This window comes from Leisingera sp. JC11 (genome assembly GCF_040704725.1).
In the GTDB taxonomy this organism is placed as follows: Bacteria; Pseudomonadota; Alphaproteobacteria; order Rhodobacterales; family Rhodobacteraceae; genus Leisingera.
On record NZ_JBFCVS010000023.1, the window covers coordinates 1 to 53,801 of the forward strand.

General features: G+C 62.7%; 50 protein-coding genes and 1 pseudogene. 37 read left to right on the forward strand and 14 right to left on the reverse strand.

The features are described 5' to 3' along the window. Positions 1–87: 87 nt before the first annotated feature. Positions 88–1,047, reverse strand: coding sequence for an adenylate/guanylate cyclase domain-containing protein (locus AB1A62_RS18955; protein ID WP_366663083.1), 960 nt, complete (start codon positions 1,045–1,047; stop codon positions 88–90). Between the two features lie 217 nt (positions 1,048–1,264). On the opposite strand from AB1A62_RS18955, the gene AB1A62_RS18960 reads away from it, so the two are divergent. From AB1A62_RS18960 to AB1A62_RS18985, 6 genes and pseudogenes are all read left to right on the forward strand, one after another. Next, a complete protein-coding gene (locus AB1A62_RS18960) occupies positions 1,265–3,001 on the forward strand; it encodes an adenylate/guanylate cyclase domain-containing protein (protein WP_366663049.1) in 1,737 nt (578 codons plus the stop codon). 525 nt (positions 3,002–3,526) lie between these two features. Then, positions 3,527–4,198, forward strand: a pseudogene (locus tag AB1A62_RS18965) (transposase); the annotation flags it as partial. A gap of 540 nt (positions 4,199–4,738) precedes the next feature. Continuing rightward, the gene (locus tag AB1A62_RS18970) at positions 4,739–8,044 is read left to right on the forward strand and encodes an AAA family ATPase (protein ID WP_366663050.1); all 3,306 of its coding nucleotides are present in this window, start codon (positions 4,739–4,741) and stop codon (positions 8,042–8,044) included. Positions 8,045–8,107: 63 nt separating this feature from the next. Then, complete coding sequence (locus tag AB1A62_RS18975; RefSeq protein ID WP_366663051.1) at positions 8,108–9,490, forward strand: FAD-binding oxidoreductase; 1,383 nt, start codon at positions 8,108–8,110, stop codon at positions 9,488–9,490. A gap of 5 nt (positions 9,491–9,495) precedes the next feature. Then, on the forward strand, positions 9,496–10,164 hold the full coding sequence (locus tag AB1A62_RS18980) for a DUF1326 domain-containing protein (RefSeq protein WP_366663052.1): 669 nt from the start codon (positions 9,496–9,498) through the stop codon (positions 10,162–10,164). A gap of 774 nt (positions 10,165–10,938) precedes the next feature. Continuing rightward, the gene (locus AB1A62_RS18985) at positions 10,939–12,168 is read left to right on the forward strand and encodes an NAD(P)-binding domain-containing protein (protein WP_366663053.1); all 1,230 of its coding nucleotides are present in this window, start codon (positions 10,939–10,941) and stop codon (positions 12,166–12,168) included. Between the two features lie 13 nt (positions 12,169–12,181). Here AB1A62_RS18985 and AB1A62_RS18990 read toward each other — a convergent pair whose 3' ends face one another. The 4 genes from AB1A62_RS18990 to AB1A62_RS19005 all read right to left on the reverse strand — a co-directional run bounded on the left by AB1A62_RS18990 (position 12,182) and on the right by AB1A62_RS19005 (position 15,758). After that, the gene (locus AB1A62_RS18990) at positions 12,182–14,110 is read right to left on the reverse strand and encodes a BTAD domain-containing putative transcriptional regulator (RefSeq protein ID WP_366663054.1); all 1,929 of its coding nucleotides are present in this window, start codon (positions 14,108–14,110) and stop codon (positions 12,182–12,184) included. 16 nt (positions 14,111–14,126) lie between these two features. Then, positions 14,127–14,381 carry a hypothetical protein gene (locus tag AB1A62_RS18995; RefSeq protein WP_366663055.1) on the reverse strand — a complete coding sequence of 85 codons (255 nt, stop codon included), beginning with the start codon at positions 14,379–14,381 and terminating at the stop codon, positions 14,127–14,129. 111 nt (positions 14,382–14,492) lie between these two features. Next, positions 14,493–14,789 carry a hypothetical protein gene (locus tag AB1A62_RS19000; RefSeq protein ID WP_366663056.1) on the reverse strand — a complete coding sequence of 99 codons (297 nt, stop codon included), beginning with the start codon at positions 14,787–14,789 and terminating at the stop codon, positions 14,493–14,495. Positions 14,790–14,879: 90 nt separating this feature from the next. Continuing rightward, positions 14,880–15,758, reverse strand: coding sequence for a LysR substrate-binding domain-containing protein (locus AB1A62_RS19005; RefSeq protein ID WP_366663057.1), 879 nt, complete (start codon positions 15,756–15,758; stop codon positions 14,880–14,882). A 122-nt stretch (positions 15,759–15,880) separates the two neighbouring features. Between AB1A62_RS19005 and AB1A62_RS19010 the strand changes: the two genes are divergently transcribed. The 5 genes from AB1A62_RS19010 (at position 15,881) to AB1A62_RS19030 (ending at position 22,457) form a co-directional block, all read left to right on the forward strand. Then, positions 15,881–17,491 carry a GMC family oxidoreductase N-terminal domain-containing protein gene (locus AB1A62_RS19010; protein ID WP_366663058.1) on the forward strand — a complete coding sequence of 537 codons (1,611 nt, stop codon included), beginning with the start codon at positions 15,881–15,883 and terminating at the stop codon, positions 17,489–17,491. Further along, positions 17,488–18,660, forward strand: a complete 1,173-nt coding sequence (locus AB1A62_RS19015; RefSeq protein WP_366663059.1) for a mandelate racemase/muconate lactonizing enzyme family protein — start codon at positions 17,488–17,490, stop codon at positions 18,658–18,660. The genes AB1A62_RS19010 and AB1A62_RS19015 overlap by 4 nt, the downstream gene beginning before the upstream one ends. Beyond that, positions 18,660–20,144, forward strand: coding sequence for an aldehyde dehydrogenase family protein (locus AB1A62_RS19020; protein WP_366663060.1), 1,485 nt, complete (start codon positions 18,660–18,662; stop codon positions 20,142–20,144). Before AB1A62_RS19015 ends, AB1A62_RS19020 begins: the two co-directional genes overlap by 1 nt. Before the next feature lie 439 nt (positions 20,145–20,583). Beyond that, a complete protein-coding gene (locus AB1A62_RS19025; protein WP_366663061.1) occupies positions 20,584–20,793 on the forward strand; it encodes a hypothetical protein in 210 nt (69 codons plus the stop codon). 137 nt (positions 20,794–20,930) lie between these two features. Further along, positions 20,931–22,457: a CHAD domain-containing protein gene (locus AB1A62_RS19030; RefSeq protein ID WP_366663062.1), complete on the forward strand. Its 1,527-nt coding sequence runs from the start codon at positions 20,931–20,933 to the stop codon at positions 22,455–22,457. Between the two features lie 114 nt (positions 22,458–22,571). On the opposite strand, the gene AB1A62_RS19035 is transcribed toward AB1A62_RS19030, so the two are convergent. Continuing rightward, a complete protein-coding gene (locus AB1A62_RS19035; protein WP_366663063.1) occupies positions 22,572–23,963 on the reverse strand; it encodes an aminotransferase class V-fold PLP-dependent enzyme in 1,392 nt (463 codons plus the stop codon). A 164-nt stretch (positions 23,964–24,127) separates the two neighbouring features. Beyond that, positions 24,128–25,117 (reverse strand): alpha/beta fold hydrolase, encoded by a 990-nt coding sequence (locus AB1A62_RS19040; protein ID WP_366663064.1) that lies wholly within the window; start codon positions 25,115–25,117, stop codon positions 24,128–24,130. A gap of 81 nt (positions 25,118–25,198) precedes the next feature. On the opposite strand from AB1A62_RS19040, the gene AB1A62_RS19045 reads away from it, so the two are divergent. Further along, positions 25,199–25,717 (forward strand): MarR family transcriptional regulator, encoded by a 519-nt coding sequence (locus AB1A62_RS19045; RefSeq protein WP_366663065.1) that lies wholly within the window; start codon positions 25,199–25,201, stop codon positions 25,715–25,717. Positions 25,718–26,201: 484 nt separating this feature from the next. Here the strand turns inward: AB1A62_RS19045 and AB1A62_RS19050 are convergent, their stop codons facing one another. The 5 genes from AB1A62_RS19050 to AB1A62_RS19070 form a co-directional block, all read right to left on the reverse strand. After that, the gene (locus tag AB1A62_RS19050) at positions 26,202–30,347 is read right to left on the reverse strand and encodes a response regulator (protein WP_366663066.1); all 4,146 of its coding nucleotides are present in this window, start codon (positions 30,345–30,347) and stop codon (positions 26,202–26,204) included. Positions 30,348–30,402: 55 nt separating this feature from the next. Next, entirely contained in the window at positions 30,403–32,052 is a 1,650-nt protein-coding gene (locus tag AB1A62_RS19055) for a Glu/Leu/Phe/Val dehydrogenase dimerization domain-containing protein (protein ID WP_366663067.1), read from the reverse strand. A gap of 1,023 nt (positions 32,053–33,075) precedes the next feature. Then, entirely contained in the window at positions 33,076–34,614 is a 1,539-nt protein-coding gene (locus AB1A62_RS19060; protein ID WP_366663068.1) for a tripartite tricarboxylate transporter permease, read from the reverse strand. A 12-nt stretch (positions 34,615–34,626) separates the two neighbouring features. Continuing rightward, on the reverse strand, positions 34,627–35,058 hold the full coding sequence (locus AB1A62_RS19065) for a tripartite tricarboxylate transporter TctB family protein (protein ID WP_174145711.1): 432 nt from the start codon (positions 35,056–35,058) through the stop codon (positions 34,627–34,629). Positions 35,059–35,148: 90 nt separating this feature from the next. Then, positions 35,149–36,126, reverse strand: coding sequence for a tripartite tricarboxylate transporter substrate-binding protein (locus tag AB1A62_RS19070; protein ID WP_366663069.1), 978 nt, complete (start codon positions 36,124–36,126; stop codon positions 35,149–35,151). Between the two features lie 157 nt (positions 36,127–36,283). On the opposite strand from AB1A62_RS19070, the gene AB1A62_RS19075 reads away from it, so the two are divergent. The 8 genes from AB1A62_RS19075 to rplP all read left to right on the forward strand — a co-directional run bounded on the left by AB1A62_RS19075 (position 36,284) and on the right by rplP (position 42,330). Beyond that, positions 36,284–36,955: a response regulator transcription factor gene (locus tag AB1A62_RS19075; protein ID WP_366663070.1), complete on the forward strand. Its 672-nt coding sequence runs from the start codon at positions 36,284–36,286 to the stop codon at positions 36,953–36,955. Beyond that, positions 36,948–38,339, forward strand: coding sequence for a sensor histidine kinase N-terminal domain-containing protein (locus AB1A62_RS19080; RefSeq protein ID WP_366663071.1), 1,392 nt, complete (start codon positions 36,948–36,950; stop codon positions 38,337–38,339). The genes AB1A62_RS19075 and AB1A62_RS19080 overlap by 8 nt, the downstream gene beginning before the upstream one ends. After that, positions 38,336–39,376 (forward strand): ABC transporter substrate-binding protein, encoded by a 1,041-nt coding sequence (locus AB1A62_RS19085; protein ID WP_366663072.1) that lies wholly within the window; start codon positions 38,336–38,338, stop codon positions 39,374–39,376. Before AB1A62_RS19080 ends, AB1A62_RS19085 begins: the two co-directional genes overlap by 4 nt. Positions 39,377–39,685: 309 nt before the next feature. After that, positions 39,686–40,528 (forward strand): 50S ribosomal protein L2, encoded by an 843-nt coding sequence (rplB, locus tag AB1A62_RS19090; protein WP_019297986.1) that lies wholly within the window; start codon positions 39,686–39,688, stop codon positions 40,526–40,528. Between the two features lie 3 nt (positions 40,529–40,531). Next, positions 40,532–40,810, forward strand: coding sequence for a 30S ribosomal protein S19 (gene rpsS / locus AB1A62_RS19095; protein WP_008554066.1), 279 nt, complete (start codon positions 40,532–40,534; stop codon positions 40,808–40,810). Between the two features lie 3 nt (positions 40,811–40,813). After that, positions 40,814–41,194, forward strand: coding sequence for a 50S ribosomal protein L22 (gene rplV, locus AB1A62_RS19100; RefSeq protein WP_008557868.1), 381 nt, complete (start codon positions 40,814–40,816; stop codon positions 41,192–41,194). Then, entirely contained in the window at positions 41,194–41,904 is a 711-nt protein-coding gene (gene rpsC, locus AB1A62_RS19105) for a 30S ribosomal protein S3 (protein WP_019297987.1), read from the forward strand. Before rplV ends, rpsC begins: the two co-directional genes overlap by 1 nt. 12 nt (positions 41,905–41,916) lie before the next feature. Then, complete coding sequence (gene rplP / locus AB1A62_RS19110; RefSeq protein WP_019297988.1) at positions 41,917–42,330, forward strand: 50S ribosomal protein L16; 414 nt, start codon at positions 41,917–41,919, stop codon at positions 42,328–42,330. Positions 42,331–42,393: 63 nt separating this feature from the next. Here rplP and AB1A62_RS19115 read toward each other — a convergent pair whose 3' ends face one another. After that, positions 42,394–42,918, reverse strand: coding sequence for a hypothetical protein (locus tag AB1A62_RS19115; RefSeq protein ID WP_366663074.1), 525 nt, complete (start codon positions 42,916–42,918; stop codon positions 42,394–42,396). A 414-nt stretch (positions 42,919–43,332) separates the two neighbouring features. On the opposite strand from AB1A62_RS19115, the gene AB1A62_RS19120 reads away from it, so the two are divergent. Continuing rightward, positions 43,333–43,665 (forward strand): hypothetical protein, encoded by a 333-nt coding sequence (locus AB1A62_RS19120; RefSeq protein ID WP_366663076.1) that lies wholly within the window; start codon positions 43,333–43,335, stop codon positions 43,663–43,665. A gap of 61 nt (positions 43,666–43,726) precedes the next feature. Here the strand turns inward: AB1A62_RS19120 and AB1A62_RS19125 are convergent, their stop codons facing one another. After that, positions 43,727–45,889 (reverse strand): HAMP domain-containing methyl-accepting chemotaxis protein, encoded by a 2,163-nt coding sequence (locus tag AB1A62_RS19125; protein ID WP_366663077.1) that lies wholly within the window; start codon positions 45,887–45,889, stop codon positions 43,727–43,729. 207 nt (positions 45,890–46,096) lie between these two features. Between AB1A62_RS19125 and AB1A62_RS19130 the strand changes: the two genes are divergently transcribed. From AB1A62_RS19130 to AB1A62_RS19205, 16 genes are all read left to right on the forward strand, one after another. Then, the gene (locus tag AB1A62_RS19130) at positions 46,097–46,717 is read left to right on the forward strand and encodes a 2OG-Fe(II) oxygenase family protein (protein ID WP_366663078.1); all 621 of its coding nucleotides are present in this window, start codon (positions 46,097–46,099) and stop codon (positions 46,715–46,717) included. A 42-nt stretch (positions 46,718–46,759) separates the two neighbouring features. Continuing rightward, positions 46,760–47,122 carry a hypothetical protein gene (locus AB1A62_RS19135; RefSeq protein ID WP_366663079.1) on the forward strand — a complete coding sequence of 121 codons (363 nt, stop codon included), beginning with the start codon at positions 46,760–46,762 and terminating at the stop codon, positions 47,120–47,122. Positions 47,123–47,172: 50 nt separating this feature from the next. Beyond that, complete coding sequence (locus AB1A62_RS19140; protein ID WP_366663080.1) at positions 47,173–48,216, forward strand: succinylglutamate desuccinylase/aspartoacylase family protein; 1,044 nt, start codon at positions 47,173–47,175, stop codon at positions 48,214–48,216. Positions 48,217–48,428: 212 nt separating this feature from the next. Continuing rightward, positions 48,429–48,629 carry a 50S ribosomal protein L29 gene (rpmC, locus tag AB1A62_RS19145; protein WP_039125973.1) on the forward strand — a complete coding sequence of 67 codons (201 nt, stop codon included), beginning with the start codon at positions 48,429–48,431 and terminating at the stop codon, positions 48,627–48,629. An 11-nt stretch (positions 48,630–48,640) separates the two neighbouring features. Next, complete coding sequence (rpsQ, locus tag AB1A62_RS19150) at positions 48,641–48,871, forward strand: 30S ribosomal protein S17 (protein ID WP_174148064.1); 231 nt, start codon at positions 48,641–48,643, stop codon at positions 48,869–48,871. A 99-nt stretch (positions 48,872–48,970) separates the two neighbouring features. Further along, positions 48,971–49,339: a 50S ribosomal protein L14 gene (rplN, locus tag AB1A62_RS19155; RefSeq protein ID WP_005621870.1), complete on the forward strand. Its 369-nt coding sequence runs from the start codon at positions 48,971–48,973 to the stop codon at positions 49,337–49,339. A gap of 2 nt (positions 49,340–49,341) precedes the next feature. Next, complete coding sequence (rplX, locus tag AB1A62_RS19160) at positions 49,342–49,647, forward strand: 50S ribosomal protein L24 (protein ID WP_019297995.1); 306 nt, start codon at positions 49,342–49,344, stop codon at positions 49,645–49,647. Beyond that, positions 49,647–50,210, forward strand: coding sequence for a 50S ribosomal protein L5 (gene rplE, locus AB1A62_RS19165; RefSeq protein ID WP_039152141.1), 564 nt, complete (start codon positions 49,647–49,649; stop codon positions 50,208–50,210). Before rplX ends, rplE begins: the two co-directional genes overlap by 1 nt. A gap of 20 nt (positions 50,211–50,230) precedes the next feature. Then, positions 50,231–50,536, forward strand: coding sequence for a 30S ribosomal protein S14 (gene rpsN / locus AB1A62_RS19170; RefSeq protein WP_222480476.1), 306 nt, complete (start codon positions 50,231–50,233; stop codon positions 50,534–50,536). 13 nt (positions 50,537–50,549) lie between these two features. Next, positions 50,550–50,942, forward strand: a complete 393-nt coding sequence (rpsH, locus tag AB1A62_RS19175; RefSeq protein ID WP_008554600.1) for a 30S ribosomal protein S8 — start codon at positions 50,550–50,552, stop codon at positions 50,940–50,942. Positions 50,943–50,954: 12 nt separating this feature from the next. Continuing rightward, entirely contained in the window at positions 50,955–51,488 is a 534-nt protein-coding gene (rplF, locus tag AB1A62_RS19180) for a 50S ribosomal protein L6 (RefSeq protein ID WP_039191295.1), read from the forward strand. Between the two features lie 11 nt (positions 51,489–51,499). After that, entirely contained in the window at positions 51,500–51,859 is a 360-nt protein-coding gene (gene rplR / locus AB1A62_RS19185) for a 50S ribosomal protein L18 (RefSeq protein ID WP_019298000.1), read from the forward strand. Between the two features lie 114 nt (positions 51,860–51,973). Beyond that, positions 51,974–52,543, forward strand: a complete 570-nt coding sequence (gene rpsE, locus AB1A62_RS19190) for a 30S ribosomal protein S5 (protein WP_366663081.1) — start codon at positions 51,974–51,976, stop codon at positions 52,541–52,543. Between the two features lie 13 nt (positions 52,544–52,556). Further along, positions 52,557–52,745, forward strand: a complete 189-nt coding sequence (rpmD, locus tag AB1A62_RS19195; protein WP_019298002.1) for a 50S ribosomal protein L30 — start codon at positions 52,557–52,559, stop codon at positions 52,743–52,745. 249 nt (positions 52,746–52,994) lie between these two features. Then, a complete protein-coding gene (locus tag AB1A62_RS19200) occupies positions 52,995–53,207 on the forward strand; it encodes a DUF1127 domain-containing protein (protein ID WP_366663082.1) in 213 nt (70 codons plus the stop codon). A gap of 267 nt (positions 53,208–53,474) precedes the next feature. Next, on the forward strand, positions 53,475–53,690 hold the full coding sequence (locus AB1A62_RS19205) for a DUF1127 domain-containing protein (protein ID WP_174148067.1): 216 nt from the start codon (positions 53,475–53,477) through the stop codon (positions 53,688–53,690). Positions 53,691–53,801: the final 111 nt, after the last annotated feature.

Sequence of the window (53,801 nt, forward strand, 5' to 3'; positions counted from 1 at the left end):
GGCCGACAAGCACATCAACCTGCCGCAGCTTCTGAACTATTTCCTCAGGCTTGTGTCGCTTGTTCGCCATTCTCAGTCCTCCGTTTCCTAAACATAACGGTGGGCCAATTCAGATGGGGCACTCCAAGTCGCATCCGATACCAATATGTCGCCCGCAACGCCTGCAGCCGCTATGCGCGAGGCCTTGTTGACAACGGTACCAAAGAAATCACCTCGGGACTGAACAACATCGCCGGTGTGAATTCCAATGCGCAGGCCCAGGTAAGGTTCTTCGGGTGCAGACGCCACGGCCGCCTGCATTTCGGTGGCGGCCGCAAGCGCTTCGTTGGCAGATGGAAAGACCGACAATGTTCCATCTCCTAAGGATTTGACGAATTGGCCGCGGTGTGCCTGTATTATCTGCGCCAAAATTTGGAAATGGCTGTCGATCACTACCGACCAGCGCTGGTCGCCCAAGGCTTCGGCCAACGCGGTGCTGCCTTCTATATCGGTGAAAAGGACCGAAGCTAAACCTTCGGTCTGAATCAGTTCAGGCCCCTCTTCCCGCGCCGCATCTACCAGTTTCTGGATCGCCAGCTGTTCTCGGCCCACAAGCTCAATGTTGGGGGTGGGAACGGAAGCATGGCGGTTGACGATTTTCCACGCTGCGCCCTGGAGAACGAAAATCAGGACAGTACGGTAAATGACCGCCTCGTCAAAACCGGCAAATCGGATTCTGTGAACAAAGGACGACCAGCCGGTTTCGCCGTTTTCGAAGGCTTCCGCCTCAAGTTCTTCAAACACATCCGGGGCTGCGATCGCAGCGAAAAAGCCGCCGACACCATCGCGGACTGCGCTTCCGTTCCAGAACTCGCCTTCACCCGTGCCTATGAACCGCAATTCATCGTCTGCTGATAAAAAATCCCGCAGTTCGCCCGTGTTCTTCTTGGTTCTGAGTATCTCGTACCATCGCCTCGAGACTGCCAGCAGTTCAGGTGACGGACGGATCATTGCGGTCTGTCCGGGCAACTGCAAAGAGTTCTGCTGTGAAGTTCCTCCAACCGGCATCTCCAAGACACAGCATCTACCACCAATGCTGCAGATGATTGGTGCTCCGATCAAGAGGTTTGAATTGCGTCCGGTTGAACGCATCTACCCAGTAGGGCTTAAACAGGTTGGCATAGGCAAGTCCAGTCTGAGAGCTTGAAAACAGCCTAGGGTTTCTGCTCTGATGATTTCAGTACTATTGCAGCTTTGAAACGGGGCCGACCGAGGACTCTCCAGGATGGACCGCCGCCTCGCCGCCATTCTCGCCGCCGATGTGGTTGGCTACAGCGCACTCGCCGGTGCGAACGAGGAAGGCACGCTGAGGGCCGTTAAGGGGCATTTCAGTGCGCTCGATCCTGTCATCGGCCTGAATGGAGGGCGGCGTTTCAAGACGATGGGTGATGGCTTTCTTGCTGAGTTCCCCTCGGTGGTTGACGCTGTCGCCTGTGCTGAAGCGATGCAGCGCCAGATGGCCGAGCGAAACGCCACGCGCGGCGACGGGCCCGAGGTCCGCTTCCGAATGGGCGTCCACGTTGGCGACGTCGTCGCGGATGCCGAGGATCTTTTGGGCGATGGTGTCAACATCGCCGCCCGGCTGGAAGGAATAGCTGAGCCTGGCGGAATTGTTGTCTCCGGCAGGGTTCACGAAGATGTGGTTGGCAAACTCGATCTCGCATTCCGTGACCTCGGCCAGCAGAGCCTAAAAAACATTGACCGGCCTATTCGCGCTTTCTCGGTCTGTATTGCAGCCGGTACAGCCCCGGCGCCCGCCCCGGCCCGACCCGAGAAACCCTCTGTCGCAGTTCTAGCCTTCGATAATCTTTCGTCCGACCCGGAGCAAGACTATTTCGCCGATGGCATCACCGAGGATATTATCACCGGCCTCTCGCGGGTTCCCTGGCTTTTTGTGATCGCCCGGAACTCTTCTTTTTCCTACAAGGGGCTTTCTGTGGATATCCGCCGGATTGGACGTGAATTGGGGGTGCGTTACGTGCTAGAAGGCTCAGTTCGCAAAGCCAGCCAACGCCTGCGCGTGACTGGCCAGTTGATTGATGCTGAGACCGGCGGCCATATCTGGGCCAATCACTATGATGGCGCGATCGAAGACGTCTTTGACCTGCAAGACGGCATAACCGAAGCGGTTGTCGCCGCGATCACACCTGCGATCCGGCAGTCCGAGATCGGGCGGGCTGAATTGAAACGTCCGGAAAACCTGGATTCTTACGACTATTTTCTGCGCGCTCAGGCAGCAATCTATAAATTCTCTTTCGTTCTTGCCGACCACCATCTTGCCAGCGCGCTGGAAGCGGCTCCCAACTACCCGATGGCGAAGGCCTTGCGCGGGTGGATCCGCACCTTGCTCTGGAACCCGGACACACGGCCAACCTCTGAGCGGTTCGATTTTGCAATCCGAATGGCTCGAGAGGTGTTGGAAGCACCTGACCCCGACATCGAAGCACAGGCATATGCTGGCTACATTCTAGCCTTCCTCTCTGATGATACCGAGTACGGGTTCGCTCTTGTCGATCGGGCGATCGAGGCCTGCCCGAACTGCACCTCGGCTTGGGGATCAAGCTGCATCCTGCGCGGGTTGACAGGTGACGCTCCCACCGCGCTGGCACATAGCGAACGCGCGCTTCGTCTGAACCCAGCTGACCCGATGGGTTACCGCGTCCACTTGGGAACCAGCCTGGCCCACATCGCAAATCAGGACTGGGCGGCACTGCTCGAAACTGCAAACAGGGTACGCGTTTTTCACAACTCTGTGTCGATTTTCCGTCTCAATGAGATCGTAGCTGAGATGGGTCTTGGCAACAATGAACGCGCACAAAAACTCGCCCGGCTGCATATGACCCGCGAACCCGACTTCACCGTCTCAATGTTCCGGGATATGAGGACGCGCATCAGGATCAGCAAGCCCGGCATCTACGAGACATATTACAAGATGCTGTCCGCCGCAGGCATCCCGGAGTAGCCCGGCTTGGCTGCTAAGCTCGGTCGATTGTCTGATCTACGTGCCTGAGGCACTGCAAGGGTGCAAGGTAGACGACTGCCAGAACGCTCGCTTAAGGCAAAATCTGAAACGAGTGTTTGGGCCAGAGCGTCAATCAACCTGGACGACTTCTTTATGCCATTGAAATCAAGTTTTACTTAGCCGGAATCGCCGAGCTCCAATGGGCGGCACTTGCCTTTTGGCAGCCCTGCCTTTCGGAGCAATTCGACATTAGGCGCAATGAGAACATCTGGACGTTGGTAGCGGCGGTACACCCATGCTATGTCGGCGATTTTTATTCCGGGGCGCGTTGCTTCAAGCCGTTTGCGGGCGCGTTCAAGGTCCTCGGCGTGTCCAAGCTTGGAGAGAGCCACGACCTCAGGAATCATGGACCACCAGTAGCCCAGCAACACGCCCTTGCGCGCCTCGGCAAGGGCAAGTTCATATTCACCCTTGTGAAAGTGGTATTCGGAGTGAGCCTGATGCCAGTCCTTGACGGTCGATCCCGGATCGAGGTCGATCGCCCGCCGGCCTGGGTTCTTCCCGCATGTTCGGGTCCTGTCTCGCCTGTTCCGGCGGCTGTTTCTGGAGGGGCTGATGGCGCTTCACCGCGCCGGGGAGCTGGCCTTCTTCGGCGGCCTGGAACCGCTAGCGCAGGCCGATGCCTTCGCAGGGTGGCAGGCTCCTTTGCGCAAGTCCGAATGGGTGATCTATGCCAATCCGCCCTTCGGAGGCCCGAAAGCCGTGCTCGCCTATCTCAGCCGATACACCCACAGGGTGGCCATCTCGAACCGCCGCCTCGTCAGCGCCGACGCGGGCACCGTAGCATTCCTTTGGAAGGACTACAGGATCAAGCGCGGCGACAGGCTGAAAGCCATTCGTTTGGCCACGTCCGAGTTCATCCGCCGCTTCGTGATCCACGTCCTGCCCGACGGCTTTCATCGCATCCGGCACTACGGCTTGCTCGCCTCAGCGCAGCGCAAGGCCAACATCGCCCGATTCCGTGCACTGCTCGGGGCAAAGAGCCCGGCTCAAGAACCGCCAGAAGCCGCCGAGGTCCTCCCGCTCACCCTGCGTGAGCCATGCCCCTGCTGTGGCGGGACGATGCACATCATCGAGATCTTCCGGCGCGGGCAAAATCCGCGGTCCCGCGCACCACCACGGAAGGAGGTGGCATGACGAAACGCCCGTCAGTCCGGTATTGTGAACAACGTGCATCCGCAGAGGCCCGGCTGTCTCCATTTATGCCTGCATTCTCCCCAGGCCCAGACCCGCGCCGGAACGCCGCTTTCGTCGCAGCAATTATCCAGCGGTCCCCGATATGGGCATCCCAACCTGCATCGGAATGCATCCGGCATGGCCGCTGGCTCCAACCGCAGACGCCGCCGTCAGCGCTCTTTCCCCATAGACAGCCCCAAGAGTCCCGCGGCTTCCACCTTGGGAGGTTTTCCAACGCAGGCCGATGTCGCGCCAAGCCGCACTCTCACACCGCGGCCCGCATCAGAAAACCTTGACCAAAGCCGACCTTGAGCAGCCTCGATCCTTGCTGCAGTGCAACCCGTAAAACCAGACGTTGGCCCATGGCACAACATTTTTGAGACCAAACTTGGGGGCCAGGACAAACCTGACTTTCGCAGCGAACGCGCGATCATTACTGCATTTGCGAGAGCAACAGAAGGTCGGACGGTTTCAAGACATTCGTAGCAAGCGCACGGTAGATTGCTTGATACCTTCAAACCCGATCAATTGATCACCCACCGGCTGATTCGTGGACAGCCGGCCCGCTCGGACGGTACTTTCCTGTTGAGCGCCACAGGTGCCGCAGGTCACGATGCTGAGGTGGAAATGCCTGATAAGTTGAAGATCCGGCTTCTTGGAGGATTTGAGATCGTCCTCGATGGCCGTCGTGTCGACGGCTTCCAGAGCCTGCGGCTTCAGAGGTTTCTGGCGTTGCTGACACTGCGGGATGGCGCGCAGCACCGTTCACGGCTGGCGTTCGAGCTATGGCCCGACTCGAGTGAGTCCCAGGCTCGAACCAATCTCCGGAAGCTGCTGCATGAGTTCCGGCAGGCACTGCCTGATAGCGACTTGTTCGCTGACACGGACAGTGAACAGCTACGCTGGCGCGATACGGCACCGGCGAGCGTCGATGTGATGCATTTCCGCGCAGCTATATCCAGTTCCGATTTCCAGGAGGCGGCAGCGATCTATGGCGGCGATCTCCTGCCGGCTTGCTACGATGACTGGGTGCTGGAGGCGCGGTCGTCTTTGCGGAGGGACGCACAGACCGCATTCACCCGGGCCGCGGTGGCTGCCGCCGAACTTGACGAACATGAGGCCGTACTGGAGCACGCTCGCCGGTTGGAAGAACTCGAGCCAACAGACGAAGCCGCTATCTGCCATCAGATCAAAGCGTACCGCGCCCTTGGGGATCGAAATGCAGCCATGCGAGCCTATCACAGGTATGCTGAGGTGGTGGAGCGGGATCTGGGCGTGACGCCAGACGAGGCAGTTCGCAATCTCTATCAAGAAGTCCGCGACGAGTTTGCTCCTTCGGAAGATACGGAGGCCGTGGACACCGCCCCGCCGGAACAGGGGCCGGCAGTTATCGCGCCCTTTGTCGGTCGCGAAGGCGATATCGCCGCCCTTCAATCGGCATGGTCCGCGGCGCAGAGTAAGACCGCCCGTCTCGTGCTTCTGACTGGGGAACCTGGCATCGGCAAGTCGCGCTTGGCGCAAGAGATGGGCCGGCACATCGCGGCTCATGGTCATACGGTGATCACCGCCCGCGCCTACGAGGCAGCCGGCAGGCTGCCGTGGGGGCCGGTGGTGGACCTCCTTCGTTCGGACACGATCCGGGAGCGGATTGATGCGCTTGAGCAGGTTTGGCAAACCGAACTGTCGCGTCTTCTTCCCGAACTCGCCAGTCGCCCAGGAACACCCCCCCGCGCCGGCACGGGCGACCCGGTGCAGCGTCACCGGCTGTTTGATGCAGTCTCGCGAGCACTCGTTTCCCGAGACCGCCCGTGCCTCATTGTAATCGACGATCTGCAATGGTGCGACACAGAAACAATCGATATGATCGGTTACCTCATCCGGGCGAACGCGTCGGCACCGCTGCTGATCGTAGGGACTGTCAGACCCCAGGAGGTGCCAGAAGGCCACCCCCTGACCCGGCTGACGGACGCGCTTGAACGCGACGCTGTCGTGACCGCATTACCGCTCGAAAGGCTTGATATCACCGCAACCGCGGCCCTCGCGGCAAGGATGCGCGGCGTGGAAAGCGTCGATTCCGATTTCGCAGCCCGTCTCTGGACAGCAACAACTGGCAACCCTCTGTTCCTCGTCGAGACGCTTCGTGCCGGGGCTTCCGAGGGGCAGACGTTCGAGCTGACCCCAACCGTGCGGGCCGTCATTCGCACACGCTTGACACGGTTGTCGGAAGGCGCCCGCCGTGTCGCCGAGATGGCGGCGGTGATCGGGCGTGCCTTCACGCTCGATTTGATCGGGGCGGCAAGCAGCACGGACGAGCGCACTCTAATCGAGGCCATCGACGAACTTTGGCAGTGCCGGATCATCGCCGAGCAGGGCGTTCGCTATGACTTTAGCCATGACAAGCTGCGCGAGGTTGCGCTCGAGATGATCAGCCCGGCCCGGCGGCGGCTCCTCCACAGGGCCGCGGCGGGTGCGCTCTTGGCAGTCCATGGTAGCGACCCCGCCGCGATCAGTCCGCAACTTGCCGCCCACTACACCCGTGCCGGAATGATCGAACAGGCGATCGGGGCCTATCGGAAGGCCGGAGCGGGCGCTGTCGCCGTCTCGGCCTTCGAGGAGGCGGTCGACCACTTCCGCCGCGCCTTAACCCTGTTGCCCGAGCTTCCCCGCTCCTCGTCGCGCGACCGGCTGGAACTTGATATCCGCATCGCCCTTGGTTCGCCGCTAGTTGCGCTTGAGGGTTACGGAGCCGAACGGGCGCATCAACTCTATGAACGCGCCATGGCGCTCTGCCGCAAACTCGGCGACCCGGTAGATGCACCGATCCTGCGCGGGCTGGGACTGGCGCGCCTGCAAGGCTGCCGGTTCGCCGATTGCGACCAGATGGGCAGTGCCCTGGCGGAAAGTTCCGATCCGGTTGCCGTGACCGAGGGTCGCTATCTGCTGGGCGTCAGCGCGTTCTGGCAGGGTGAGCTCGCCCGCTCCCGCACCTGTCTGGAAAGCGCCATCGCCAACTATGCTCCCTCGCACACCAGCGAGCATCTGACCCGCTTCGCGCAGGACCCAAAGGCTGTCTGTATGGTCCGCCTGGCCCTGACAGAGTTTTGGCAAGGCGATCCCCGCCGCGCGGAAAAGACTGCCCGCGCTGCCCAGGCGCTGGCAAAGGACATCGGGCAACTAATGACGCTGGGCTATGTCATCACCTATGCCGCCATCGGCGCCGCGGAGGCCGAGGATCTCAACCGTCTCATCCAACTGTTGGCGGACGCAGAGAAACTCCGGAAACGGTTCTCAATGCGCTACCTCTCGGTCGTGCTCGAATCCCTGCAAGGTTGGGTCGACCTGTGCGATGGCGACCGGCGGGGCATCAAACGGATCGCCCAGTCGGTAAAACGCTCCCGGAACGAGGGTGAGAACCTGCACCTGACCTACATGCTCCTGCTGCTCGCCCGGGCGCATGAACGGTGGGGCGACGCGGCGCTCGCGAGGGCGGAAGTTGCAGAGAGCCTGTCACTGACTGCCGCACATGGGCAATTCTATCTGCATTCCGAATTGCGGCGGATGGAGGGCAACCTGGCGCTTGCCAATGGCGAAACGGACACCGCACGGGCGGCCCTGACGGGCGCGATCTCGATTGCGAGGGATCAGGGTGCGCTCTGGTCCGAGCTCAAGGCGCGCACTTCTTTCGCCCTCGGTTTCCCGGGCGAAGGCGCAATACCCGGCCTGCACGCACTGATGACACGGATCCCCTCCGGCCAAGATCTCCCGGCGTTCCGCGCTGCGGCCAGCGTTACGGGGAGCGGCAAATAGGCAGGAACGCTTTCGGAACGGCGCGTCCCGGATCATCTCGGAAGCAATACGGAGGATTCGCCAATGGCAAACCTGACCTTGGACCTGTCCGAGAAGGTTCGCGGCCGGATCATCACGGCCTCAGACGCCGGCTACGACGATGCCCGCGCCGTCTACAACGCAATGCATGACCGCCGGCCCGGCGTCATTGTCCAGTGCGCCGATGCCGCCGATGTGATGGCGGCAGTGTCCTTCGCGCGTGAAGGCGGCCTCGATCTTGCCGTCCGCGGCGGCGGGCACTCTGTCCCCGGCTTCGGCACCATCGACGGCGGGCTGGTGATCGACTTGTCGAAGATCAACAATGTCCAGGTCGACCCGCAGAAGAAGGTCGCCCGCGTCGGTGGCGGGGCGACCTTCGGCGATGTCGACCACGCGACCTATCCCTTTGGGCTGGCCGCTCCAGGCGGTGTGATCTCGACTACCGGCGTCGGCGGGCTGACGCTTGGCGGCGGCATCGGGTATCTCACCCGCCGCGCCGGACTGTCGATCGACAACCTCCTGTCAGCCGATGTGGTTTTGGCGGACGGCCGGCAGGTCACCGCCAGCAACTACCAAAACGAGGATCTTTTCTGGGCCTTGCGCGGCGGCGGTGGCAATTTCGGCGTTGTCACCAATTTCGAGTTCCAGTTGCACGATGTCGGTGACATCTCCGGCGGCCCCCTGTTTTACGAGTTTGAGGACGCGAAAGCCGTCCTGCAGGGCTATCGAGACTACATAGCCGAGGCGCCCGAGGCACTCGGCTGCTTCTTTGGCTGGCAGATCGCGCCCGACCTGCCCTTCATCCCGCGCGACCGCGTCGGCGATCTCTTCTGCGTATTGGTCCCCTGCTGGACCGGAGCGGCGGAGGATACGGACCGGGTGATCAATTCATTGCGCGACTTGGCCGAGGTCAAGGCAGAATTCTTCCAACGCATGCCCTTCCCCGCGATGAACAGCCTCTTTAACGACGCGGTCCCGCATGGCATGCAGAATTACTGGAAGGCTGATTTCATCACCGAGTTGACAGATGACGCGATCGACGTCCATTGCGCGCACGGGGCAAACACTCCTCACGTCAGTTCGTCCATGCACCTCCATCCGATCAACGGGGCGGCGCAGCGAGTAGGTGCGGATGAAACTGCCTTTGGCCACCGTGACAAGCTGTTTTCCCCTGTAATCGCAGGCATCTGGGACGATCCCGCCGAGAACGAGGCCAACATCCGCTGGGTGCGCGACTACTATGACGCTATCCACCCGCACTCCGGTTCCGAAGGTGGTTACATCAACTTCATGTCCGACGATGACGGCCACCGGGTGGCGCAAAACTATGGCGCCAACCATGCTCGCCTAGCCGACGTGAAGGCCATCTACGACCCGGACAACGTCTTCCACGTCAACCAGAACATCCAACCTGCCGCCACGGGGTGAGACCGATGACCGACAAGTGGCTTTTCAAAAGCGAGACCTACGACAACTGCAACTGCGCCATAAACTGCGGCTGCCAGTTCAACCTTCCGACGACCCACGGGAAATGCGAATCGGCCTATGTCGGCGAGATTATCGAGGGGCATTTCAATGGCACGCCGTTGGGCGGGCTCCGCTGGTCGGCGATCTACAAGTGGCCGGGTGAGATTGCCGATGGGGACGGCCGCGCGCTGATCGTCATCGAAGAACGCGCCGCTCCCGCACAGCGGGCGGCGTTGGAGACGATCCTGCGCGGCAAAAGCTGCGCGCCGCTGAGCAACGTTTTCGCCGTCTTCGCCTCGACCTGCTCGGAATTCTGCGAGACGCAATTCCTGCCGATCCATCTGGAAAAGGACCTAGACGCCCGCACCGCACGGGCCGAGATCCCAGGCATTCTGAAGAGCACCGGGCGCCCGCACATCAACGAGTTCACCGGCGAGACCTTCGACATCGCGCTCGCCCGCAAGGCCGGCAGCATCGAGTTCACCTATGCTGAGTTGGGTCTCGGTAGGACAAAGGTGACGGGCGAAATCGAGATGGCCTTCGAAGATACCTGGGCGCTCTTCGTCGTGCATCATTTCGACCAAGATGGTCTGGTGCGCGAGCGGCCGCGGCTGACAGCGTGGCTTGGGGTGTGAGACTTTAAGCCCAATGAAGTGTGAATGATGGTTAGGAGAATTGCAGAGCTTCTCGAAACAGGGCTACGACGGGAACAGGCTTTCGTTTTCGGAACACGTGCGTTGGCTGTGCTAATCACTGCGATCAAAACAGTCGCTAGAGTGCTCCTGGACATGTCGGCGATCTCCATCACCTTCGGCAGCGTGAACGGCATGGGTCGCAACGTCGGTTCTCCCGAGCAAACCTGAAGTCTGTAAAGGGCTATTCCTACATTCAGCCGTTGTAAAAGTGCAATTACGGCAAAGGCCCGGAGTAATCCCGGTATCCGTCGATCAAAGCAATGAATATGCCGCGGGCCGAATCTACATCTGCTTTGCCTCCCGGTATTGCAGCATATTGTAAGCGAACGGCCCAAGCCTTTGCGATTGTGGCTATGGGCTCACAGCCGACTTGCGGCCCCGCAGCTTCGAGTTCTCTCCCAGGTTCCCATTACCGGCACCAGCCAGATGGCAGCAGGCAGCCCAAAGCGGCCCTAGCCGCGAGTTTCAGCCGCAAGGGTGCTGTAAATGCGCATTTCAGCCGGAGCGGCCATTCAACTGCCCGGGCGCACCAACTGCAATGCTGCGGCCAGCACCAAGAACCTGTTCCTTCTCATGGCGGGTTCATTGGGCCGGTTCGAAAATTTTGGGCAAATTGACGAATAATAGACGCCAGGGGAACAGGTCTGCTGACAGGCAAATGACGGCGCCACCCGACTATCGGAAGCATCTGAAATGCCCGATAGGAGAAAAGTCATGAAACATGTCAACACTGTCATCATCGGTGGCGGCCAAGCCGGCTTGGCGATGGGACGCTGCCTGTTCGAACACGGCGTTGATAACGTCATTCTGGAACGCGGAAGGATCGGTGAGAGATGGCACAGCGAACGCTGGGACTCTCTGAGACTGCTGACCCCGAACTGGCAGAGCCGCCTGCCGCATTGGGCCTATGAAGGCGACGCGCCGGATGCCTTCATGTCTGTGCCGGACTTCATCGAAAGGCTGGAGCGGTACGCTCGCTCCTATGATGCCTGCATCGAATGCGGCACCACCGTTACAGCCGTGCAGCGGCAGGAAAACGGCAGGTTCCGGGTCGCGACGGACCGCGGTGAGTGGAGCGCACAGAACGTGGTGGTTGCAACCGGGTTCTGCGATACACCGCGTGTTCCCGATTTCGCGGAAAACCTGCCGGATGACGTCGTGCAAATCGTTCCGTCGGAATACCGGAACCCTTCGCAGGTGCCTGATGGGCATGTGCTGGTTGTCGGTGCCTCGGCGACCGGTCTGCAAATCGCCGAAGAACTCCTCAGGGCCGGGCGCCCCGTAACTGTCTCGGTCGGAACCCATATCCGGGTGCCGCGGCGGTACCGCGGGCGCGACATCCTGTATTGGATGGATGCGACCGGCGGGGTTGCTGCCGCAGCCGATCCCGCCGATGAACGGGGCAATCCGCCGCCGCAGCTGGTAGGGTCCGCCGAAAACCGCGATTTGGATCTGTCAACGGTGCAAAAGCTGGGCGCGCGCCTGGTCGGCCGCACGGCAGGTGTCGAGGACGGCCGGATCCTCTTTGCCGATACGCTCCGCCAAAGCGTCGAGAAAGCAGACAGGATGATGTTCGAACTGCTTGGCAAGATCGATGGTTTCATCGAGGCCAAGGGGTATGACGTTCCGCCTGCCAAAGCCGGTGAGATCCAGCCCGTCCCGATCCCCGATGAACCCGCGCAAAGAAGCATTGGCACAGACCGCGTCCGCTCTGTTGTCTGGGCGACCGGCTATCAGCGCAAGTATCCCTGGCTAAAAATTCCGGTGCTGAATGACCGCGGAGAAATTGCGCACAAGGAGGGCATCAGCCCGGTTGCCGGCCTTTATGTCCTTGGAATGCGGTTTCAGAAACGCAAGTATTCCAACCTGATTGACGGCGTCGGCCGCGATGCCGAAGACCTTGCCGGGCATATCGCCGAAAGGGCGAGGGCCATCGCTGCATAACCCGGGCTCAACGTCAGTCCAGCAATTTCAACGCGCCGAGGAGCAAGTCACGATCCTCGGCGCGTTCCAGCGGAAAACCCTGCGCCGTTTCGACCGGATCCAACCCGGTTCCCGGCGTTCGGATGGCGGCCCTGGCGCGTTCCAACTCTCTTCCCGAGCCCGTTTGGGCGCTGGATGCCAGAAGATAAACCAGATCATCGACCCTTTTGCGGCTGATGCGATCGAGAACTCGCAGCGTCTCTTCAAACCGCTGCTGGTGAAACAGCGCCCGGGCCAGGTGGCTCCAATATCGCTCCGGGTGGTACGGGTTCAGCCGCATCGATTTGCGAACCCACTCTTCGCCGGCAACCGGCTCGCCCGCAAAAGTCAGAATCTCGCCCATCGCGCACAGTGAGCGGTCGTCGTTGGGGTTCAGAAACAAGGCGCGCTCCTGATGCCAAAGCGCCCGGCGGACATTGCCTCTGGTCAAATGGTTCTGAGCCAGAACCCGGTGGCACTCGCTTTCATTTTCGTCCAGTTCAAGCCCGTGTTCGGCCGCCGCCTGCGACTGATCCACCAGTCTTGCCGGGTCATCCAGCTTGTGAACGATCGCCTGGCCCAGACCGCAGGCCAGCCAGGCATGGGCCACCGCATAATCCGGGTCCTTGCTGATCGCCAGCTTGAACAAATCGAGGCATTTCCGGCAATCGGCAGCCGTGAACAAATGGTGATGATACTTGCCTCTCAGCAGAATGTCATAGGCTTCCAGGCGCTGCGGATCCAAGCCGCGTGATTGCATCAGCCGGGCGCTTTCCACCCGCCCCACGAGCGTCGAGACAACCGTCGAAACGATTTCCGTCTGAACCTTGAAGACATCACCCATTTGACGGTTGTATTGCTCCGCCCAGATTGCCGTGCCGCGTTCAGCGCTCAAAAGCTGAACACTGATCCGCACCGCATCGCCTGAGCGACGCACGCTGCCCCTGACCAGAAAGGACGCCCCCAGGGCAGAGGCGACTTCATCTTCGGGGGTTGCCCGGCCGCGATACCGGAAGGACGATGGCCGGGCGATAAGCTCCAGCTCGCTGAAACGGGACAGGGCCGTCGTCAGATCCTCGGTGATACCATCTGAAAAGTACAAATCGCTTTCGTCTGAGAGGTTTTCGAACGGCAGAACGGCCACAACAGGTTTGCCAGTCAACTGGGTCGTCTCGGACCGGGAGGGCGTCCCCGGCAGAGCCGATAGCCCGGAATTGGAAATGGCGTCAAAAACGGCCTGTGTTTCCGGGCTTGGAGTTGTATCGAGGTCCCGCTGCAAAGCCTCGCCGCATAACTTGAACTGGCGCATGGCTTCCGACCGGCGGCCTTGCCGGTTCAGCAGTTCCATCAAGGCGCGATGCGCCATTTCGCAGCACGGGTCTATCGCAAGTTTGCGTCTCAGGGCCGCCTCTGCCTCGGTATCGGCCCCTGCCGCAACCAGTTTGCCGGCCACACGGTCGATCATGGTACAGGCCATCGCGCGCAGCCTTTCCCGCGTGCCGCGCGCCCAGGCCTCGAATTCCTCGGCCTGGACATGAAAGGACTCAAGGAAGTCTCCCCGATACAGCCCAAGCGCTTCCTGCAGTTCAGCAACGTCATGACAATCCTTGCTGCGAACAAAGACAGAAACATCCGCATCGCAAAGTGACGTGTTCAGCCTCAGCGTATCGCCATCACTGCAGACGGCGGGGCCAAGCACCCGCCGGATTTGCGACAGCGCTTGCCTCAGGTTATGACGGGCACGCTCGTCGCCCGTATTGCCCCACAGCATGGTGGCAACACGTTCGCGCGTGGCCGGGCGGCCGTCTTCCATGGAAAGAAAGGCGAGCAAAGCTTGCGATTTCTTGGCGAGCCCTGAAGCGGCGCCTTTGGATAGCCGAACTTCACTTCCTCCGAAGAACAGCAAGAATACCCGGTTACTCATTTTCTAAATATATTGGTTAGGTAGCCTTTGACCAGCGAAGCATCTTGAAAGTAGAACAGTTCAGGAACCGGACGCTTGTGAGATTGCCAAAATATGCCAGTTCATCGATGCCTTCTCTGGCATCCATCGTTGGAAATCCCGGAACATTCGACTCTGGCGCTGCCGCCTGGACTGCAACAAGAGCCAAGCCAATATCAGAAGCCAGTGCAGTCAATCCCTTGTTTTGCATCGCGTGGGTGATCCTGGAGAATGCGCCTGCGGCGAATGTCAACTTCGGCGCGCGGCGCTGCAGCAAAAAATCTCAGCTGGTTGCGTCAAGAGGCCGAGTTTGCCAAGGGCGTTTCCTGCGCAAAGGTGCCGTTAGCTGTGCGCTATCATGGGTTTATTTGATTGCGGAGAGGGCAGGTAGGATACGGCGGTTGCCTGCTCCCGCAGCCAACACTAATTCGCAAGACATATCAAAGGTTTCGGATAGAACATCCGGGGCCTGCACCGTGTTTGGGTTCTGCGTGTCCGCCGCAAGACGCAACAGCTCGGCCAGATCCCTCTCCAGGGTCAGATCCAAGCCAGTGCTCTCCGCCGCAGGTGTCAGCACGATCCGCTCCACCAGGGACCGCAGCGCCTCCTTGGCTTCTTCCACGCCCTCGGCGGAGCCAAGGCCCTTGATCAGCCGCGACACCGGCTCCCAGTAGCGGGTGTAGGGAAGCGGCCACTGTCCCGGCTGGACAGGGTGTAAAACAGACGTCAGCCGGGGCGGGGCTGCCTCAGGTTACTTGTTCGCTTCTTTCCGCAGCCAATCCACCAGTGCGGTGACTTCAGGCCGGAAGCGGTTGCGGTCCGAAGGCAGCACAAGAAAATGCCCTTGGCGGGACGGCAACGTCAGCTCGCTCGCCCGTACCAGCTTGCCGCTTTCCAAATAGGGCTGCGCAAAAACCTCTGCGACCAGAGCAATGCCTAAGCCGCGGCTGGCCAGTTCCAGTGCGATCAGCGACTGATCCACTTTGTATGCGGGCTCCTGAACCGGGCATTCCGGCTCATGCAAGGCAAAGAAGTGCCGCCAAGTATCGACAACGCCGGCAAGTTCAATCAGCGGGCCCTGGGCCAGCGACCGGGGACTGCCGCTGGCGCGCAGGGCAGGGGCGCAGACGGCGATTACTTCGTTGCTCATCAGGGGCAGCACTTTGCCGTCCGACCAATTTCCGTCGCCATACCGGATGTCTACGTCGATCTCCTCTCCCTCGGCCAATTCTGCCCACGAGGCCGACAACACCCGAAGGCGGCTGTCCGGACTGTCTGCTTTGAAATGCTCCAGTCGCGGGACCAGCCAAAGCAAGTTCAATGAACTGACGCAGCGCAGGGTTATCTCCGCTTCCGCTCCCTTACCGAAAAGGCTCGAAGTCGTGGCGTCGAGATCGGCAAAAGCCTTGGCGACCACCGGCCGGTAGGCCTGCCCCAGCCGGGTCAGGAGCAGCGACTTGCGCTCCCGGCGGAACAGTTTGTGGCCGAGCTGGGCTTCGAGGCCCCGGACCTGATAACTGACGGCAGAAGGCGTCAGGCCGAGCTCTTCGGCAGCCAGGGTGAAATTGCCAAGCCTCGCACTGGCGTCAAAGGCCCGCAGCCAGCTCAAAGGGGGAAGTTCCTTATACATTCCGCCAGCATAGCTGGTCTGCGAATTTTTTTAATAGTACGGCAAAAAATTTTTCGTTTTGGATTTTCGGGGCGGCTTTGTAACGGTCATGCAAGAGCACTTAGGGCAGGCGACCAGGAAACGTGACGGACTACGATTACATCATCATCGGCGCGGGATCCGCAGGCTGCGTGCTGGCGGAGCGGCTCAGCACTTCCGGGCGCCATAAGGTGCTGGTCCTGGAGGCGGGCGGGCGCGGCCGGTCGCCGTGGATCAGCCTGCCGCTCGGGTATGGCAAGACCTTCTTCGACCCGGCAGTGAACTGGAAGTACCAGACCGAGCCGGAAGAGGCGCTGGCCGGGCGCAGCGGCTACTGGCCGCGCGGAAAGGTCGTGGGCGGATCGGGCGCGATCAACGCCCTGGTCTATGCCCGCGGGCTGCCGCATGACTTCGACGATTGGGAAACATCCGGCGCCACCGGCTGGGGCTGGGACGCGGTGCGCCTGACCTACGAGGCGATGGAGACCCGGGTCACTGCCCGCGGCGACCGCCAGGGCAACGGGCCGCTGCACGTGCAGGACGTCTCCGATCAGATCCATCCGGTCAACCGGCATTTCTTCGCGGCCGCAGGTGAATTGGGACTGCCGCTTACCAAGGATATCAACGGCAGCGCCAATGAAGGCGCGGCGGTCTACCGGATCAACACCAGCGGCGGGCGGCGGATGCATTCGGCGCGGGCTTACCTCGCGCCGGCACTGAAGCGGAGGAACGTGACCCTGATGACCGGCGTGCTGGTGGAGCGGATTGTGTTTGAGGGCCGCCGGGCCGCTGCGGTGCAGCTGAGCCAACGCGGCAGGGCGCTGACGCTTCGGGCCGGGCGCGAGATCATTCTTTCGGCCGGGGCGGTGACCTCTCCGCGGCTGCTGCAACTGTCGGGAATCGGCCCGGCGGAACTGTTGCAATCCCATGGCATCACCCCGCTTCTGGATGCGCCGCATGTGGGCGGCAACCTGCAGGACCACCTCGGCATCAACTATTACTTCCGCGCCACCGAGCCGACACTCAACAACGCGCTGCGGCCGCTCCTGGGCAAAGTGCGGGCGGCCTTGCAATACGGCCTCACCCGGCGCGGGCCGCTGGCGCTGTCGGTGAACCAGTGCGGCGGCTACTTCCGCTCGGCGCCGAAACTGAGGCGGCCGGATCAGCAGCTTTATTTCAACCCGGTCACCTACACGACCACGCCGAACGGCAAGCGCACGGTGGTGCAGCCCGACCCCTTCCCCGGCTTCATCATCGGCTTTCAGCCATCCCGTCCCACCAGCCGCGGCCGCATCGACATCAGTGCGGCCGACCCGGTGGCACCGCCGCGCATCCGGCCCAATTCGCTCGCGACCGAAGAGGACACGGCGCAGGTGATAGCGGGCGGGAGGCTGTGCCAGCGGCTGATCTCCACCAAGGCGCTCGAGGGGCTGGTGGAATCCGCCATGGACCCGGACCTGCGCCGTATGGACGATGATCAGATCCTCGCCGATTTCCGCGAGCGCTGCGGCACCGTCTTCCATCCTTCGGGCACTTGCCGGATGGGCTCGGACCCTGCGGTCTCCGTGGTGTCACCGCGGCTGAAGGTGCACGGGATCGAGGGCATCCGCGTCGCCGATGCCTCGGTCTTTCCCAACATCACCTCGGGCAACACCAACGCCCCCACCATGATGCTGGCGCACCGCGCCGCCGATCTGATTCTGGAGGATGCATGAGCACGCCTTATTCCAAGTCCGGCGCGGTGCCGGTTTCCAATGACCGCGGCAAGGACGATACCGGGCCGCGAATCCGCCGGATCGAAACCTTCTGCACGCCGCTGATCGGCTTTGTGCGGGTCACCGCCGAGGATGGCACGGCCGGCTGGGGGCAGGTATCCACCTACAGCAGCGACCTGACCTGCGAGATCCTGCACCGGCAGGTGGCGCCCTGGGCGCTGGGACGCGGCATGGATGCGCTGGAGGATGTGGTCGCCGAGATCCCGCTGCGCGAGCACAAATTCCCCGGCACCTATCTGCGCCGGGCCATGGCGGGGCTGGACACCGCGGTCTGGGACTGGCGCGGCAAGGCCGCGGGCAAACCGGTGGCCGAACTGCTGGGCGGCTCGGCCGGTCCGCTGCGGGCCTATGCGTCCTCGATGCGGCGCGACATCACGCCCGGGGACGAGGCCGCGCGGATGCAGAAATTGCGCGACGATTTCGGATTTGACGCCTTCAAGGTGCGGGTGGGCGCTGAATGCGGCCAGGACCGGGACGAATGGGAAGGGCGCACCGAGGCGATCATCCCAGCCATCCGCAAGGCCATGGGCCCGGAGGCGGCGCTGCTGGTTGACGGCAACTCGGGCTTTGGCCCCGCCCGCGCGATCGAGGTCGGGCGGATGCTGGAGGCCAACGGCTACGAGCATTTCGAGGAGCCCTGCCCCTACTGGGAGCTGGAGCAGACCGCCGAAGTCGCACGCGAATTGTCTATCGACGTGGCGGGCGGCGAGCAGGACTGGGACTTGCAGCAGTGGAAGCGCATCGTCGCGATGCGCGCGGTGGATATCATCCAGCCAGACATCCTGTACCTGGGCGGCATGGTGCGCAGCATGGAAGTAGCCCGCATGGGCCATGCCGCCGGGCTGCCGTGCACCCCGCATGCTGCCAACCTGTCTCTGGTGACATTGTTCACCATGCATCTGTTGCGCGCGGTCCCAAATCCGGGCCGTTACCTGGAGTTCTCGATCGAGGGCGACGACTACTACCCGTGGCAGCGCGAATTGTTCCTGAATGACCCCTACACCATTTCCGGCGGCCAGGCGGTTGTGACCGAAGCCCCCGGCTGGGGCGTCGAGATCAACCCAGAGTGGCTTGCCAAATCCACCTACAAATGCAGCGAGGACGCCTGATGACCTCCGACCGTCTGATTTCCACCTATTTCGAAACCGGCACCCTGCCGGACCTGCCGCGCGATCACTTCATCGGCGGGCGGTTCGTGGCCCCCGAAGGCGGCGCCCGGATGGAGAGTTTCGATGCGGGCACCGGCCAAGCCTTCGCCGAATTTGCCGCGGGCACCGCTCCGGACGTGGACCGCGCCGTGGCCAGCGCCGCCGAGGGCTTCGAGATCTGGCGCAGCACGCCGCCCGCCCGGCGCTGCGCGATCCTGATGGAAGCGGCCCGGCTGATGCGGGCCGAGGCGGACCGTCTTGCTGTGGTGGAAAGCCTCGACAGTGGCAAGACTCTGGCGGAGGCGCAAGGCGACGTCGCGGGCTCGGCGCGGCTGTTCGAGTATTACGCCGGCGCCGCCGACAAGCTCGACGGGCGCAGTGTCAACCTTGGTAACGGCAATGCCGCCTTCACCCTGCGCGAGCCGGTGGGAGTGACCGCCCATATCGTGCCGTGGAACTATCCGACCTCGACGCTTGCGCGCGGTATTGCGCCGGCGCTCGCGGCTGGCTGCTCGGCGGTGGTGAAACCGGCGGAGACCACGCCCTTCACCGCGCTGATGATTGCCGAGCTGCTGATCCGCGCGGGCGTGCCTGCGGGCGTGGTGAACGTGGTGACCGGCACCGGCCTTGAGGCGGGCGCGCCGCTGGTCGCCGATCCGCGGGTGCGGCACGTGACCTTCACCGGTTCGGTTGCAACCGGTGTGGGCGTGATGCAGGCGGTGGCGCCGAATGTGACCGGGCTCACGCTGGAGCTTGGCGGTAAGTCGCCGCTGATCGCTTTCGCCGATGCCGATGCGGAGGCGGTGGCGGAGGGTGCGCTCTGGGCGATCTTCTCCAACTCCGGGCAGATCTGCTCGGCCGGTTCGCGGCTGGTGATTCACCGCGATCTGCACGCCGAAGTGCTGGAGCGGCTGGTCAAGAAGGCGCAAGCCCTGCGTTTCGGACATGGCCTGCGCAATCCGGACATGGGCGCGGTGAACTCCGAGCGGCATCTGGCGCAGATCGCAGGCCACGTGGAGCGCGCCCGCGCGCGCGGGGTTGAGATTGTGACCGGCGGCAAGGCGGCAGCGGACCCGGAAACCGGCAACGGCTGGTTCTATGAGCCGACCATCCTCGACGATCTCGCCGCCAGTGACGAGGCCGTGACGCAGGAAATCTTCGGCCCCGTTCTCGCCGTGCAGACCTTTGACACGGAAGAGGAAGCACTGGCGCTTGCCAACGGCACCGACTTCGCCCTGGCGGCCGGGATCTACACCCGCGACATATCCACCGCCCTGCGCATGGCGCAGCGGGTGGATGCCGGGCAGGTCACTGTCAACGACTATTGGGCCGGCGGTATCGAGCTGCCCTTCGGCGGCAACCGCAAGTCAGGGTTCGGCCGCGAAAAGGGGCTGGAGGGGCTCGACGCCTACACCCGTTCAAAATCTGTCACACTTGCAGTGTAAGGCGCTGCAAGACGGCTTTTCCCAAGGAGGCAGAACAGGATGCCGAAGGCTTCGGCCGCCCTGGCGGCGACGGCCCGGCGGTGTTTTTGGCAGGCCCGCTGCGGGCGGGCTGGGCCTGAACAACCGCGTCCAGGCCGCAGAGCCGAAGAAGGGCGGCACCCTGCGGGCGGGCTAAGGCCAAGCACTACTTGTCCAAGCCGGGTCTCAGCGGTCTTGATGTGACCTGCACACCACGGATACCGCATTCAACGGTGCTGTTCTCCGAGGCGGCCAAGAGCGAGGGAACCAACCTGAAGGTCGCGCGCGAGCCGGATGATGGCTATGCGTTTCGGGGCTCGAGCCACATGCACAGGGGCGTGTGCCGCTCAAGGGATACCGCTTGCCAGGTTGGGGTGCCGGTCCTACAATTTCCGCAGTATCGTTTAGCTTGAGGCCGATCATGAAACGATATCGCATTGCGGAGACAGATGATCGCGGTGAAGTAGGCTGGGTATGGGGCTTCACTCCGGCCGAGCGGTGCGCTCGCCCCTATCTTGTCGGCCGTGAAAAGCATCTCAGCACCGATAAACTCGAAATCCTTGAAGCCAAGCGCCAATCGGCGGCTGCGTGGATCTGTTCGGTTGAGAGGGAAACCTCCCGGGCTCGGTAACCGTTTTTCTGAACTTGCGCAGTGGAGAACATTGCGGCAGTAGGCGGAGCTTCGCCTCAAAGAAGAAACAAAGGCTTTCAGAGAACCGCCGGAAAGCTGATCAAAATCCGTCTGAGCCAGAAGAAGAAACATGACTGATGGCCAAAGTGAAACAGAATTCTTTCGTGCTGAAGGGGGCCATTGGCGCGGATGACATTGAAAGCTGGAGCGGCAAGCTCTCTGTTGTCGAAGGCCAAACCGGAAAACCGCAGTCATGTATCGTTCTGGACTGTTTCGATCAGAAGATCCGCAAATCCGGCCGGGTGCTGCTGGAAACAGGCGGCGAGCTGCTGCTGTACTGCGGAAAGGGGGACGCACTGAAGCAACCTGCGCGGCGTGATGGCGACTTCGTCAGCGATTTGGCCGAAGGGCCTGTAAAGGCTGCGATAGACGGAATGTTCCCCCTGCGCTGCTTGCTTCCCGTCGCTAGCGGTACTGTGGTTTTGCGGCGCCTAGCTGTGGTCGATGGCGGAAAAAATACTCATGCACGGCTGCACTTGCAGCATTTCGTGGATGGCTGCCCGCCCTTTACCTTGGCCAGGCTGCAATCTCTGCGCGGCTACGGCCAGGCAGCCAAGGAACTGCGCAGAATCTTGCTTGGGCTAGGCGGCCGGCCGGCGGACGCCAAGACAATTTATCCGCTGCTGGCACCAGGCGTAGCACCCTATGTGGCCAAACCGAAAATTCCCCTGACCGGGAACGAAAGCGCATTCGGCGCTGCCACGGACATAATCCGCAGCTACTTCGCCGTGGCCCGCCAAAACGAAGCCGGAGCCGCCGCCGGACTGGATACAGAATTCTTGCACGACTACCGGGTGGCTCTGCGAAAGATCCGTTCAGTCCTGAGCCTGTTCAAGCGTGTTTTCAGTGCCGCCGCCACCGCGCGCCTAAAAAAAAGCTTCTCCCGCCTGATGGCACCCACGGGCCGGCTGCGTGACCTGGATGTTTATCTTCTGGAACGGCAGAGCTACTTCGATCTGTTGCCTCCCACGCTTCACACTGGGCTGACGGTCATTTTCGATGCCTTCGAGGCGGAGCGCGCAGTATTGCAGGCCGCCTTGGCAAAGCGGTTCAGGAGTGCTGCCTATAAGCGCGAGACCGGCGAGTTGCAGGTTGAGTTTGAGCACCCGCAGAGCTTGCTGCGCGGCCCGAAGGGGACTGTGCCAGCCCATACCTATGCTCAGATGCTGATCTGGAAGCGCTACCGGAAGATCTGCCGGATCGCCGCCCGGATCAGCGGCAGCACGCCGGATGAAGAAGTCCATAAACTCCGCATCAACTGCAAGAAGCTGCGTTACCTGATGGAGTTCTTTGCTCCACTGTTCCCGCCGAAAGACTGTAAACTTCTGCTGAAGCCGCTGAAATTGCTGCAGGATAATCTCGGCCTAATCAACGACTACTCGGTACAGCAGGTTTCACTGCGGGAGTTCGTCCGCAGCAGCCCGGCTATGAAAGGGGCGATGGGGTTGGAGGCTGCACAAAGTATCGGAGCCCTGATCGCGATCCTGCACCAGCGCCAATCGGCCGAGCGGGCACGGGTGGCCGAAAGTTTCTCAACCTTCAATAGCAGTCAAACCCAAGATCGTTTCAGGTTTTTGTTCCACTGCAAGCTGCCGCAGAGCTGAAAACCTCGGCCTGCTGCTGCAAGAAGGGCCGGGAAATCCACGGCAGCAGCGAAAATTGACCTGCTCCCCCTACCCGGGCCTCATCTCCATAGCATCTGCTGGCATTTGGCGGCTTCACTGGCTTGAACGGTCCAAACTGTCGCGGGCCGCCTGCAAGGTGTTCAGCAGAATATCGATGTCCTGATCGCTTGTGCGCCAGGACGATACGCTGATCCGCAGGGCCGGTTCGCCGTTCCAGACGGTGCTGCCGAACCACGCTTTCCCGGAGCGCTCCACCAGCTGCTGAACCTCCTGGGTCTGCGCAACACTGCCATAGCGGAAAAGGACCTGGTTCAGCGCGGGCTCGCACAGCAGCTCAAATCCAAGACCGGGAAGAGCCTTGGCGATACGGGCCGCCATGCTGCAGTGCTGTTCGATCAGGTCGGCAACGCCGGCGCGGCCAAGCGTGCGCAGCACCGCCCAGATCGGTACGCCGCGGGCGCTCCGGGAAAACTCGATGCCCAGGTTCTTCTGGCTCTCGGCCGAGGCGGTGGAATAGGCGGCGTCGCTGTTCATCGCTGCCGCCATCGCGTCCCGGTCGCGGCAGATGCCCGCCGCGCCGTCATACGGGGTATTGAGCCATTTGTGGCCGTCAGTGGTCCAGCTGTCCGCGCCCTCGATGCCGCTGGTCAGGCTGCGCCTTGCTGGGGCCGCGCGCGCCCACAACCCAAAGGCCCCGTCGACATGCACCCATGCGCCGGCCTGTTTCGCTTTTTCGATCAGTGGGAAGAAGGGGTCAAAGCTGCCCGTATTCACCTCGCCGGCCTGCAGGCAAAGAATGGTCTGCCCATCCAGAGCAGGAAGCCGGGCCGGGTCAATGCGGCCGGCGCTGTCGACCGGCGCCTTGATCAGCCGGGCCTGGCCGAAGCCCAGTATTCTGAGGGCCTTGAGAACAGTGATATGTGCCAGCTCGGAAACGACAACCTTGATTTCCGGCGCCCCCTGCAGCCCCATTAAGTCAAAATCCCATCCGCATTTTTTCAGAAGCTCACGCCGCGCGACACTCAGGCAGACAAGCGTGCTCGCGGTTGCCGAGGTTCCGAACGCCACACCGCTTTCGCGGGGCAGGTCCAGGATCTCCAGCAGCCATTGCGCCGCGACTTTCTCAATCTTGTCCGCCACCGGCGAGTTTACATGGGAAGAGGCACATTGATCCCAGGCCGACGCCAGACGCTGCGCAGCGGCGGCGGCCGGCAGCGTTGCACCGATCACAAAGCCGAAGTACCGGGGGCCGTTTGACACAGCCGTCGCCGGCGAACCGGCCTCGTCCAGCAGTGCCAGCGTTTCGATTGCATTCCTCCTAGTGTCCGGCAATGGCTCATCAAACCGTGCAAGCTGCTGCCGGGCGGCGGCGTCGGGAAAAACTGGCATCTCTCCCACGCGGGCAATGTAGCGCGCGGCCCTGGCGTCAGCATCACGCAATAGCTGGAGCTCGTCCTGCGGGTCCTCTGTAGTCTTGCGTTGCATTCTGAACTCCTTGTCCAAGAAGGTTTACTTGTTGATAGCAGACTAGTGGGCAGCGGGCATTGCTGCGCGCAATGCGCCTGGGCTGCACGCGCATGTTCTTGGCCCCATGCATCCGCGCCAAGGGGCGGCGCAGATGCACAGCCCTGCCGGGAAACTGCCCGCGTTCAGCTGGCCGCGATGAACTCTGACACCAGGCCGGATATCAGCTGCGGCGCGTCTTCCGGGCTGTAGTGGCCGGTTCCGGGCAAGGTCCTGACCTGGCCGTCCGGGAACGCCTGCTGGAACAGGGGCAGAAATTGCTCTGCCTGCAGCGTCCTGTCGGCTTCGCCCCAGATGGCGATCGCAGGTTTCTTTGCCAGCTCGGATTTTACGGCGTCACTAGGCTCCTCAAACGCATGTTTGCGGGTGGCAAAACCCTTGGCCCAGCCGATTGCGCCCGCAGCAAATTCAGGCGCGGGAAACGGCGCCCGGTAGGCGTTCAGCCAAGTATCGTTGATCAGCTCATTGCGGACAAAGCCATTCAGCTTGAGGGTCGACAGGATGTTGTAGTCAAGGTGGCCGAGCACCTCTTCCAGAGTGCCTTTTTCCTCTGCCTGCATGATCCACTGGAACCAGGGCGCAGCGCCGGCATTGGCAATCAAGCGGTCCAATAGATCGGGCTGCCCCAGGGGCGTCGGGCCGTTGACCGAAACGATCCGTTTGATCCGGTCCGGGTGCCGGATGGCCAGGCCCATGCCAACCGGCCCGCCGAAATCATGCATGACGAGGGTCACATCCCGGAGATCCTGCTCCAGAACAAAGCGTTCCGTATTGTCTATATGGTCCTGCAGCCAATAGCTGCGGTCTTGCGGGGTGGCGCTTTTGCCAAATCCCATATGGTCAAGGGCAAGCACACGGGCATCACGGGACCATTCAGCGATTTGAGCACGGTAAAGGTCGCTCCAGGTCGGTTCGCCATGCAGCAGCAGCAGCGTCTCCGGGCCGCTGCCCTCATCGACATAGTGCATCGGATAGCCGGAGGCGGAACTGAAGCGGGCTTGAAACGGCCAGGTCCCTTCGAAGGTCTCTTTGGCAGCGACTGCGATCAGCCCCGTATCACGGCCTAGCGCGGTGTGCTGCGATGCCGGCTCACTGGTCTGAAGGTCGATGGTCATTGCGCTTCTCCTTAAATGTGTGTGAGTCACATATATAAGTGGCCTCTTCCAATTCAAGTGTGCGAGTCACATATTTGCCGTATGACAGATGAATCACGACGGACTGCGAATTTGCTGGGGGCGGCGGTGCTCTGCCTGCACGATGAGCTGAAGACGGTATTGGCGCGGCAGTTCCACCGCTCCGGAGAAGGGCCTGCGGCGCTTTGCGCGCTGGGCCACCAGCCAGGTTTGTCGAACGACGCCCTGAGCCGGCTATTGGATCTCACCCATACGGGCACAGTGCGCCTGATCGACAGGCTGGCCGAGGACGGTCTCGTCAGACGCCAGGCGGCGGAGCACGACAAGCGCAGCGTTGCGCTTTATCTCACAGAAGCCGGCCAAGCCGCACGGGAGAACATACTGCGCGAGCGGCTGGCGGCACTGGAGGCAGTGACCGGCGGCCTGTCTGATGACGAGCAAAGGGACCTGGCCCGGCTGCTTGAAAAATTGCTGCAAGCTGCTGCCGGAGACGACACCCACAAGCTGCGGACCTGCCGACTGTGCGACAACCGCGCCTGCACAAACTGCCCGATACTGGTGCCTGTAAACGGGGCGGACTGAGGAGACTGGCAATAGTGCCGGGCTTTGTTGCGCAAGCGCCGAGCGGGTAACTGATAGGTTTCTCGAGATCTGCAGGTCGTCAGCCTCAATCTCCAGCCTTCAAGGTTTCTAGTAAACCGCATTTCGGAGATGCCATGCTCATCCGCTCCGAAGCGGCGGTTTTAACGAAGTGTAAACCGCTGTGCCCCGCCTGGGGGGCTCAGTATGCGCCCGCCGGTGCCCGAAACTCTAATTCGAAGCGGCTCAGAAAACGGGGCTAGACACCCGCGGAGAGTCAGGCCGATTTGAATGCCGGGGAAATGCTGGGCGGCCTGAAACGCGGTCAATTCGCCGTTCCGCAGTTTGCGGTCCGCACCGGTCAAGCCGATAAAAACCTGCAAGGCGTTTCTTCAAGGGCGTGTTTGACAGTGAAATTTGTGAACCGGAAACCGGCTCCGCGTTGCCGGCATTCAAGAGGCCCCGGTACTTCCGCTAAACGGCGCAGTCATTTCTGGCCTCCAAGCATTTCCTGAAGCGCTGACGTGCAGTCCTCCAGCTTGTTTTTCAGGTCACGGAGGGCGGGAGGCGCCTCTTTCAGGTGCCCCTCTCGCCCCAGGGTTTCCAGCCGCAGCGCGGCTTCGGCAACCGGAAGGGCGCTCACGACCAAGGCGGAACCTTTCAGGGTATGTGCTGCGCGCCGCAGTTCTTCTGCATTTCCATTCCGGCTTGCGGTTTCGATGCTCTTGGCCAGCTCGGGGGCTTGCGACAGGAATATCCCGGCCATTTCCCGCAACAGATCTTCATCACCCAGCTTATCCAGGGCATCCTGCCAGTCGACCGGGGCAGGGCTGGAAAGTCCCGGGCTGGGATTCGCAGCAGCCTCTGCGGGCTTCCCGGCAGCCGGGTCCGCGGCCCCCTTCGGTGGTGGCACCGTTTGCTCCGGCACTGCGCCCAGGCCCGCCTTTTCCACAACACTCAGCAGGGCATCTGCACGGAACGGCTTTCCGACAAAACCGTCCATTCCTGCGTCGGCGCAACGCTCCTGGTCCGCCAGTGTCACGCTGGCGGTGCAGGCGATGATCGGCAGTCGGCCGCCCTTCGCCTGTTCCTTCGCACGGATCGCCTTTGCAGCGGCAACGCCGTCCATCACCGGCATATGCATGTCCATGAGAACCACATCGTAGCTGTTGCGTTCAGCCGCCTCGACAGCTTCCTTGCCGTTCTCTGCCAGGTCCACGCTGTGCCCGCGCTGCGTCAGCAGGTCGATGGCGACTTTCTGGTTGACCAGGCCATCCTCTGCCAGAAGGATTTTCAATGGTCCGGCTTCTGCCGGGGCCGCGGCCGGCGGAGCTCCGGCCTCGTGTGCGGCGGTGCCAAGTGAGGCGAGAATGGCGTTCAGGAGGTCGGACTGCTTCACGGGTTTGACCAGCATCCGGTGAATATTCAGTTCGCGCAAGCGCACCTCGCGGCTCGCATACCCGGCCGAAGACATGATCAGTATTCGCATCGCATCCAGCGCTGGGCGCTTGCGGATTTCAGCGGCCAGAGCGATGCCGTCCATTTCAGGCATCATAAGGTCCAGCAGCGCGAGCCGCGGCTGCCTGCCCCCGCTGATCATTGCATCCAGGCGGGCCAGCGCGCCGGCCCCGCTGTCCGCCAGCACCGGCGCCATGCCCCAGTTTTCCAGAACCTCTGCCAGAATTGTGCGGTTGGTTTCGTTGTCATCAGTGACAAGTACCGGCATGCCTTGCAGTTCTTCGGGCACCGCTGAGCGGGGCAGGTCGTCCTCGCTGGCCAAGCTCATATTGACGGCAAAGGAAAAAGCACTGCCCTTGCCCGGAGCGCTGTCCAGCGTCATTTCTCCGCCCATTTTGCGGGCCAGCTGGGCCGAGATCGCAAGCCCCAGCCCGGTGCCGCCATACTGCCGGGTGGTCGAGGTGTCGGCCTGCCCGAAAGCCTCGAAGATCTTTTCCTGCTGTTCCTTGGGAATCCCGATGCCGGTGTCGCGCACTTCGAATTCGACCGTCACCCCCGTTTCGGTGAGGCCGGCCAGTCGGGTATCCACCACCACCTCGCCCGCATCGGTGAACTTGATCGCATTGCCGACAAGGTTGACGATGATCTGGCGCAGGCGCGTCGGGTCGCCGACCAGCCGGTCCGGGACCTCCGGCGGAATGTGGTGGGCCAGCTCCAGCCCTTTTTCACCGGCGCGCACGGCCAGCGTCTGCAGCGTATCGCCCAGGAGATCGCGCAGCCGGAAGGGAGCCGACTCCAGTTCCAGCCGGCCGGCTTCGATCTTGGAGAAATCAAGAATGTCGTTGATGAGGTTCAGCAGGGTATCGCCGGACCGCATGATGATCCTGGCATATTCGCTCTGCTGCGGATTGAGATCGGTGCCGCATAGCAGCTCGGCCATGCCGATCACGCCATTGAGGGGCGTCCGGATTTCATGGCTCATGTTTGCCAGGAACTGGCTTTTGGCCACGCTTGCCTGCAACGCCGCGTCGCGTGCGGTTTTCAGCTCGGCGTGCGAGCGGCGCAGTTCCCCGGTACGCTGCTCAAGTTCGGCAGTGCGGGCGGTGACCAGCTCTTCCAGCTGGCTGCGGTGCCTTTGCAGCTCGGTGATATCCGTATAGGCACTGACAGTGCCGCCGTCGCGGGTCTTGTGCTCACTGATCCAGAGCCAGCGCCCGGTGGTGTGATGGACGGCGATCGGTTTGCCGGGATTGCGGTGGACGGCCAGGCGGTTTGCGATCCATTCCTCTTCACTGACGTCCCCGGTCGAAACCAGCCCGGCTCTGAACACCGCTTGCAACACATCCTCGAAGGTCATCCCCGGTTCCAGCTTTTCCACCTGCGGGAAGAATTTTTCCCGGAACACCGAATTGAACAGGACCAGCCTGTCCTCGGCGTCATAGAGGACAAAGCCCTCTTCGACCGACTCGATCGCATCCACCAGCTGTGTCCTGGCATATTCGGCCCGGGCACGTGCATCTTGTACTTCGGCTTCGGCGCGCTGCCGGGCCACCACAATGCCCAGCTGCGTTCCCACCTGCGCCATAACATCCTGCAGGGCCGGGTTTTTCTCTTCCACGCGGCTCGAAAAGAACTCCAGAACCGCGACAACGCGCCCGGCGTGTGTCACGGGGAAGCCCGCCCCGGTTTTCACGCCGATTTCCTTGGCCAGCCTGGCGCGTGGGAAGTTCGGGTCGCGGTTCACATCCGGGATCCAGGCCAGCTCGCCGCTGCTGAACACCCGCCCGGGCAGGCCGACGCCGGGCGCAAAGCGGGTTGCGCAGGTCACCTTGCGGAACGCTTCAAAGGCTTCCGGATCCGCCAGGTGCCAGATATCTGAAGGCGCCAGGTCGCCCGCTTCCTCGTCGTAAAGATAGACATGCCCCACCGGCCATCCTGTGTGGGTGCAGATCTCGTCGAGCGCGACCCGGAAGGCATCCTCGGTACTCTCCGCCTCATTGGCGGCCCGGGTGATTGTCTGGTTGCATTTCAGCAGCGCTGAGCTTGCCCGCAGAGAGTCCTCGGCACGGGTGCGTTCGGCAATCTGCCGGCTGAGGGACGCCAGAAAGGCAACCAGGATGGCCGTTACGGCCAAACCGCCTGTCAGCGCGATGCCCGCGTCGGATGGCCAGGGCTTGGGCCGGAACTCCTCCCCCGGAACTGCCAGAAACGTCCAGCTCCGACCTTGCAGATCAAACATTGCCGAGTAACTGAGTTCAGCCGCGGCAGCCAGGGCGGCGAGATCGGCAGTTTGCCGTCCCTCCGTGATGCTGTCCGCGTCGCGCTCCGGCAAATGGAAGTTCTCACCGGTTTCACTGTCAGCCAGGTAGACTTCGACGCCGTCTCCGGGAAAGCTGTCCAGCGCGTCTTTCAGGATATCGCCGACCCGCAGAACCACGGCGACGACGCCCTGCAGCTCTTCGCGGCGCAGCGCGGGGCCGGAGCGGGTGAAATAGGGGGCGGCGATTGCGATCCGCGACTGCCCTGCGGCCAGGCCGGGCAGGGTGAGCTGCGGGCTGGCCACTGCCCCGCCGCCGTCACGGGCCTGTTCGATCACTTTGAGGAACACCGGGTCTGACGACAGATCGTAGCCAAGGGTGCCGAGCGCCGCACTGCGGCGGGATTCGACAAAGAAAACTGGAAAATGCGCCTGCCGCTGCTGTGGGTGTATACGCGATCCGTCCGGGGCGATCTGATAGATGTCATAGGGTGCCCTCAGCTGAGCGGTGCCGAGGTTCTCCCAGAAAGGCAGCAGATTGTTCTCGACCCGCGGGGCAAACAGCACCAGCTCGATGTTCGGCTGATCGTTCAGGAAGGGCCGCACGAAGATCTGGAACTCACGCCGCTCCACAGAACGTGAACTGGCATAGAGCCCATGCAGCGCATCGACTACCGCCGCGCCCTGCAGCATCTGCCGTTTGACGGCCTCCACCCGGCGCGCGGCGGCGCGGTCGAACTCGGCTGCCGCAGTTTCGCGCTCCTCCTTCAAAAGCGCCTGCCAGACAATCAGGGTCAGCGCCAAGCTGAGCAGCCCGACGGTGCCAATGACCCAGGCCCGGCCGCGGACAAATATCCGGCTTGCAAGCGACACACGTTCGCCAGCAGCGGGACCGGAGGATTTTGCTCTATCGGTCATTCGGCAAGCCTCCTACAGCGGGCGGCGGCGGTGATGCCGCTATCTTTCTGCCCGCCTATGGGAACAGGCCGCGCAGAAGTTTGGCATCGGTCACCCGCTGGACACCTTCGACCAGCGCCGCTGTGCGCATGTCGAGCCCATCGCGCGCAGCCCGCGCTACTGTGCGCTCAAAGGCGCTGAGCATGATCTCCCGAAGCCGGCTGTTGATCTCGTCCAGTCGCCAGGTCAGGTTTTGGGTGCCCTGCACCCACTCAAAATAGGAAACAGTGACGCCGCCCGCGTTGCCCAGCACGTCCGGCACGATCATGATGCCTTTTTCGTTGAAGATTTCGTCTGCTTCCAGCGTGGTCGGTCCATTGGCGCCCTCTGCCAGGATCTTGCAGTCGACCCTATCGGCATTCTCGGCTGTGACCTGGTTCTGCAGGGCTGCCAGAGCCAGAACGTCGCATTTGGTTTCCAGCAGCTCGGTATTTGTGAGGTGATCGGCCTCCGGGTAATCCTTCAGCACCCGGTGCTCCGCGACGTAATCCATCAGCGCCTGGACCGGCAGCCCATTGGGATTATAGAGACCGGTCGACACATCGCTGACGGCCACGATCTTCGCCCCGGCCTCCTCCAGGAACTTCGCCGTGAAGCTGCCGACATTGCCAAAACCTTGTACCACGGCAGGCGCCCCCTGCAGGTCAAGCCCGGTATGGCGGGCAGCGGCTTCGATCATGTAAACCAGCCCGCGGCCGGTGGCCTCGCGGCGGCCAAGCGACCCGCCCAGCACGACCGGCTTGCCGGTGACCACCGTCGGCACAGAGTAACCCACCTGCTGGCTGTAGGTGTCCATCATCCAGGCCATCACCTGCTCATTGGTGCCCATGTCGGGGGCTGGAATGTCCTTGTCGGGGCCAATGATATCAATGATTTCGGTGGTGTAGCGGCGGGTCAGCCGCTGCAGCTCATGCCGGGACAGCCCGGTCGGATCGACCCGTACCCCGCCTTTGGCGCCGCCGTAGGGAAGGTTCATCAAGGCGCATTTCCAGGTCATCCAAGTGGCCAGCGCCGCGACCTCGCCCAAATCCACATCCTCGTGGTAGCGAACGCCGCCCTTGGTCGGCCCCATCGTCAGCACATGCTGCACGCGGTAGCCGAACACCGTTTCCACCTGGCTGCGGTCGTCCCGGAAGAACGGGAAGGACACCACCTGGGTCCGCTGCGGGAACAGCAACCGCTGGCGGATGTTGTCATCCAGTTCCATGATTTGGGCAGCTTTCAGAAACTGCTGCTGGGCAAGGCGGAACATCGGTGAATCCCACTCCGCGGTGCGCGCCCGGGCGCGAGCAAGCGAATAGCGGATCGCGCGGCCCAGTGAGACCGCGTTCAGATTTGATTTGACCAGAAAGTCGCTCGCTCCGGCTTCCACGGCGTTGGCCGCCAGTTTCACGTCGTCCATTGCGGTGAGGATGACCACTGGCGTATCCGGTGCAGCTGCGCGCACCCGAAACAGTGTTTCCAGCTCTTGGCTGTCAGGCAGCACCAGGTCCAGCAGCACAAGCCCGATCCCCCCGGCTTCCAGGCGGGCAAGGCCGCCGGCGAGATTGTCAGCTGAATCCACAGAACAGTGCAGCTGCGGCTCGCTCTCGATCAGCCGCTCCACAAGCTTCATATGCAGCGGGTTATCCTCGATCAGAAGGACATTCACGGTTTGGTCAGCCATGCGGTTTCCTTTCAACGCAGAAGGCGCATGCAGCATTCCAATGCCGGAGCACGTTTCTTGCGAAGTCCTGCAGCAGGCAACCGGGGTGCCAAGACGTGTTCTCAGAGGCCGCAGAATACTGTCCGGCACGGACAGCGGAGTTCTCCCGGGTTCGATCTCGATGACGGCCGGGAAGCGCAACCGGCAAACAGGCGGCCGGTGCTCCGATTCCGGCACCGGCTGTCCGCGTATTGCGCTTGCAGCAGTAAGCAAGTCCGGCAAAAAACTGACTTTTGTTTTAATTCGATGCAGTAACCGGTCAAGCGCTGCCGCTGACATAAAACCGGTCATTGTTCAGAGACAGGTGTGTCCAGCCGCCTTGCCTTTGGCCAATTGAAAGAGGGCTTTCGGGCAAAACTGGCCGCATGTTGAGCGTCCGCGGCGGGCGGGTGAGGTTGTAACCATTGAACCAAAAAATAATTGCGGCCTGGGCCCGTTTGGCCGTCCTGAACCAAACCCGTTCGGCGGTTTCATGGTTTAGTGGCGCCTTGCAGGCCATGCAGGGTCGCGGATGGACGGGGAACAGAGGGGCTTTCCCTTTTTGAAGAGATGACCACTCTTGGCCGAACATGCTGGGGTCTTTTCGCTGCCTGTCCGCGTCATCCTGGGTATTCCTCCTGTGCGGAACACAGCGAACAGCGCCCGGCCAGCGGCAAAATATCGAATGCGTTGGCGAGGACAAAGCAGCGATTGCGGCCAATTCCGGTAGCCAGCTTAACCAGCGAAGCGCCTTCCGGGGCGCCGTCGCGGGTTTGGCCGCCGTTTAACGCATCAAAATGTCTTTAGATTGCAGCGTTGCCAACCTTGAATGCAGCCGCACTCTCAGCTGCAGCCCCAAGGATGTAAACCAAGCCGCCGTGACGATCAGCCGCCAAACGGTTTGCGCTTTCGTCTGTCTGGGCGGTAACCGGGCAATGCAGCGCAGGCAGGCGCGGGCCCGTGTCCGCCATCCCGGAACAAGAACCGGGATGGCGGTTTGCGGGGTCAGTCGCTGATCGCGCCTTCCTCGTCCTGGCGCTGGTGCATCTTGGCCCTTACCCGCGCACCGACGATCAGCGGCAGCACAAAGCCGATGATCGCTATCGCCCAGAGCGCGATGGACAGCGGGCTGTCCACAAGGGTCCACCAGTTGCCGTTGTCGATGGTCACCGCACGGCGCAGGTTGTTCTCCATCGCGTTGCCCAGCAGCGTGCCCAGGATGACCGGCACCAGCGGCACATCCAGTTTGCGCAGCACCCAGCCCATGACCCCGAAGCCGATCATCACCAAGAGGTCGAAGGTGCTGCCGGAAATGCCGTAGATGCCGACGAAGCTGACCATCGCCACGATCGGCATCAGGATGCGCGAGGGGATCATCAGCACGCGGGTGAACAGCCCCACCATCGGGATATTCATGGCCAGCAGCATGATATTGGCGATGAACAGGGCGGCGATCAGACCCCAGACCACATCCGGGTTCTGGCTGAACAGCAGCGGACCCGGCGTGATGTTCAGCGCCAGCAGCACCGCCAGCAGCACCGCGGTTGTGCCCGATCCCGGCACCCCCAGCGCCAGCATCGGCACCAGGGCACCGCCGGCCGCGGCATTGTTGCCGGCTTCGGGCGCCGCCACGCCGCGCGGGTCGCCGGTGCCGAAAGTGCCCTCCTTGTCGACCAGCTTCTTTTCCATCGAGTAGGAGATGAACGATCCCAGCGAAGCCCCGGCGCCGGGCAGCACCCCGGCAATGAAGCCCAAAAAGGAGGTCCGCAGCATGGTAGGGGTGGTTTGCCGGATCATCGCCATTGGCGGGTAGAGCTTGCCGATGGTCAGTTTGCGCCCTGCCGCGTCCGATCCGCCGTGCCGGGTTTCCAGGAAGATGAAGACCTCGGACAGGGCAAACAGGCCAACGATGGCGACCAGGAAATCAAGCCCGTCATACAGATGCACCTCGCCGAAGGTGAACCGCGGCACTCCGGTCTGGGTATCGACGCCGATGGTTGCCAGTCCCAGCCCCAGCGCCGCGGCAAAGGCCGATTTCGCCTGGTTGGTTGAGGACACGCCGCCCAGCGTCATGAAAGCCAGCGCGAACAGGGCGAAATACTCGGCCGGGCCGAACAGCAGGGCGATCTTCACCAGTTGCGGTGCCAGCAGGATCAGCCCCCAGGTGGCCAGGAACGCACCGACGAAGGATGCGATGCCCGAAAGCGACAGGGCTTCGCCCGCCAGCCCTTTCTTGGCCATCGGGTGGCCGTCCAGGCAGGTCATCATGGCCGGCTCGTCGCCGGGAATATTCAGCAGGATCGAGCTGATGCGACCGCCGTACATGGCGCCGTAATAGACACTGGTCAGCAGGATCAGCGAGGGCGTCGCCCCCAGCCCCATGGTAAAGGCCAGCGGGATCAGGATTGCGACCCCGTTCGACGGCCCCAGTCCGGGCAGCGCGCCCATGATGGTGCCCAGGAAACACCCCAGCAGCGCCAGGCCTATGTTCTGCCAGCTGAGCGCGATGGCAAAGCCGTCGCCAAGATTTGCGAGAAGCTCCATGTTCCGCCCTCCTCAGAAGCCAAGCGGACCCTTGGCCAGCGACAGGCCCAGGATCAGGTGAAAGGTGACATAGATGCCAACGGAAGTGCCCGCGCCCACGGCTGCCGCCTCCAGCGGTCCCGACCCCAGCCGCCAGGCCAGATAGGCGGCGGCAAAGGCGGTGGCGATGACAAAACCCGCGACGGGCAGCATCTCGGCATAGAGGATCAGCACCACCACCGCGGCAGCCACTTCCGCCAGCCGTCCCAGGGCGGGCCAATGCGGTTCCGGGTCCGGGCGCAGCGCGATCACGGCGCTCGACAGGCCGAGGATGGCAGCGATGATCAGGGGAAAGGCCTTGGGGCCGACGGCATCGGAGAGAAAGCTTTCCTCGATCGCAAGCGCGGCAAAGACATAGCCGGCGGCAAGGATCATGCCGAAGACACCGAAGATACGATCGCTCATGGCGGTCTCCAGTTCAGGTGTCAGGCGGGGCCAGCCCGCCGAAGGGGCCGCATGGCTGCGCGGCCTCTTCCCGGGCTGGCCCGGCGCAGGTTACTTGATGATGCCGATCTCTTTGGAAATCGACTGGATCTGCGCAACCGAACCGGCCACGAAATCCTGGAACGCGGCGCCCTGCAGGTCCAGCGGCGCCAGGCCGTTGGCGGCCATTACGTCTTTCCACTCGTCAGAGGCATAGAGATCGCCGATCTTGGAAACCCAGGCATCATAGGCCTCGTCCGACATGCCGCCCGGCGCATAAAAGCCGCGCCAGTTGGCGCCGATGGCTTCAACGCCCTGTTCCTTGGCGGTCGGGAAATCCGCGAACTCACCCGGCAGGCGCTCTGGCGACAGCACCGCGATCACCTTGATATCGCCGGAATCCAGGAACCCCTTAGCTTCGGAAATGTCGCCGGTAAAGGCCTGCACCGACCCGGCCAGCAGCTGGGTCACGGCTTCGCCGCCGCCGTCAAAGGCGATGTATTTCACGGTGCGCACATCTTCGATGCCATAGGCACTGGCCGCGATCAGCACCTTCAGGTGATCCCAGCCGCCAACCGCAGAGCCGCCCGCGACAGAGACCGAGGACGGATCGGCCTTGATCGTGTCCAAGAGCTGCGGCAGCGTCTCGATACCGCTGTCAGCGGCAACCGCGATCACGCCGTAGTCGGCGCCGATGGAGGCCAGCCAGCGCACCTGGTCCATGCTGTTGCCCGGATAGGCGCCCTGCGCCAGGCGGGTTGCGGTGGCGCTGGAGGCGGCGACGATCAGGTTGCCATCGTCCACTCGCTTGTTGACCACCTCGGCAAAGGCCACGCCGCCGCCGCCACCGGCCAGGTTCACGACCTGCATGGTCTTGTCGATCAGCCCCAGATCCTGCAGCGATTTTCCAACCTGGCGGCAGGTGAAGTCCCAGCCGCCGCCCGGGTTGGCCGGGGCGATGCACTCGGGGTTTTCCTGCGCGCCGGCGGCAAGGGCAGACAGTGACAGGGCGGCAGCGGCAACCAAGCCGCGGGTGACGGTGAATTTCATATGTTCCTCCTCAGGTCATGGCCGGCGCACTCCCAAGCGCCGGATATCCCCCTGCAAGAAATCGCTTTGGCAGCCCCTTTCCTGCGGGTTAGACATGTTTACCCATTGAAGCTGTCACCAACCTGTCGCCGGTTTCAGCAAAGCGGAGTGCCATAAGATGCGGGTCCTGATGGTCGAGGATGCAGAGGATCTGGCCGAGGGCGTGATTGCCCATCTGGCCCGCTGCGGCATTGTCTGCGATCTGGCGCCGGACATCGAAAGCGCCCGCGACTGCCGCGCCGTGCAGAAATACGACGCGGTGATCCTCGACATCAACCTGCCGGACGGCTCCGGCCTGTCGCTGCTGCGCGAAATGCGCCTGGCAGGCGACCCGGCGCCGGTGCTGATGCTGACCGCCCTGACCTCGGTGGATGACCGGGTGGCGGCGCTGGACCAGGGGGCGGATGATTACCTGGGCAAGCCCTTCGATCAGCGCGAGCTGGAGGCGCGGCTGCGGGCGCTGGTGCGGCGCCAGGCAGACCGCAAGGACGAACAGATCGTCCTTGGCTCGCTGGTGTTTGCCCCCAGCGACCGCAGCGCCCGGCTGGACGGGCGCCTGCTGGAACTGACCCGGCGGGAGGCGGCGCTGTTGGACATGCTGATCCGCCACCAGGACCGTTATCTCTCCAAAACCCGGCTCTATGACTCGCTTTACGGATTTGACGATGCCGATGTGGGTGAGAATGCGATCGAGCTTTATATCGCGCGCCTGCGCAAGAAGATCGCGGGCAGCGACGTCAGCATCGCCACCCAGCGGGGGGTCGGCTACCGGCTGCATCTGAATGGCTGAGCCGCGCCCGCCGCTCACCCTGACGGCCCGGGTGCTGGGGGCGGTGCTGCTGATCCTGCTCCTGGGCGGGCTGCTGGTCTCCGGCTCTGCCTGGCTGAACGGCCAGCAGGCGGCCCGCCAGGCCTATGACCGGATCCTGCTGGGGGCGGCAAGCGACATCGCGGAGTCGGTCCGCGTGCAATCGGGCGCCCCGGTTGCCGATCTGCCGGTTTCAGCCTTCCAGCTGCTGGCGCAGGCGCCCGAAGACCGCATCTATTATGCGGTGCATGGACCCGGGCAGGTGTTCATCACCGGCGTTGACCCCGGAACCGGAATCCACGCGCCCGTACCCGGCAGCAGCGGGCCGGAGTATTTCGAAGCCGAACTCAATGGCGAGCCTGCCCGGTTCGTACGGGTCACCCGCCGCTTTGCGGAACGCGATTTCTCCGGCCCGGTCGAGGTTGTGGTCGGCCAGACCCTGCGGGCGCGCAAGGCGATGACGGCGGAACTGATGCTGGACGCGCTGCTGCCGATGGCGGCGGCGGGGCTGGCGCTGATGGTGATGGCCTGGCTGGTCATCCGCACGGCTCTGCGGCCGCTTGATGCGATCACCGAGGATCTGGCCCGCCGCGATCCCTATGACCTGACCCCGATCGCCACCGGACGCCTGCCGCGGGAGCTGCAGGTGGTGCTGGGCGCCATGAACCGCTTCATGGGGCGGCTGGACGGGCAGGTCGAGGCAATGCGCAACCTGATTTCCGACACCGCGCACCAGCTGCGCACCCCGGTGGCCGCGATCCGGGTGCAGGCGGAAACCGCCGTTGCCGAACCCGGCGAAGCGGCCCGCCGCCGGGCCATGGACCGGCTGCTGGCACGCACCCGGTCGCTGGGCACCCTGCTGGAGCAGCTGCTCAGCCGGGCACTGGTGGTGCACCGCACCGACAGCGCCCCGCGGCTGCCCGTCGACCTGCGCGAAGTCGCGCTCGAGATCATGGAACGCAACGACCACGCGCTGCTGGCGCCCGGCACCGACCTGCGGCTGGAAATCGGCGAGGATCCCGTGATGGTGCGTGCCGATGCCTTTTCCCTTGGTGAGGCCGGCAGCAACCTGCTGGGCAATGCACTGCGGCACGGCACCCCTCCGGTGGCCATCGGCGCGGAGCAGCGCGGCGGCGACGCGGTGTTGTGGGTCCGCGATGCCGGCCCCGGCCCGGCGCCTGCGGTAACAGCGCAGCTGGGCAGCCGGTTCAACCGCAGCGCCGGGACGCAGGAAAACAGCACCGGCATCGGCCTGTCGATCGTGGCCTCCGTGGCGGCTGCCTTTGGCGGCAGGGTGGAGATGGCGCGCGAAGAGGACGGTTTTCGCGCGGCGCTGGTCTTGCCCGCCGCGGAGGAGCGGGCATGATGCGGATCCGGCGCCTGCTGATGTTGCTTGCCGCGCTGTGTCCTGCCGCGGCCGCCGCGCAGGAGGCGACCCATCTGTACGGCAGCGGCCCGGTGCCTTTCCTGCTGCGCTCCACCACTGACAACAGCATCATCCGCCCGGTTATCGAACGCTTTGCGGAACTGAACCCGCGGCTGACGATCACCTATGAGCAATGGGGCTCCAATGCGCTGTTTGCCCAAAGCCGCGCCGAATGCCAGCAGGGCGGCCCGCCTGCCGATGCGGTTCTGTCCTCCGCGGTGCAGCAGATGGTCTGGCTGGTCAACGCGGCCTGCGCCCATCCGCACCGTTCGCCCGCGGCGCTGGCGCTGCCGCCGTCGCGGCGCTGGCGCGACGAACTCTGGGGGATCACCACCGAGCCCGCGGTGATCGTCTACAACAAGCAACTGCTGGACGGCGCCGATGTGCCGCGCAGCCGCTTTGCCCTGCTCGACGCGCTGCGCGCCGAACCCGGCCTCTACCGCGGCAAGATCGCCACCTATGACATCGCCGCCTCCGGCCTTGGCTACCTGTTCGCCTACAGTGACAGCCTGGAGGCCACGACCTTCGGCGCCCTGATGGAAGGCTTTGCCCGTGTCGACGCCGTCGCCACCTGCTGTTCCGCCGAGATCATTGCCGGCGTGGCGGATGGCCGCTTCCTGATCGCCTACAACGTGCTGGGGTCCTATGTCGCCAGTGCCTCCGCCCCCGAGGTCGGCACCATTCTGCCCGAGGATTACACCCTTGTGCTGTCGCGCGCCTACATGATCCCCGCAAAGGCCCTGCAAAAGGCAGCGGCTGCGGATCTTCTCGATTTCCTGCTGAGCCCGGACGCGCAGGACCTGCTGGCCAAGGCTGGCCTCGTCACCGAGATTGCGGCAGCGGACTCCGGCCTGGCTCCCAGCGCCCGCCGGTCGATTCCGCTTGCCCCTTCGCTGCTGGTTGCGCTTGATCCCAACAGGCGGGCGTTGCTGCTCAAATTCTGGAGCGACACCTTCGGGCGCGGCGACGGCCGCTGAGCGCGGCCCGTTGCCGTTCACACGGCAGCTTCAGCCGGTTCCCGGAACGCGTTTCCAAGCCGCGGCGGCTGCCATCGCGGCATTTGCTGGGCGGCTGAAACTCTGTCATTGCCACCCCCCGGCGAGTCTGTTAAACGCCATCCATCCTGAAGACCCCGGATTCGTTTCCGGGGTCCTTATGTTTGTCAGGATGTTCGAACTCGGGGACCTTCGGGGCCCTATAACTCGGCCACCTTCGGGGGGCTTTCAACATAGCTGGGCCAAAGACAAGAACCTAAGGCCTGGCACGCTAAACGGAAGACAGAAAGCATGGCACTCAAGTCGTATAAACCGACGACGCCGGGCCAGCGTGGGCTGGTTCTGATCGACCGTTCGGAGCTTTGGAAAGGGCGTCCGGTCAAATCCCTCACTGAGGGCCTGACCAAATCGGGCGGCCGGAACAACACCGGACGGATCACTGCACGCCGCCGTGGCGGCGGCGCGAAGCGCCTCTACCGGATCGTTGACTTCAAACGGAACAAATTTGATGTAGCGGCCACCGTTGAGCGGATCGAATACGACCCGAACCGGACCGCATTCATCGCGCTGATCAAATACGAAGACGGCGAGCAAGCCTACATCCTGGCGCCGCAGCGTCTGGCTGTTGGCGACAAGGTTGTCGCGTCTGCAAAAGCCGACATCAAGCCGGGCAACGCAATGCCGTTCTCGGGCATGCCGATCGGTACCATCGTTCACAACATCGAAATGAAGCCCGGCAAAGGCGGCCAGATCGCCCGTGCAGCCGGTACCTACGCTCAGTTCGTTGGCCGTGACGGCGGTTACGCTCAGATCCGCCTGTCCTCGGGCGAACTGCGCCTGGTCCGTCAGGAGTGCATGGCTACCGTCGGTGCCGTGTCGAACCCGGACAACTCGAACCAGAACTTCGGTAAAGCCGGCCGTATGCGCCACAAGGGCAAGCGTCCTTCCGTGCGTGGTGTCGTCATGAACCCGATCGACCACCCCCACGGCGGTGGTGAAGGCCGGACCTCCGGTGGCCGCCACCCGGTGACCCCCTGGGGCAAACCGACCAAGGGCAAACGGACCCGCAACAAAAACAAGGCGTCGCAGAAGCTCATCGTTCGCTCGCGCCACGCCAAGAAGAAAGGCCGCTAATCCATGGCACGTTCCGTATGGAAGGGCCCCTTCGTTGATGCTTACGTCCTGAAAAAGGCCGAAGCAGCGCGTGAATCGGGCCGCAATGAAGTGATCAAGATCTGGTCGCGCCGTTCCACCATCCTGCCGCAGTTCGTCGGCCTGACCTTTGGTGTGTACAACGGCCAGAAGCATATCCCCGTCAACGTCTCGGAAGACATGATCGGTCAGAAGTTCGGTGAATACTCGCCGACCCGCACCTATTATGGCCATGCCGCAGACAAAAAAGCGAAGCGGAAGTAAGTCATGGGCAAGGAAAAGAACCCCCGCCGCGTGGCAGACAACGAAGCAATGGCAAAACTGCGCATGCTCCGTACCTCCCCGCAGAAACTGAACCTGGTGGCTCAGATGATCCGCGGCAAGAAAGTCGAGAAGGCCCTGACCGACCTGACTTTCTCCAACAAGCGGATCGCGCAGGACGTGAAGAAATGCCTTCAGTCTGCCATCGCGAATGCTGAAAACAACCACAACCTGGACGTCGATGAGCTGATCGTCGCCGAGGCATGGGTTGGCAAGAACCTGACCATGAAGCGCGGCCGTCCGCGTGCCCGTGGCCGGTTCGGCAAAATCCTGAAGCCGTTCGCGGAGATCACCATCAAGGTGCGTCAAGTTGAGGAGCAAGCCTAATGGGTCAGAAAGTCAATCCGATCGGCATGCGCCTTCAGGTCAACCGCACCTGGGACAGCCGCTGGTACGCCGACACCAAAGACTACGGTGATCTGCTGCTCGAGGACCTGAAAATCCGCGAGTTCATCAAGGAAGAATGCAAGCAGGCTGGCATTGCGCGCGTCATCATCGAACGCCCGCACAAGAAATGCCGCGTGACCATTCACACCGCCCGTCCGGGCGTCATCATCGGCAAGAAAGGCGCGGACATCGAAGTCCTGCGCAAGAAGATTGCCAAGATGACCGACTCCGAGCTGCACCTCAACATCGTTGAAGTGCGCAAGCCGGAACTGGACGCTCAGCTGGTCGGCGAGTCCATCGCTCAGCAGCTGGAGCGCCGTGTGTCCTTCCGCCGTGCCATGAAACGGGCCGTGCAGAACGCTATGCGCATGGGCGCCCTGGGTATCCGGGTGAACGTCGCTGGCCGTCTGGGCGGTGCGGAAATCGCGCGTACCGAATGGTACCGTGAGGGCCGCGTGCCGCTGCACACCCTGCGTGCCGACATCGATTACGCACACTCCGAAGCGATGACCCCCTACGGGATCATCGGGATCAAGGTCTGGATCTTCAAAGGCGAGATCATGGAGCACGATCCTTCGGCGCGTGACCGTAAAGCACAAGAAATCCAGGACGGCCCTGCACCCCGTGGTGCTGGTGGCGGCCGTCGCTAAGGAGGATTTGAGATGCTTCAGCCAAAGCGCACTAAATTCCGCAAGATGCACAAGGGCCGGATCCACGGCCTGGCAAAAGGCGGTTCCGACCTGAACTTCGGCACCTATGGCCTGAAGGCGACCCAGCCTGAGCGTGTGACTGCACGCCAGATCGAAGCTGCCCGCCGCGCCATGACCCGCCACATGAAGCGTCAGGGCCGTGTTTGGATCCGTATCTTCCCGGACACTCCGGTGACCTCGAAGCCGACCGAAGTCCGTATGGGTAAAGGTAAAGGCTCCGTGGACTACTGGGCAGCCAAGGTTAAGCCTGGCCGCGTGATGTTCGAGATCGACGGCGTCAGCGATGAAATCGCACGCGAGGCCCTGCGCCTGGCGGCGATGAAGCTGCCGGTCAAGACCCGCGTCGTGGTCCGCGAAGACTGGTAAGCCCGGTTCTGACAAGATCAAAGACCCCCGCTGAGCAATCGGCGGGGGTTTTTCGTTGTGCGGTCAGGGAGAAGTGAAATCCCCAACGCCCCAGAAATCACAGGTTTCTGCGCCGGCATAAAAGCCTTCGAAGTAGTCTTCAGGCCTGGCTTGCTGCCAGCTCCCGCTGGTTTGGCAGATCAGGTAGTAATGATAGTCGATGTAGATCGTGCAGTAGAGCGACTTGTCTTCCGGCCACAATTCGACCCAATCGCACTCCTGCTGCCTGTCCAGCAGGTCCCGCGCCAGCAGCGAGGATCGGGAAACCCCGAAGTGACCGGCAGCCGTGACGTAGTCGTGGCCAAGCTCCCGGAGGAAGGTGCCCATGGCAAGCTCGAGCAGTGGGGATGCACGGCCCTCGTCTGGCGGGTAGATGCTGCGGGAGGTGCAGACCTCCAGCATCCTTTCAGTGTCGCCGGGGCAAGCGAATTCAGGTGACAGGCGTCTTGACCCGGTGAGGCGGATCGTGCGGTTGACGTGCCGGATGGAGGGGAAGCCGCAAAGGTCCGCGATCTCCTGCCAGGACACGCCGCAGGATGGCCCCTGCATCTTGGCGGCCTTAACGGCGCTCTCTGGTGTCCAGTCACCGTTCTTCCAGGGCGGGTGGCCGGGAAGCCTCAAAAAGGGGTTCAGGGCGACATAAACAAAGTCAAACTTACCGGAAAACTACTGCCGGTAGGGTGTTTCGTCCTTGTCTGGGTAAAAGAACGGCGGTGTATCCAAATTAATCAGCCTTCTGGTAACGGGGCGACGGTAGCGGGCGGCAATCTGCCCTGCAAACGGGCCTCATTCCGGGCGAAGTGCCATGGATTTTAGGCGATTGCCGGATGTTAACCGAATGTACAGGCTTTGTTCCAGGCTTTACCCTTTGATTGTTCCGGCGCGCCTCTTTCATCCTGTAGTGGAAAATCGCATTGCGGACGCTGGCCGGACTGGTGTGTGATTTCAGTGCGAGGACAGCCAATGTTACGTCTGATTGTGCCTGCAACTCTGTGCTTAGGCCTGCCGGCCTGCGGTGCCGTGGAATTTGACCGCAACGACCTGTCGAATATGTACGGCCCCGCAACCAACTACCGGAACCCGGTGGCGAAACGGGATATTGTGAACAGCTTCACCTCTCAGGGAAGCGTGTCGCGCGACGGCCGGGCGGCGCATTGGACCTCGCCGGACGGCTGCACCTATTCGCGCACGCAGGCGCCGGGGTATGCGCCGGTCTGGTACCTGGTGCAGAACCCGCATCATGTGGGGATGCCGAATGCGCACCGGGGCTGCCCGATGACGGTGGTCGACGGCTGAAACAGGCTCCCCCGGCAGGCGTGCTGCACCGGACCCGCGCGGGCCCGGCGCAGGGGCCGCGTCAGGCGGCGCGGGCCGGGTCTGCGGCGGCCAAGCCCGTTTCCGCCGCCGCCGGTGCGCCGGGGTCAAGGCGGAATCCGGCGATGGCGCGGGTCAGGCTGGCGGCCTCGTCCCGCAGCATCTGCCCTGCCGCTGCGGTCTCCTCCAGCATGGCGGCACTGCGCTGGGAATCCTTGTCCAGCGCTTCCAGCGCCACATTCACCTCCGAAATGCTGTTGGCCTGTTCGGTGGTGTTCTCGGCGATCTCGTTCACCTTCCCTGCCGCCTGGGTGACGGTCTGAAGGATGGCCGCCAGCGCCTCGCCCGCGGCATCCACCAGCTCCACCCCGCCGGTCACTTCGGCCTGGCTGCTGTTGATCAGCGCGCTGATTTCCTTGGCCGCGTCCGAAGACCGCTGCGCCAGCGCGCGCACTTCCGAGGCAACCACCGCAAACCCGCGGCCGGCTTCGCCCGCCCGGGCGGCCTCCACCCCCGCGTTGAGCGCCAGCAGGTTGGTCTGGAAGGCCACGTCGTCGATCAGGCTGGTGATCTTCGAAATGGCATCGGAGGAGTCCTTGATGCGCTGCATGGCGGCGACGGTCTGTTCGGCAACCTCGCGGGTGGCTTCCGCCTTGGTTTGGGCGTCATTGACGAATTGGCGGGCCTCCTGTGCGCTGCCGGCGGTATCCTGAACCGTGTCGTGCACCGTCTGCAGCGCCGCCGCGGTTTCCTCCAGCGCCGCGGCAGAGGATTCGCCGCGCTGCGAGGCATCGGCGACCGAAGAGGCGATTTCCTGCGAGGTGTCGTTCAGCGTCTCGCTGCTGCCTGCCAGCTGCCGGACAATGGCATCAAGGCTGCCGGCAAGGTTGTCGATGGCGGCGGAGATATCCTTGAACACGCCCTGCTGGCCGGCCGGCATGCGCCGGGTCAGATCGCCCTCGGCGAGTGCATCCAGCACTGTCAGAACATCGCCCAGGCCTTTCTCCGCGACTTCGCCGATCATGTTGACGCCGTTGCCCAGCCCGCCGTCGCGGCCGCCGCCGGCCGCGATACGGCGCGAGAAGTCGCCCCGGCCGCAGGCGGCGATGACGCCGGAAATCTCTTCTGTCAGCTGCTGTTTGGCGGCTTCCGCATCGCGGAAGTCGCCGACTGCGCCGGCAATTGCCGATATTTCACGGATGCGGGTCTGGGGGATCTCGGCGCTGAAATCGTTCTGCATCATTTTTTTCAGAGCGATGTCAACGCGCTTGAGCGGCCGGGCGATGCTGCGCGCCATGAGCAAGGCCACCGCCACGAACAGCACCGAACCGCCGATGGCCGCCCGCAGGGCGTTGGACCGGGCCTCGGCGCTCACGGTCTCCCCCTGGGCCCGCACCTGATCCAGCAGCGCGCGCACCTCTTCATGGACTGCAGCCAGCAGCGGTTCGGCATCGGCATAGTGGCCGGACACCTCCTTGCGCAGCTGCTTTTCCTGCAGCGACTCCGCGACATAGGCGGCAAAGGACTTCTGGTAGGTTTCCATCAGCCCCAGGATCTCCTTCTGCTGGGCGGCGCTGTCATAATAGCTGGCCGGAAAGGCCTGGAACTCTTCCACCCGGGCGTTCAGGCGGTCCAGGTATTTCGGCGCCTGACGCATGATGAAGTCCTTTTCATGCCGCCGCATCATCAGCATCTTCACCTGCATGACCGGCTGATCCAGCGTCTTCAGCGTGCCCTCGGCATTCTTGACCGCGGTGCGCAGCTGCCCCTCCAGGCCGCTGTTTTCATCCAGCCCCAGCCGGATGTTGCTGCCGGCCAATGCGCCGAAGCTGGCTTCATAGGCATCAATAGCGGTGCCGATGCCACTCAGCTGCCGGGCCGACCCGGACAGTTCCGCAATCTCCGGCAGCAGCCGGCCAAGGGTTTCATATGACGTCCTGATCCTGGCCATCGTTTCGGCGTGGCGGGCCGTGTACTTCTCGTCCCGGCGCAGCAGGAAATCCTTCTCGGCGCGACGGGCCATCAGGAAATCAAGTTCGATTTCGTCAAGGCTCAGGTAGACCGCCTCGATTGCGGCAACGCGCTGCTGCATCCCGTCACGCACATTGTGCGAATAGAGCAGGAGGCCGGCCAGGACGGCCATCAGGCCTCCGGCCAGGGTGATGATGGAGAGGATAGCAGTACTGACGGCAAATTTGAGCTTCATGCGACTGGGCCATTTCTCTGTGGTTTGGGAGGTGGTTTTTTGATCCACGATGGCTCGCAATCGTTAAAGCAGCGTGAGCTTTAGGATTGAAAATTGAACTTTTCTGCGCGGCAGCAGCTCTGGCCCGCGAGGCGGGCCGGATGCCTTTCCGGACCCGGCTTCGGTGAGGGTCTCGCGCTTGCCTGCGGGCTGCGCTAAGACGGCGCCATGGCCCAGATTGAATCGCTCTTCGTGACCCGCCTCTACCGCGCGCAATTGTCCGAATACGGACCATCGATTGACGCGCAGGAACTGGAAAACTCCTGCCTTGTCATCGCCGGCGACGACGATGCAGGCCAGGACTGGTGCGAGGACAACGGCTATCCCGGCTATACCTCTTACGCTTCGCTGACCGATCTGCCCTGGCGCTTTCCTATCTTTGCCGATCTGGTGAAATCGCTGGACCAGCACGTCGCCGCCTTTGCCAAGGATCTGGAGTTCGATCTGGACGGGCGCGAACTGAAGCTGGAAGACCTCTGGATCAACATCCTGCCCGAGGGCGGCACCCACTCCAGCCACCTGCACCCGCATTCGGTGATCTCCGGCACCACCTATGTGTCGATGCCCGAAGGCGCCTCGGCGCTCAAGCTGGAGGACCCGCGCTCGGCCCGGATGATGGCGGCGCCCACCCGCACCAAGGACGCCCGGCGCGAGCTGCAGCCATTCATCTACATGAAGCCTGACGTGGGCGACGTGCTGCTGTGGGAAAGCTGGCTGCGCCATGAGGTGCCGATGAACATGGCCGAGGAAGAGCGGATTTCGGTGAGCTTCAATTACAAGTGGGAGTGATTTGCGCTCCTCTGCGGTTCACCTGCAAACCGGGCATTGCCAATGTATGACCATGCGCCGATCCCGGTTCGGGAGGGCGAGCAGATTGTTCACGCTGTCCATGCGCGCATCGCACCCTCGCTGACCGAAATTCTGGTCGTTGTCCTTTGTGCGCCGATTGCTCTGGTGCTCTGGCTGTTCGTTCACCGGGCTTTTCGCTCAGCCACCTACGTTATCACCACGCAGCGTGTGCTGGTGGTGGAAAAGCAGGGCGCTTGCAGTGAGGTCGCCATCAAAGACATCCAGCGTCTCAGGACGTTCCGCGGCGCCATGTTGATCCATGCGGCAGAGACCCGCCTCTGGCTCCCCCGGCTCCCGGACGGCTGGCAGTTCGAAACCATCCTCAACACGGTGCGGCAATTGTAAAAGCCCCGGAACTCGCCTAGCTTCCCGGAGTAACTCTGCGGGAGGTATGGATGGCGCGGCGTTCCCCTTTTGAAATCGGCGGCTTCCACATTCCGCCCGGCACCCGCCGCACGGTCGACCTGCCAGTGAGCGTGCTGTCTGACCACACGCCGGTCACCATGTCCGCCCATGTGATCCACGGCGCGGAGGAGGGGCCTGCGCTGTTTGTCTCCGCCGCCATCCACGGCGACGAGGTGATCGGGGTGGAAATCGCCCGCCGCCTGCTGCGCAGCCGCCAGTTCTCGCGGCTCAAGGGCACGCTCATCGTGGTGCCGATCGTCAACACCTTCGGCTTCCTCAACCACTCCCGCTACCTGCCGGACCGGCGCGATCTGAACCGCTCCTTCCCGGGCAGCGAGGGCGGATCGCTGGCCAGCCGCCTGGCGCATCTGTTCATGACAGAGGTGGTGGCGCGCTGCGATCTGGGCATCGACCTGCATTCCGCCGCCATCCACCGCACCAATATGCCGCAGATCCGGGTGTCGCCCAAGTCGCAGGAGACGCTGGGTTATGCCGATGCCTTCGGCGCGCCGGTGGTGATCCGGTCGTCCTTGCGCGATGGCTCCCTGCGCAAGGAGGCGCAGAAGGCCGGTGTTGATATCCTGCTCTATGAGGCGGGGGAGGGGCTGCGGTTTGACGAGCAGTCCGCCCGCGTCGGTGTCGCGGGCATCCTGCGGGTGATGCATGCCCTGGGCATGATCCCCGAGGACGGCGTGCCGCTGGCCGAGGCGGTGCCGGTCAAGGCCAGCGACAGCAGCTGGGAGCGCGCGCCCGCAGGCGGTCTGCTGCGCGCCTTCAAGAGCACCGGCGAGATGGTGGAGGAGGGCGATGTGCTGGGCATCGTCGCCGACCCTTTCGGGGAGGAGGAGATGGAGCTGACCGCCAGCCAGCCGGGCCTGATCATCGGCCGCGCCAACATGCCCATCGTCAACGAGGGCGACGCGCTGTTCCACATCGCAAAAGTGGCGACGCCGGAAGAGGCCGAAAGCCGCATCGAAAGCCTGAACGCCCAGCTGGACGGCGCCGCGATGTTCGATGAGGATGAGATCATCTGACCGCCTTTGGCGGGCAGTCCTGGGGTGCTCCAATCTTTCCCTTGCCCCTCACCCCCGTCTCCTCTATAGGGACCCATCGCTTGAACCCAATCCGCCTTGGATCCGGGTCAGGTGATTCTTTTTTGCTGCCCGTTCCGGGCGGTTGACATAACCCACCAGGTAACAAGGTGACCCTCGGGGCCTTCTGGTGCTTTGGACAAGGAACAAAGGCGATGAACGCCAATGATCTGCGCGAGAAGACCGTGGATGAACTCCGCGATATGCTCGCATCCCTGAAAAAAGAGAGCTTCAACCTGCGCTTTCAGCAGGCAACCGGTCAGCTGGAATCGACCGCAGGCATCAAGGCGGCCCGCCGCAATGCTGCACGCGTCAAGACCATCCTGAACGAAAAAGCCGCTGCAGCGGCCGAATAAGGAGCGACACAATGCCCAAACGTATCCTGCAAGGCGTTGTGACCAGCGACGCAAACGCCCAGACCATCACCGTCTCGGTTGAACGCCGCTTCACGCACCCGGTTCTGAAGAAAACCATCCGTAAGTCCAAGAAATACCGGGCTCACGATGAAAAGAACGCTTTCAAGGTCGGCGACACCGTACGCATCATCGAATGCGCGCCGAAATCGAAAACGAAACGCTGGGAAGTTCTGGAAGCCTAAGAGTCTCATCCGAGACTCCTGGCGGCTAGACTTAACAGTCAGTCGAAACCCTGGGGGATACCAGCACGCATCGCTGCCCCATAGGTCGGGAGAAACCACATGATCCAGATGCAAACAAATCTGGATGTTGCTGACAACTCCGGCGCCCGCCGAGTTCAGTGCATCAAGGTTCTGGGTGGCTCCAAGCGTAAATACGCTTCCGTTGGCGACATCATCGTCGTCTCGGTTAAAGAAGCCATCCCGCGCGGCCGCGTGAAAAAAGGCGACGTCCGTAAGGCCGTTGTCGTGCGCACCGCCAAAGAAGTCCGCCGCGAAGACGGCACCGCGATCCGTTTTGACCGGAACGCAGCTGTCATCCTGAACAACAACAACGAGCCGGTCGGTACCCGTATCTTTGGCCCGGTTGTTCGTGAACTGCGCGCGAAGAACTTCATGAAGATCATCTCGCTGGCTCCGGAGGTGCTGTAATCATGGCTGCGAAACTCCGTAAAGGCGACAAGGTCGTCGTGCTGGCAGGCCGCGATAAGGGCAAGGAAGGCACCATTGCTTCCGTTGACCCGAAAGCCGGCAAAGCCGTCGTCGAAGGCGTGAACATGGCCATCCGCCACACCCGCCAGACCCAAAACAGCCAGGGCGGCCGTCTGCCCAAGGCACTGCCGATCGACCTGTCGAACCTGGCACTGCTGGACAGCAACGGCAAAGCAACCCGCGTCGGCTTCCGCGAGGAAGACGGCAAGAAGGTGCGCTTCGCCAAGACCACCGGGGAGACTGTCTGATGCTTGACGCTGCAACCTACACCCCGCGCCTGAAAACTCTCTACAAGGACACCATCCGTGGCGCCCTGAAAGAAGAGTTCGGCTACAAGAACGACATGATGCTCCCGAAGCTGGAGAAAATCGTTCTGAACATCGGCTGCGGCCGTGCTGCTGTCAAAGACAGCAAGAAAGCCAAATCCGCCCAGGCCGACCTGACCGCGATCGCGGGCCAGAAGGCTCTGACCACCGTGGCAAAGAACTCCATCGCCGGCTTCCGCGTTCGCGAAGGCATGCCGATGGGCGCCAAGGTGACCCTGCGCGGTGACCGGATGTACGAATTCCTCGACCGTCTGATCACCATTGCGATGCCCCGTATCCGCGACTTCCGCGGTGTTTCGGGCACCTCCTTCGACGGCCGCGGCAACTATGCCATGGGCCTGAAAGAGCACATCGTGTTCCCGGAAATCGACTTTGACAAGATCGATGAAGCCTGGGGCATGGACATCGTGATCGCCACCACCGCGAAAACCGACGCGGAAGCAAAGGCGCTGTTGAAAGCTTTCAACATGCCCTTCAACAGCTAAGCGCGGGAAGGATAGAGACCATGGCTAAGAAAAGCATGATCGAACGCGAGAAGAAGCGCGAGCGCCTGGTGGCAAAGTACGCCGCAAAGCGTGCCGAGCTGAAAGAAATCGCAAACGACGAATCTCGCCCGATGGAAGAGCGCTTCAAGGCGCGTCTGAAACTGGCGAAACTGCCGCGCAACTCGTCGGCAACCCGTCTGCACAACCGTTGCCAGCTGACCGGCCGTCCGCACGCTTACTACCGTAAGCTGAAGATCAGCCGTATCGCGCTGCGCGAGCTGGGCTCTGCTGGTCAGATCCCCGGCCTGGTGAAATCGAGCTGGTAAGGGAGAGACTGATATGAACGATCCTATCGGCGATATGCTCACCCGTATCCGTAACTCTCAGATGCGCGGCAAATCCACCGTCATGACCCCGGCTTCCAAGCTGCGGGCATGGGTGCTGGACGTGCTGGCAGACGAGGGCTACATCCGCGGTTATGAGAAAACCACTGGTGAAAATGGCCACCCGGCCATCGAAATCAGCCTGAAATACTTCGACGGCGAACCTGTCATTCGCGAGCTCAAGCGGGTCTCCAAGCCCGGCCGCCGCGTTTACATGGGCGTCAATGACATCCCGTCGGTCCGCCAGGGCCTGGGCGTGTCGATTGTCTCCACCCCCAAGGGTGTGATGTCGGACGCAAACGCACGCGCAGCCAACGTTGGCGGCGAAGTGCTTTGCACCGTCTTCTAAGGAGGCCTCGCAATGTCCCGTATTGGTAAGAAACCGGTCGAACTGCCCAGCGGCGTCTCCGCCTCTGTGTCCGGCCAGACCATCGAAGTGAAAGGCCCGAAAGGCGCCCGCACCTTCACCGCAACCGACGACGTCACCCTCTCCGTGAACGACAACGTTGTCACCATCGAGCCGCGCGGCAAGTCCAAGCGTGCCCGTCAGCAGTGGGGCATGTCCCGCACTCAGGTGGCCAACCTCGTGACCGGTGTGACCCAGGGCTTCAAGAAAGAGCTGGAGATCCAGGGTGTGGGTTACCGGGCTCAGATGCAGGGCAACACCCTGAAGCTGAACCTGGGCTACAGCCACGACGTCGACTTCGTTGCACCCGATGGCATCACCATCACCGCACCGAAGCAGACTGAAATCGTTGTGGAAGGTATCGACCAGCAGCAGGTGGGCGAAGTGGCGGCGAAAATCCGCGACTGGCGCCGTCCCGAGCCGTACAAAGGCAAGGGCATCCGCTACAAGGGCGAGTTCATCTTCCGCAAGGAAGGCAAGAAGAAGTAAGGACCAGCAAAATGGCAAACAGCAAACGTACCCTGTTTCTGAAGCGCCGGCTGCGCGTCCGGAACAAGCTTCGCAAAGTGAACGCGGGCCGTCCGCGTCTGTCCGTGCACCGTTCGAACAAGAACATCTCTGTTCAGCTGATCGACGACCTGCGCGGTGTGACCCTGGCAGCAGCGTCGACCCTGGAAAAAGATCTCGGTGTTGTCGGCAAGAACAACATCGACGCAGCGTCCAAAGTTGGTGCAGCGATCGCCGAGCGCGCAAAAGCGGCTGGCGTGACCGAAGCCTACTTCGACCGCGGCGGCTTCCTGTTCCACGGCAAGGTGAAGGCTCTGGCCGACGCTGCGCGTGAAGGCGGCCTGAAGATCTAATCCCATGCGGGCAGCCTCTTGGGGCTGCCCCGATGATCCGGGAGACCGGACCTGTTCCGGGTTCACCAAGGATTGATAGAACAGGCGCCTGGCGCCCTATGAAAGGAATGCCTGATGGCAGAACGTGAAAACCGCCGCGGCCCCCGCCGCGAGCGTGAAGAGGCACCGGAATTTGCAGATCGCCTGGTCGCGATCAACCGCGTGTCGAAAACCGTAAAAGGCGGTAAGCGCTTTGGCTTCGCAGCCCTGGTTGTCGTTGGCGACCAGAAAGGCCGCGTCGGCTTTGGCAAGGGCAAGGCGAAAGAAGTGCCCGAGGCGATCCGCAAGGCGACCGAGCAGGCGAAGCGCCAGATGATCCGCGTGCCGCTGAAAGAAGGCCGCACCCTGCACCACGACATGTCCGGCCGTCACGGCGCAGGCAAAGTTGTGATGCGGACCGCACCGGAAGGTACCGGTATCATCGCGGGCGGCCCGATGCGTGCCGTGTTCGAGATGCTGGGCATCAAGGACGTGGTCTCCAAGTCGATCGGTTCGCAGAACCCCTACAACATGATCCGCGCCACCCTGAACGGCCTGCAGAAAGAGCAGAGCCCGCGCTCGGTGGCTCAGCGCCGCGGCAAAAAGGTCGCCGACATCCTGCCCAAGCGGGACGACGCACCGGCAGCTGCCGAAGCTGAAGTGTAAGGAGTAGAGAGACATGGCAAAAACCATCGTCGTCAAGCAGATCGGCTCGCCGATCCGCCGCCCCGCCAAACAGCGCGCAACCCTGGTTGGCCTGGGCCTGAACAAGATGCACAAGACCCGCGAACTGGAGGACACCCCCTCCGTGCGCGGCATGGTCAACTCGATCCCGCACCTGGTTCAGATCATCGAAGAGCGCGGCTAAGCCCCTTTTCGAGCACTGACTTTGGAAAACGCCTCCGGGAAACCGGGGGCGTTTTTCGTTTGCGGAGCGCGTTCTAGTGGCGGAAAGGGCGGTTAACCCGGCAACAAGCCACTTGCAGCGCGTGCATAGCGGCTTGCCGGTTGCGTCAGTTGTTCGACTCAGGCCCCGGTCCTATCTCGGTGTCACAGCAAAAGACCAAAACACAGACCGCCGGGAATAGGCCCGGCTTCAGAGACAAGGACCTGAACGATGGCACATGTTATCTCCGCTGCACACACCGGCCACAGCCTCACCGCCCGTATCCGCGCTTCCGTTGAAGGCCTGATCGACTCCTGGGCAAAAGCCCGCGAATTCCAGCGCACCTACAATGAGCTGGACGCGCTGAGCGACCACGAGCTGTCCGACATCGGCGTCCGCCGCAGCGACATCGCCGACATCGCGCGCCAGCACGTCTACGGCTAAGAATTCCCTTTCTCCCGGGCGCTCCTCTCCTCCTCCTCTTCATGCCCGGGCCAAAGCGCCTCTGCCCCATCCGGGGCGGGGGCGTTTTCTTTTGCCGGCTTTCAAGATCCCTCACGCATTTGTGCTATGCGTGCCCGGCATAGCCGCCAGACCAAAGCGCCCGTTGCACCTCCGCCGGGCCATCCTTATCTCCCGTTCACCTCAGACGAACAGATCAAGCGACGCGCCGGAGGCACGCTCCGGCAGCGCTGCGAAGGAACAAGAACAATGGCTTATTCGACTCTCACCGCGCCGGTTTCCGCCGGCATCCCCGCCCGCCTGGCAGGCATCGTGTCCGGCCTGATCCGGAACTGGCAGCTGCGCCGCGAATACCGGCAGACCGTCCACGCGCTGCGCGCGCTCTCGGCCCGCGATCTGGCCGACATCGGCCTCAGCCGCTGCGCCATTCCCGGCGCCGCCCGCGAGCACGTCTACGGCAAGTGATCTCCCGGCCGGCTGACGGATCCTCCTCCCTCTCCGAACGCCTGGCCCAAAGGCGCCCCCGCCACACCGGCGGGGGCGTTTTTGTTTTCAGGTTCAGCACCCCCCCCCGCC

Bases quoted from the DNA above. Each gene is read 5' to 3' on its own strand.
- AB1A62_RS18955 (WP_366663083.1), bottom strand. From the start codon at position 1,047: ATGCCGGTTGGAGGAACTTCACAGCAGAACTCTTTGCAGTTGCCCGGA.
- AB1A62_RS18960 (WP_366663049.1), top strand. From the start codon at position 1,265: ATGGACCGCCGCCTCGCCGCCATTCTCGCCGCCGATGTGGTTGGCTAC.
- AB1A62_RS18975 (WP_366663051.1), top strand. From the start codon at position 8,108: ATGGCAAACCTGACCTTGGACCTGTCCGAGAAGGTTCGCGGCCGGATC.
- AB1A62_RS18980 (WP_366663052.1), top strand. From the start codon at position 9,496: ATGACCGACAAGTGGCTTTTCAAAAGCGAGACCTACGACAACTGCAAC.
- AB1A62_RS18985 (WP_366663053.1), top strand. From the start codon at position 10,939: ATGAAACATGTCAACACTGTCATCATCGGTGGCGGCCAAGCCGGCTTG.
- AB1A62_RS18990 (WP_366663054.1), bottom strand. From the start codon at position 14,110: ATGAGTAACCGGGTATTCTTGCTGTTCTTCGGAGGAAGTGAAGTTCGG.
- AB1A62_RS19005 (WP_366663057.1), bottom strand. From the start codon at position 15,758: ATGTATAAGGAACTTCCCCCTTTGAGCTGGCTGCGGGCCTTTGACGCC.
- AB1A62_RS19015 (WP_366663059.1), top strand. From the start codon at position 17,488: ATGAGCACGCCTTATTCCAAGTCCGGCGCGGTGCCGGTTTCCAATGAC.
- AB1A62_RS19020 (WP_366663060.1), top strand. From the start codon at position 18,660: ATGACCTCCGACCGTCTGATTTCCACCTATTTCGAAACCGGCACCCTG.
- AB1A62_RS19025 (WP_366663061.1), top strand. From the start codon at position 20,584: ATGAAACGATATCGCATTGCGGAGACAGATGATCGCGGTGAAGTAGGC.
- AB1A62_RS19030 (WP_366663062.1), top strand. From the start codon at position 20,931: ATGGCCAAAGTGAAACAGAATTCTTTCGTGCTGAAGGGGGCCATTGGC.
- AB1A62_RS19035 (WP_366663063.1), bottom strand. From the start codon at position 23,963: ATGCAACGCAAGACTACAGAGGACCCGCAGGACGAGCTCCAGCTATTG.
- AB1A62_RS19040 (WP_366663064.1), bottom strand. From the start codon at position 25,117: ATGACCATCGACCTTCAGACCAGTGAGCCGGCATCGCAGCACACCGCG.
- AB1A62_RS19045 (WP_366663065.1), top strand. From the start codon at position 25,199: ATGACAGATGAATCACGACGGACTGCGAATTTGCTGGGGGCGGCGGTG.
- AB1A62_RS19050 (WP_366663066.1), bottom strand. From the start codon at position 30,347: ATGACCGATAGAGCAAAATCCTCCGGTCCCGCTGCTGGCGAACGTGTG.
- AB1A62_RS19055 (WP_366663067.1), bottom strand. From the start codon at position 32,052: ATGGCTGACCAAACCGTGAATGTCCTTCTGATCGAGGATAACCCGCTG.
- AB1A62_RS19060 (WP_366663068.1), bottom strand. From the start codon at position 34,614: ATGGAGCTTCTCGCAAATCTTGGCGACGGCTTTGCCATCGCGCTCAGC.
- AB1A62_RS19065 (WP_174145711.1), bottom strand. From the start codon at position 35,058: ATGAGCGATCGTATCTTCGGTGTCTTCGGCATGATCCTTGCCGCCGGC.
- AB1A62_RS19070 (WP_366663069.1), bottom strand. From the start codon at position 36,126: ATGAAATTCACCGTCACCCGCGGCTTGGTTGCCGCTGCCGCCCTGTCA.
- AB1A62_RS19075 (WP_366663070.1), top strand. From the start codon at position 36,284: ATGCGGGTCCTGATGGTCGAGGATGCAGAGGATCTGGCCGAGGGCGTG.
- AB1A62_RS19080 (WP_366663071.1), top strand. From the start codon at position 36,948: ATGGCTGAGCCGCGCCCGCCGCTCACCCTGACGGCCCGGGTGCTGGGG.
- AB1A62_RS19085 (WP_366663072.1), top strand. From the start codon at position 38,336: ATGATGCGGATCCGGCGCCTGCTGATGTTGCTTGCCGCGCTGTGTCCT.
- rplB (WP_019297986.1), top strand. From the start codon at position 39,686: ATGGCACTCAAGTCGTATAAACCGACGACGCCGGGCCAGCGTGGGCTG.
- rpsS (WP_008554066.1), top strand. From the start codon at position 40,532: ATGGCACGTTCCGTATGGAAGGGCCCCTTCGTTGATGCTTACGTCCTG.
- rplV (WP_008557868.1), top strand. From the start codon at position 40,814: ATGGGCAAGGAAAAGAACCCCCGCCGCGTGGCAGACAACGAAGCAATG.
- rpsC (WP_019297987.1), top strand. From the start codon at position 41,194: ATGGGTCAGAAAGTCAATCCGATCGGCATGCGCCTTCAGGTCAACCGC.
- rplP (WP_019297988.1), top strand. From the start codon at position 41,917: ATGCTTCAGCCAAAGCGCACTAAATTCCGCAAGATGCACAAGGGCCGG.
- AB1A62_RS19115 (WP_366663074.1), bottom strand. From the start codon at position 42,918: ATGCAGGGGCCATCCTGCGGCGTGTCCTGGCAGGAGATCGCGGACCTT.
- AB1A62_RS19120 (WP_366663076.1), top strand. From the start codon at position 43,333: ATGTTACGTCTGATTGTGCCTGCAACTCTGTGCTTAGGCCTGCCGGCC.
- AB1A62_RS19125 (WP_366663077.1), bottom strand. From the start codon at position 45,889: ATGAAGCTCAAATTTGCCGTCAGTACTGCTATCCTCTCCATCATCACC.
- AB1A62_RS19130 (WP_366663078.1), top strand. From the start codon at position 46,097: ATGGCCCAGATTGAATCGCTCTTCGTGACCCGCCTCTACCGCGCGCAA.
- AB1A62_RS19135 (WP_366663079.1), top strand. From the start codon at position 46,760: ATGTATGACCATGCGCCGATCCCGGTTCGGGAGGGCGAGCAGATTGTT.
- AB1A62_RS19140 (WP_366663080.1), top strand. From the start codon at position 47,173: ATGGCGCGGCGTTCCCCTTTTGAAATCGGCGGCTTCCACATTCCGCCC.
- rpmC (WP_039125973.1), top strand. From the start codon at position 48,429: ATGAACGCCAATGATCTGCGCGAGAAGACCGTGGATGAACTCCGCGAT.
- rpsQ (WP_174148064.1), top strand. From the start codon at position 48,641: ATGCCCAAACGTATCCTGCAAGGCGTTGTGACCAGCGACGCAAACGCC.
- rplN (WP_005621870.1), top strand. From the start codon at position 48,971: ATGATCCAGATGCAAACAAATCTGGATGTTGCTGACAACTCCGGCGCC.
- rplX (WP_019297995.1), top strand. From the start codon at position 49,342: ATGGCTGCGAAACTCCGTAAAGGCGACAAGGTCGTCGTGCTGGCAGGC.
- rplE (WP_039152141.1), top strand. From the start codon at position 49,647: ATGCTTGACGCTGCAACCTACACCCCGCGCCTGAAAACTCTCTACAAG.
- rpsN (WP_222480476.1), top strand. From the start codon at position 50,231: ATGGCTAAGAAAAGCATGATCGAACGCGAGAAGAAGCGCGAGCGCCTG.
- rpsH (WP_008554600.1), top strand. From the start codon at position 50,550: ATGAACGATCCTATCGGCGATATGCTCACCCGTATCCGTAACTCTCAG.
- rplF (WP_039191295.1), top strand. From the start codon at position 50,955: ATGTCCCGTATTGGTAAGAAACCGGTCGAACTGCCCAGCGGCGTCTCC.
- rplR (WP_019298000.1), top strand. From the start codon at position 51,500: ATGGCAAACAGCAAACGTACCCTGTTTCTGAAGCGCCGGCTGCGCGTC.
- rpsE (WP_366663081.1), top strand. From the start codon at position 51,974: ATGGCAGAACGTGAAAACCGCCGCGGCCCCCGCCGCGAGCGTGAAGAG.
- rpmD (WP_019298002.1), top strand. From the start codon at position 52,557: ATGGCAAAAACCATCGTCGTCAAGCAGATCGGCTCGCCGATCCGCCGC.
- AB1A62_RS19200 (WP_366663082.1), top strand. From the start codon at position 52,995: ATGGCACATGTTATCTCCGCTGCACACACCGGCCACAGCCTCACCGCC.
- AB1A62_RS19205 (WP_174148067.1), top strand. From the start codon at position 53,475: ATGGCTTATTCGACTCTCACCGCGCCGGTTTCCGCCGGCATCCCCGCC.